Genomic DNA, 55,270 nt, shown 5'->3' with positions numbered 1-55,270 from the left:
AACCGGCAGTCCGCCGCCGTGGACGCGCACTACGGCGCCGCCAGGACCTTCGACTACTTCAAGAACGTGCACGGCCGCAACGGCATCTTCGGCGAGGCCCCCGTCGCCTGTCCCATCCCGCGCCCGCGTGGCCGAGGCCCGCCAGCGGGTGCCGGTGGTGCTCGTCGACGCGAGGCGGCGCCCGTCGTGCCCCGGGATCCGCGCCTCCCGGCCGTGGTCACCCACCCCACGCGCGGACGCCGCCGACCCGGCGGGGGCGGCGGCGTCCGCGACGGTGTGTGTCCTCAGCGGGACAGCGGCACCTGCACCGTCGGGGTACGGCCCGGCCGGGCCGGGTCGCCGCAGAGCAGGGCGAGCTGCGCGACGATCTTCTCCGGGTCGTCGTACGGGTCGAGGCCGCTGACCTCCATCGGGTCGAGGGCGGGCACCGTCACGTGCGAGACCAGCGGGTGCAACGGCCGGGTGTCGACCTCCCCGGCGCCGAACAGGTCCTCGTGCAGCTTCTCGCCGGGCCGCAGGCCCGTGTAGACGATCGGCACGTTGCTCTCGGCCTGCTCGGCCAGCTGCCGGGCCAGGTCGGCGATGCGTACGGGCTCGCCCATGTCCAGCACCAGCGCCTCCCCGTCCCGGCCGATCTCGGCGGCCTGGAGCACCAGGTGCACCGCCTCCTGCAGCGTCATCAGGTAGCGGGTCACCTCGGGGTGGGTGACCGTGAGCGGGCGACCCAGCTCGATCTGCCGCTGGAACGCGGTCACCACCGAGCCGCGGCTGCTGAGCACGTTGCCGAAGCGGACGCTGAGGAAGGTGCCGGGGAAGCGGGAGGCGGCGTGCGCGGTCAGCCGTTCGGTGATCCGCTTCGAGTAGCCGAGGACGCTGATCGGGTCGGCCGCCTTGTCGGTGGAGATGTTGACGAACCGCGCCACGTCCTGGCAGGCGTCGAGCACGGAGAGGGTGCCCCAGACGTTCGTCTTCACCGCCTCGCCGGGGTGCCGCTCCAGCAGCGTGAGGTGCTTCAGCGCGGCGGCGTGGAAGATGATGTCCGGCCGGCGCCCGCGGATGATCCGCCGGACCTCCTCGTCGTCGCGGAGGTCGGCGAGGATCAGCTCGGGACCGTCCAGCATGGCCCGCCCGGTCAGCGACATCTGCAGGCCGTGCAGGGCCGACTCGTCGCGGTCGAGCATCATCAGCTCGCCCGGGTCGGCCTTCATCAGCTGCCGGCACAGCTCGGAGCCGATGGAGCCGCCGGCGCCGGTGACGAGGATCCGCCGACCCGTGAGGCCGTTGGTCGGCACCTGCATGTCCGCCACCACCTGCCGGCGCCCCAACAGGTCGTCGATCTGCACGTCACGGACGTCGGTGACGGTGATCCGGTGGTCGACCAGGTCCCGGACGGGCGGCAGCACCTTGAACGCCGCGCCGGTCTGCAGCGTCGCCTCCCGGATCTGCCGGATCAGCGTGGCGTCGGCGTTCGCGACGGAGAAGATCACCGTCGTGGCGCCGGTGCGCCGGACGGCCTCCGCGACGTCCCGGCGCCCGCCGAGCACGCGTACGCCGCCGACGCGCAGATTCCGCTTGTCGGGGTCGTCGTCGAGGGCGCCCACCGGCCGGTACCTTCCGCGCGGGTCGCTGAGCATGGCCCGGAGCAGTCCCTGTCCCGCGTCGCCGAGCCCGAACAGCAGCACCGGGTTCGAGGATCGGGCGTCCGGTCGCATGGCGAGGTCGCGGCGGTGCCGGTAGGTGAACCGGGTTGTGAGCATGAACAGCAGCGCCAGGGCGCCCCCGACCAGCGGTGTGCTCGCCGGCACCGGCCGCTCGTCGGCGGGCAGCAGCCCGACCAGCAGGATCGCGGCGGTGGTGGCGGCGGTGCCGGCCACCCCCTGCACCTCCTGCAGGCTGCCCAGCGGATGGCGGCCGGAGTAGATCCGGCGCACCGCCGCCACCGCCACGTGCACGGCGGCGGCGAGGACGCCGCAAGCGGCGGCGCGCGCGAGCTGGTCGGACGTCAGGTCGAACTCGTAGCGGAACCAGACCGCGGCGACGAACCCGCTGATCCAGGCGGTGCTGTCGGTGGCGAGAAATCCGATGGTGCGGCGGCGCGCCCTGGCCCGGCGTGACCCCTGCTCGCTGAGTCGGGTGGTCTCTGTCTCCGGCGGCATCTGTGCTCCCCTGTCCGTCTCCGACCGCTTCCGCCCCCCGGGACGGAAGGAGCATTGCGCTCTACTAGTTGATACATGCCTTAAAGCGATGTTTGGGAAGTTTCATATTTGATGCCCGATTTTTGGCCGACCTGCCGAGGCGGCGTCGGGTCAACGGGCCGGTACGCCCTTGACGACGACGCCGTCCGGCACGTCCCGCACCACGCAGGCGCCCGCCCCGACCGTGCTGTCCCGCCCGACCCGCAGCCCCTGCAGGACGGCCGCCGTCGTGCCGACGAGCACGCCCTCCGCCAGGTGGCAGTCGCCGGAGACGGCGGCGAGCGGGTTCACCGACACGAAGTCGTCGAGGACGCAGTCGTGCCCCACGGTGGCGTTCTGGTTCAGGTGCACGTGCCGGCCGACGGTGACGTTCGTGGTGACGCGGGCCCCGGCGAAGGCGACGAAGCCGGGGCCGTGCAGGGTGTCCGGCCCGATCGTCGCCGCGGGATGCACCAGGCTCGCCGCCGGCACCCCGTACGCGTCGACGCGCCCGGCGACGGCGCGCCGGACGCGGGGGTCACCGATCCCGATGACGTGGTGCGCGTCCGGGGGCGCGTCGCGCAGCCAGGCGATCCCGCCGAGGTAGGCGACGTCCAGCCGTCGCACCCGCTTCAGGTTCTCCTCCGACGGGCGGTCGTCGACGAAACCGAGCAGGCGCCAGCGCGGCCGGCCGGCCGCGGCGTCCATCGCTCGGGCGATCGCGAGGACCTCCCGGCCGTGCCCGCCGCAGCCGACGACCACCAGGGGGACCGTCACGCCGTCGACGCTCCCGTCCGTGCCGTCAGGAACTCGTCGACGGCGGCGAGAACGTGCCCGATCTGCGCCTCGCTGAGGACGCTGCCGCTGGGCAGGGCGAGCCCGTCGGCGAACAGCCGCTCGGCCGCGCCCGTGACGAGGCGCTCGGCGTCGGCGTACGCGGGCTGCAGGTGCATCGGCTTCCACACCGGACGGGTCTCGATGTCCCGCGCCGCCAGGTGCGCCGCCAGGTCGGCGGCCGGCCACCCGGACCGCTCGGGATCGACCACGATGGTCGTCAGCCAGCAGTTGGACTCGGCGTCCTCCGCGCCGAGCAGCCGCACGCCGGGGACCGGCGCGAGGAGCTTGGCGTACCGGTCGCGAAGCGCCCGCCGTCGGGCGATCATCCCGTCCAGCCGGACGAGCTGGGCGCGGCCGAGCGCGGCGAGCAGGTTGCTCAGCCGGTAGTTGTAGCCCGTCTCGCGGTGCTCGTAGTGCGGCGTCGGTTCGCGGGCCTGGGTCGAGAGGTGCCGGGCCCGGGCCAGCAGGGCCGGGTCGTCGGAGACGAGCATCCCGCCGCCCGAGGTGGTCATGATCTTGTTGCCGTTGAAGGAGAGGATGCCGGCCTGCCCGAAGGCGCCGGCGGGTCGCCCGCGGTGGGTCGCGCCGAGGGCCTCGGCGGCGTCCTCGACGACCGGAACGCCGGCCGAGGCGCAGACCGGCACCAACGCGGTGTAGTCGACGCAGCTGCCGAAGAGGTCGACCGGAACCACCGCCCCGACGCGCTCGCCCCGGGACGTCAGGCGTCGGATCAGCTCCGCCACGAGGGCGACGTCGACGTTGCCGGTCTGCGGGTCGCAGTCGACGAAGACCGGCCGGGCGCCGGTGTAGCGGACCGCGTTCGCGGTGGCCACGAAGGTCAGCGTCGGGACGACGACGACGTCGTCGGGTCGGACCCCCACCCCGAGCAGCGCCAGGTGGAGGCCGGCGGTGCCGGAGCTGACCGCCACCGCGCCCCGGGTGCCCACCCGCGCGGCGACCTCCCGCTCGAACGCGTCGAGGTCCGGCCCGACCGGCGCCACCCAGCCCGACCGCAGGGCGGCGATCAGGTACGACTCCTCCAGCGGCCCGACGTCCGGCGCGGAGAGGTGGACGGTGCGGCTCATCGGCCACCCCCGGTCGGGACCGCCGCGCCGGCCTCCGGCCGCACCCCGGCGGCCGGCACCAGGGACGGCGTGCCGAGGAACTCCGGTGCGGTGGCGGAACCCGTGGCGGAGATCCCCTCGCGCCGCAGCACGGTGCGTACGGTCGCGGCCAGGATCGACAGGTCGAGGCGCAGGCTGCGGTTGTCGACGTACCAGACGTCGAGGTCGAGTTTCTCCTCCCAGCCCAGGCTGTTGCGTCCGCGCACCTGGGCCAGGCCGGTGACGCCCGGCCTGACCTCGTGCCGTCGGGCCTGGACGGGGGAGTAGCGCGGCAGGTACTCGGTGAGCAGCGGCCGGGGGCCGACGAGGCTCATGTCGCCGCGCAGGACGTTCCAGAGGGTCGGCAGCTCGTCCAGGCTGGTGGAGCGCAGGAAGCGTCCCAGCGGGGTCAGGCGGTCCCCGTCCCGCAGCAGCCCCCGCCCCGGATCGGGCGGCAGCATGGTGCGGAACTTGACCAGCTCGAACACGTCGCCGTGCCGCCCGGCCCGGGCCTGCCGGAACAGCACCGGTCGGCCGAGCCCCACCGCCACCACGGCCGCCACCAGGAGCATCAGCGGCGCGCTCAGCACCAGCAGCACCAGGGCGGCCGCCACGTCGATCGCGCGCTTGAGGCCGTCCGTCCGGGGCCGCCCCGCCGTACCTTCGCGGACGTTCATGGAACCAGGCACGGCGTCGACCTCCAGCGAGAACCAGTCACGATGCGACAAAGCGGTTGTAGCAGGTATGAACGTGTCGGCATGGTTGATTCACGACACGAGGGGTTGATCCCGCCAGGTCAAACCGCAGAACGGCCCGTCAGGACGCGGGCCGACCGCCAAGACGTGACCTTCCGCTCCCCGCCGCCGGCAGTAGAGTGCTCGACGGCCGAGGCGAGGGGGAGGGCCGTGCTGCACCTGAGGGTGATCGCTCCACCAGACCAGTCCGCCGCCGTCGCCGATTTGCTGGCCGCCGATCCGGGGGTGACCCACCTGGCCGTGCTCGCCGGCGCCGCCCGCCAGCCGCAGGGCGACCTCATCCTCTGCGACGTGGTCCGGGAGAGTGCCGACAGCGTGCTGCACGACCTGCGGCGGCTCGGCGTGGAGGCGCGCGGCGCCATCGCCGCCGACGACGTGGAGCTGACCATCTCCTCGGCGGCGGACCGGGCGGCCCGGCGGGCGCCCGGCAGCGGCGCCGACGCGGTGGTCTGGGACGAGATCGCCGCCAAGACCGGCGAGCAGACCGAGCTGTCCGCCACCTACCTCGTGCTGATCACCGTCGCCACCATGCTGGCCGGCATCGGGGTCCTGCTCGACCAGCCGATCCTCATCGTCGGCGCGATGGTCGTCGGGCCGGAGTTCGGTCCCCTGGCCGCCCTCTGCGTGGCGCTGCTGCGCCGCAGGACGTCGATCGTCGCCCGCTCGGTGCAGGCCCTGCTGGTCGGGTTCCTCGCCGCCATGGTGGTCACCGTGCTCAGCACCTGGGCGCTGACCGCCGCCGGCCTGGTCGACCGCGGGATGCTGCTGGCCGACCGCCCGCTCACCGACTTCATCTGGCGACCGGACGCGCTCTCCTGGGTCGTCGGCCTGCTCGCCGGCGCGGCCGGCATGCTGTCGCTGACGTCGAAGAAGTCCGGCAGCCTGGTCGGGGTGCTGATCTCGGTGACCACCGTCCCGGCCGCCGCGAACGTCGCCGTCGCCGCCGCGTACGGCGTCTGGCACGAGGCGGCCGGCTCCGCCCTCCAACTGGTCATCAACCTCTGCGCGATCGTGCTGGCCGGGCTGGTCACGCTGCTGGTGCAGCAGTCGTGGTGGTGGTACCTGGCCCGTCGCAGTCGCGCGGGCGCCGGGCGCTGACGCTGGTCAGGCACCCCCGTCGCCGTCGAGCCGACGGGCCAGCAGGGCGCGCAGCGGGATCGACTCGCCGTCGCGGCCGCCCGCGCCGACGACCAGCGGCGGCGGGCTGGGCTGCGGCTCGGCGCCGAGCAGCCGGGCGCGCAGCCCGCCCGGCACGGTCAGCAGGTGGAACCGCCCGTCGGTGTCGACCGCCCGGGACCGGGCCCGGTCGACGTACCAGCCGCGCAGCCGCGTCCGGTAGCGGCCGCGACCGTCGTATCCCCGGGCGGTGAGCCGTTCCGTGGGCAGCCCGCGCCGGGTCGCCTCGGCGACGAACCAGGCGACGAGCTCCGCCGCCTCGGCCTGCTCGGCCGCCCGACGGCGCTCGTCGGCGGCCGCGTGCGCCCGCACCGCGCGTCGTTGCCGCTCCCGCCACTGTCGGCCGTCGCCCTCGTCCACGACCGCGACGGTACGCCCCGCACCCGCCACCGGAAACGTGCGGCGGTCTCCTCACGGCTCCGACCGTGCACGGTCGACCGCCGCACCCGGTCGGATGCGTCGCCCGCGTCCGACGCGGGCCGGTTGCTGCGGTCGGTCGACGGGCGGTCGCTCTGTCGGGTCGAGGGGCGGCTGCTCCGACCCGCCGAGGGATGGCCCGATCCGTGAGCGGTGGTGGCGGGCGTGCCTGTCGCGTAGGCGGTGGTGGCGGGCGTGCCTGTCGCGTAGGCGGTGGTGCGGGCGTGCCGTCCCCGCAAGCTGTGGTGCTCGGCGTGCCATCCCGCGGGCGGGAAGCTCGAATGATGCTTTCGAGCTGAATCGTTTGCGACATCAGGGTGGCGGCCGGGCTCGTCGCTGCCTGAATCGTCTACGACATCAGCTCGAAAGCGTCCCTGCGTGTGCACCCCTTCCGGCCCGCCGACGAACAACGGCCCTGACAGGCGACCGGGATCGCCTCAGAACGCCAGAACGCCAGACCGCGCCCGAGCCTCCGAACGCCAGAATGTGTGGGCGCCAGAACGCCAGACGGAGCGCCGCCGTGGCCAGGCCCGCCCGGCACCGACCCGAACCGCGTACGGATCGGGTCGGTGCCGGGCGGGTGTCAGGCCAGTCCGGCCCGACGCAGCGCGTCTGCCATGGCGTCGTTCGCCGGCCCCGCTCCGCCGCGGCCCTGTCGCGCCGCCCCGCCGCGCCCGCCGCCCTGCCCGGGCTGGCCGCCCTGACCGCCGCGCCCGCCGGCCTGGGCACCCCGGCCACGTCCGCCGCCATGCCCCGACTGGCCGCCCTGCCCGCGACCGCCACCGGGAGCGCCCTGACCGCCGCGCCCCGCGCCCGCCTCCGCGTCGTCTTCGAGGCGGAGGGTGAGCGAGATCCGCTTGCGCGGTACGTCGACGTCGAGCACCTTGACCTTCACCACGTCGCCGGACTTCACCACCTCGCGCGGGTCCTTCACGAAGGTCCGGGACATGGCCGAGACGTGTACGAGGCCGTCCTGGTGCACCCCGACGTCCACGAACGCGCCGAACGCCGCCACGTTGGTGACCACGCCCTCCAGCACCATGCCCGGCGTGAGGTCGCTGATCTTCTCCACGCCCTCGACGAAGGTGGCGGTACGGAACTCCGGTCGCGGGTCGCGGCCGGGCTTCTCCAGCTCGGCGATGATGTCCGTGACGGTCGGCAGGCCGAAGGTGTCGTCGACGAAGTCGGTGGCCCGCAGGCCCCGCAGGATGGCGCTCCTGCCGATCAGCGACCGCAGGTCCTGCCCGGTGCTGGCCAGGATCCGGCGCACCACCGGGTACGCCTCCGGGTGCACGCTGGAGGAATCCAGCGGGTCGTCGCCGCCGGGGATGCGCAGGAAGCCCGCGCACTGCTCGAACGCCTTCGGCCCGAGCCGGGCCACCTTCTTCAGCTCGGCGCGGGTGCGGAACGGCCCGTTGGCGTCGCGGTGCAGCACGATGTTCTCCGCCAGCCCGGCGCCGATGCCCGACACCCGGGTCAGCAGCGGCGCGGAGGCCGTGTTGACGTCGACCCCGACCGCGTTGACGCAGTCCTCGACCACCGCGTCGAGCGACCGGGAGAGCTTCACCTCCGACAGGTCGTGCTGGTATTGCCCGACGCCGATCGAGCGTGGGTCGATCTTGACCAGCTCGGCGAGGGGGTCCTGCAGGCGGCGCGCGATGGAGACCGCGCCGCGCAGCGAGACGTCCAGCCCGGGCAACTCCTGGGCGGCGTACGCGGAGGCGGAGTAGACCGACGCGCCGGCCTCGGAGACCACCACCTTGGTCAGGTTGAGCTGCGGGTAGCGCTTGATCAGCTCGCCGGCGAGCTTGTCGGTCTCCCGGCTGGCGGTGCCGTTGCCGATGGCGACCAGCTCGACGCCGTGCGCGCCGGCCAGCCGGGCGAGGGTCTCGATCGAGGCGTCCCACTGCCGGCGCGGCTCGTGCGGGTAGATCGTGTCGGTGGCGACCACCTTGCCCGTGGCGTCCACGACGGCGACCTTGACGCCGGTGCGCAGGCCCGGGTCGAGCCCCATCGTGGGCCGGGTGCCGGCCGGCGCGGCGAGCAGCAGATCGCGCAGGTTGGTGGCGAAGACCCGGACCGCCTCCTCCTCGGCCGCCTGCCACAGCCGCATCCGCAGGTCGGCGCCGAGGTGGATGAGGATCCGGGTGCGCCACGCCCAGCGCACCGTGTCGGCCAGCCACCGGTCTGCCGGCCGCCCCTTGTCGGTGATGCCGAACCGCCCCGCGATCGCCGCCTCGTAGCGGCCGGGCCCGGTGGGCGCCGCGTCGGCCTCGCCGGCCTCCTCGGGCTCCATCGTCAGGTCGAGCACGCCCTCCTTCTCGCCCCTGAACATAGCCAGGATGCGGTGCGAGGGCAGCTTCGGGTACGGCTCGGCGAAGTCGAAGTAGTCGGCGAACTTCGCGCCGGCCGCCTCCTGCCCGTCGCGTACGCGGGAGACGAGCCGGCCCCGCGACCACATCTGCTCGCGCAGCGTGCCGATCAGGTCGGCGTCCTCGGCGAACCGCTCGATGAGGATGGCGCGGGCACCCTCCAGCGCGGCGGCGGCATCGGCCACGCCCTTCTCCGCGTCGACGTAGCCGGCGGCGGCCTCGCGGGGATCCTGCGACGGATCGGTCAGCAGCGAGTCGGCGAGCGGCTCCAGCCCCGCCTCGCGGGCGATCTGCGCCCGGGTCCGGCGCTTGGGCTTGTAGGGCAGGTAGATGTCCTCCAGGCGGGACTTCGAGTCGGCCGCCATGATCTGCGCTTCCAGGGCCTCGTCGAGCTTGCCCTGGCCACGGATCGACTCCAGCACCGCCGCGCGTCGCTCGTCCAGCTCGCGCAGGTAGCGCAGCCGCTCCTCCAGGGTGCGCAGCTGGGTGTCGTCGAGCAGGCCGGTGGCCTCCTTGCGGTAGCGGGCGATGAACGGCACGGTGGCGCCGCCGTCGAGCAGCTCCACGGCCGCCCGTACCTGACGCTCGGCGACGCCGAGCTCGTCGGCGATCCGCTGATGAACAGAGAGGGTCACGATCTCGATCCGCCTTCGGTGTGGGTTCCGCTGTGCATTGTGCCGGCCCCCACCGACGCCCGTCGCCGCCCCCGCCCGGCGCGCCGCCGCCCGCCGAACCGGCGTGCCGCCGCTCACCGCCCGGGGCGCCGTCGTCCACCGAACCGAGGCGCCGCCGCCCGCCGAACCGGTGCGCCGCCGCCCACCGAACCGGGGGCCGCCGCCCACCGCCCGGGGCGCCGCCGGCCGCCGGACCGGCGGGCGTGCGTCGTCCGGGTCCGTGCTGCGCTAGCGTGGCGATCATGGAACTTCCCGCGGACCCGCGGGCCCGGCGGCTCTTCGGCGGCAGCGCCCGGGCCCTCGGCGACCTCGCCGCGAGCCCGTTCCGGGCCGACCGGGACCGGATCGTGGCCTCGCCGTTCTTCGCCCGGCTCAACGGCGTGACCCAGGTGGTCAGCCCCGGCGGGTCCGGCCTGCTGGTGCACAATCGCCTCACCCACAGCCTCAAGGTCGCCCAGGTGGCCCGCGCCGTCGCCGAGCGGCTCACCGCCGACGAGGCGCACCGCGACCTGCTGGAGAAGCTGGGCGGCTGCGACCCGGACGTGGTGGAGGCCGCCGCCCTCGCGCACGACCTCGGCCACCCGCCGTTCGGGCACCTGGGGGAGCGGGTGCTCGACCGGCTGGCCCGGCAGCGGCTGGGCCTCGCCGACGGCTTCGAGGGCAACGCCCAGTCGTACCGGATCGTCACCAGCACCGAGATCCGCGGCGCGGCGACCACCGGCCTGGACCTGACGGCGGCGGTCCGGGCCGCGCTGCTGAAGTATCCCTGGACGCGGCTGGACCACCCCGACCCGCACCCCCGGCTGATGGACCCGCCGCCGCGCGGCGCCACCCCGCCGCCGGACGACCCGGGCAGCGGCTCGTCGAAGTTCGGGGCGTATCGGACGGAGGTCGACGACCTGCGGCAGGCCCGGGAGCCGTTCGTGGGCCGCATCCCGGACTGGCAGCAGACCGTCGAGGCGTCGATCATGGACACCGCCGACGACATCGCGTACGCCATCCACGACGTGGAGGACTTCTATCGCGTCGGGGTGCTCCAGCAGGGCGCGGTGGCCGCCGAGCTGATGGCCTGGCAGCGCGAGAGCGGGCACTACCGGGCGATCACCGACGCCGCGCTGGCCGCCGCCGCCCGCCGGCCCGGCTCGGCGATCGAGCGGCTGCGCCGGCAGTTGCACCGCAAGGACTCCTGGATCGCCGACGACGAGGCGTTCGCCGCCGCCGTCGAGCACGTCCGCGAGGAACTGGTGGAGGGGCTGCTGGCCATGCCCTTCGACGGCTCCATCGAGGCGGAGCAGTACGTGGCCCGCTTCTCCGCCCGCTGGACCACCCGCTTCGTCGACGCGATCACGGTGGTCGAGCGGCCGTCGGTGCGCTCCGGCCACGTGCTGCTCGCCCCGGCCCAGTGGCACGAGGTGCAGGTGCTCAAGTTCGTCCACCACCGGTTCGTGCTGGCCCGGCCGGACCTGGCCCTGCACCAGCGCGGGCAGGCCCGGCTCCTGGGCACCCTGGTGGAGGCGCTGCTGGACTGGCTGCTCGACCCCGAGGAGGAGTCCCGGCTACCGCGTCGCCTGCACGACCTGGTGGAGCTGGCCGAGGCGGAGCTGCACCCGCGTACGCCGGACCGGATCGGCAGGGCCCGCGGCCGGGCGATCGTCGACTTCGTCGCCCAGCTCACCGACGGCCAGGCGGTCGCCATGCTCGACTCCCTGTCGGGCCGCTCCGGCGCGCTCTGGACCGACGCCTTCGTCCTGTGACGGCGGGGGCCCTCGGGTCACCGCAGGCCCCGGCCGGGCCCTTCCGCCATTGCGGGCGCCCGCCGGGCCCACACGCCACCGCAGGCGCCGGCCGGGCCATTCCGTACGCCTCAGGCGACCGCCTGCCACCAGCCGTCGACGGCGGGCGGGTCGTCCACCGTCACCCGCTCGCCGGGGCGGGGCACGGCCAACCGCACGTCCCGGGCCTTCGCCTCGGCCCAGATCCGGTCCACCGGCTCGGACCAGTCGTGCAGGGCCAGGTTGAACGTCGCCCAGTGCACGGGTACGAGCAGCCCGCCGCGCAGGTCGAGGTGGGCGGCGACGGCCTCCTCGGGGAACATGTGGATGCTCGGCCAGGCCCGGTCGTACGCGCCGATCTGCATCAGCGTGACGTCGAACGGCCCGTGCCGCTCGCCGATCTCGGCGTAGCCGTCGAAGTAGCCGGAGTCGCCGGTGTAGAAGACCTTCCGGTGCGCGCCCGCCACCACCCACGAGCTCCACAGCGTGCCGTCGCGGCGCAGCCCCCGGCCGGAGAAGTGCTGGGCGGCGGTGGCGGTGATCTCCAGCCCGGCCACCCGGTGGCTCTCCGACCAGTCCAGCTCGACGATCCGCGTCGCCGGCACGCCCCAGCGGTCGAGGTGCGCGCCGACCCCGAGGGGCACCAGGAACGGCGCCGACTGCAGGGCGGTCAGCGCCTGGACGGTCGCCATGTCCAGGTGGTCGTAGTGGTCGTGCGAGATGAGGATCGCGTCGACCGGGGGCAGGTCGGCGAGGCGCACCGGCGGCTCGTGCAGGCGGCGCGGGCCGACCAGCGCCGACGGGGAGCACCGCTCGCTCCACACCGGGTCGAGCAGCACCTTGCGCCCCTCGATCTCGATCAGCGCGGAGGCGTGGCCGTACCAGACGACGTTCAGTTCGCGCGCGGCGTCGGCGGTCGGCGCGGCGCCGGGTCGCAGCAGCGGCACCGGGGCGCTGGGCCGCCGCTTCTGCTTGCCGAAGATCAGCTCGCGGATCAGGTCCCGGTCGGGGGCGCCGGCCATCGAGCGGGTGCCGCCCGGGTTGCGGAAGGCGCCGTCACGGAACTGCGGTGAGCGCGCCGCCCGCTCCGCCCGCGCGCCGGCGAGCCGCCCGCCCAGCGCCGCCGGCACGTCCCGGGCGATCCACGCCAGCCCGGCCAGCGCGGCCAGCCCCGCCGCCCCGCGCAGCCGGCGCCCGAGCGCCCGGTCGAGTCCCGTGCGTTCCGCTGGTGCGCCCATCGCCGTCCCTCCGCCGTGTCCCGTCGTACACGGTAGCCCGGCCCCCGGCGGGGCTGCCGGCGGTCGGGCGGCCCCGGACCGACGCCGGGCCACCCGCGCCGGGGCCTGCGCCGCCGCGCCGCGACGGCGCAGGCCCCGCGTGGCTCAGCCGCCGTCGGTCAGCCGCCGTTGCTCGGCCGCTGCACCGCCGGCCGGTGGGTGACGCCGGTGCCGGTGAGGCGGTCGACCGCGGCGAGGAAGCGCCGGCCCATCCGCGCCCGGGCCTCGACCGCCGGGTGGGTGGCGCCGTAGTCGTCGGCGCCGGCCTGGCCGTCGGCGAAGAGGGCGTACGTCAGCACGGGCGCGCCCGCCGCGTCGAAGATCACACCGGCCTCGTGGCGGGCGTCGGCGAACCAGCCGGCCTTCGTGGCGATCCGGGCCCGCTGCGTCGAGGACATGACGCGCCGGATGCCGTCGGTGAACGCGACGGGGGCGCGCAGCTGCCGCAGCACGAACGCCGTGGCGGCCGGCGAGAGCAGCGTGCCGCCCACCAGCGCGCGCAGCAGGTCGTGCGTCTCGCGCGGGGTGCTGGTGCCGAGGAAGAACCGGTTCGGGTTGGCCACCGGCTGCACCTGCGTGTTGGGGAAGCCCTTGTCCCGCAGGATCTGGTTGAGCTCGGCGGCGGGGCAGACCAGGCCGCACAGCCGTACCGCCGTGTCGTCGGAGACGGTCAGCAGGTTGGCCAGCACGTGGCCGAGCGTCACGAAGCTCGGGTACGCCCCGTCGAGGCTGAACATGCCGTCCCCGCCGGGCACCACGATCGCGGCGGTGACCTCGACCCGCTGGTCGAGCGTCAGCAGCCCCCGGTCGACCTTGTCCAGCACGGCCGTCGCCACCGCGATCTTGTTGACGCTGTACGCCTCGATCTGCCGGTCCGGCTCGTCGGACACCGCCACCACCGGATCGCCGGCCGGGTCGGCGACGCTGACGTACGCCTGCCAGTTGCCGCCGGCCTCCTCGGTCTGCCGGGCGTAGCTGGCGGCGACCCGGCGGGCCGCCTGCTGGGGTGTGGTCGGGGCCGGCTCGGTGACGTCGGCGGCGGCGGACGCCGGGGTGGCGGCGCCGAGCACCGTGCCGGCGGTGGCCACCGTGCCGAGTCCCAACGCGGTCCTGCGGTTCACCCGGATGGTCAATCGTCTCTCCCGTCGTGGTGGGCCGGAATGTCTCCCGGCCGACCACCCTAGGCGAAATGATCCATCTCGGCCGCCCGTGAAATCGGTCACCGCAGTCGTTTTCGTGCCGCCGCGAGGACGGGCCCGGGCAGGCCACCGACGGCCCGGACCACCCGGCCCAGGTCGGGCAGCCAACCGCCGCGCACGGACGCGCTGGCCGGATCCGGCGCGAACACCACCCCGTCGTGCGGCGCGACCGGGCGGTCGGTCAGCCCGGCCAGCCGCATCAACGGCCCGACGAGCGCGTCGTAGACGCCGGGCAGGGCGGTGAAGCCGACGCGCATGACCACGTTGGCCCGGCCCACCGACACCTCCCGGCGGGGCCGCTCCGCGCAGTCCACGACGGCCCGCGCCACCCGCTCGGGCGTGGTGACCGGCCACGGCGGCCGGCCGGTCCGGCCCAGGTAGTTCGCGGCCCGCTGGTAGACCGGGGTGTCAACGCTGCCCGGGTTGACGATGCAGACGTGCACGCCCGGCGTCTCCCGGGCCTCCTGCTGCAACACCCGGGTCAGCCCCTGCAACCCCCACTTGCTGGCCACGTAGGCGCTCAGGTAGGGCGCGGTGATGTGCCCCAGCACCGAGCCGGTCAGGACCAGCGTGCCGCCGCCGGCCGACCGGAAGCGCTCCAGCGCCACCCGGGCTACGGCGGCGGCGGCCAGCAGGTCGGTGCGCACGACGTGCTCGAAGACCCGCTGCGGGGTCTCCTCGAACCGGCCGTAGACCATCACGGCCGCCGTGTGCACCCAGACGTCGATCCCGCCGAACCGCTCGACGGCCGCGTCGGCCAGCGCCGCCGGCGCGCCCTCGGCGGTGACGTCGACGGGCACGTCCAGCACCTGCGCGCCCGCGGCCCGACACTCGTCGCGGACCTCGGCGAGGGTGGCGGGGGACCGGGCGGCGAGGACCAGCCGGTCCCCGCGCGCCGCGAACAGCACGGCCGCCGCCCGGCCGATCCCGCTGGTCGCGCCGGTGACGACCACCGTCCGGCTCACGGCTCGAGCACGACCTTCACGCAGCCGTCCTGCTTCTTCTGGAACATTTCGTACGCCTGCGGAGCCTGCGCCAGCGGCACCCGGTGGGTGCGCAGGTCCGCCACGCCCAGCGGGTCGTCGTCGCCGGAGAGCAGCGGGATGATCTCGTCGGTCCAGCGGCGCACGTGGCACTGCCCCATCCGCAACTGGACGCCCCGGTCGAACATCTCCATCAGGGGCATGGGGTCGACCTCGCCGCCGTACACGCCGGAGATCGAGACGGTGCCGCCGCGCCGGACGGCCTTGAGCGCGGCCTTGAGCACGACGAGCCGGTCGACGCCGACCTTGTCGGTCATGGTCTGGGCGAGCTTGTCGGGCAGCAGCCCGGCGGCGGTCTGGGCGAGCTTGCCGAGGGGCGCGCCGTGCGCCTCCATGCCGACCGCGTCGATCACCGCGTCGGGGCCGCGCCCGTCGACCAGGTCGATGAGGGCGTCCGGCACGTTGTCCAGCTTGCCGACGTCGAGCACCTCGATGCCGTGCCGGCGGGCCATCGCCAGCCGCTCCGGGACCAGGTCCAGCCCGATCACGCGGTCGGCGCCGAGGTGGCGGCCGATGCGGGCGCAGAACTGGCCGACCGGCCCCAGCCCGAAGACGGCGAGCGTGCCGCCGCGCGGGGTGTCGGCGTACTTCACCGCCTGCCACGCCGTCGGCAGGATGTCGGAGAGGTAGAGCCAGCGCTCGTCGGGCCCGGTGTCGGGCACCTTGATCGGGCCGAACTGGGCGTGCGGCACCCGCAGGTACTCGGCCTGTCCGCCCGGGACGGAGCCGTACAGCGAGGTGTAGCCGAACAGCGCGGCGCCCTTGCCCTGCGCGGTGACCTGGGTGGTCTCGCACTGGGCGTAGAGCTTCCGCTCGCACATCCAGCAGGAGCCGCAGGAGATGTTGAACGGCACCACGACGCGGTCGCCCGGCTTGAGCCGGGTCACCCCCGGGCCGACCTCCTCGACGATGCCCATCGGTTCGTGCCCGAGGATGTCGCCGGGCTTGAGGAACGGCCCCAGCACCTCGTAGAGATGCAGGTCGGAGCCGCAGATCGCGGTCGATGTGATCCGGACGATCGCGTCGGTCGGCTCCTCGATGCGCGGGTCGGGCACCTCCTCCACCCGCACGTCCCGCTTGCCCTGCCAGGTCAGTGCCTTCATGTCCCGTCGCCCCTCCTCGTGCCGTCCTTGGACGGGCTACCCGCCTGCGCCGAGTTGAACCGGTTCCCGGCCGCGAGACGGGCGGGAGGGCGCGCACGGGCCGGGGTGGGGGGAGGGCGCGTACGGGCCGGCGGCGGGCCGGAGGGCGCGCACGGCCGGGGCGGGTCGGTCAGGGTGCGTGGGCCGGGGACGGACGGGTCCGGGGCAGGCGGGCCAGGGACGGGACCGGCCGGCCCGCGTCGAGGGCGGACCGGTTGCGCCTGTCGTGCCGTCGTTCGTGGGTCGGCCCCCGGGTGGCTCGCTCGCGCCTGTCGAGCTGATGTCGTAGACGATTCAGCTGATGTCGTAGACGATTCAGCTCGACAGCGGCGGGACCAGAAGGCTGTGACGGCCCGGCCGGGGCGCGACCGGCCAGACCGACGGGGAGGGAGCACGGACCGCCGGGCCGCGACGGCCGGAACGGTCCTGGCCCGGACTGCGTCGTGATGGTGGCCGCGAGCGCCGGGTGGCGACCGGTGCGGGTGGCCCGGCGGTGCCGGCCGCGACCGGAGCGGTGGCGTGGGCCGCTCGCCCGGTGCCATGGCGACCGGCGTGGGCTGGCGTGGCGTGCCGGCCGTGAGCGGCGGGGTGGCACGGCGAGGGCCGCCGCGGTCCGGGAGGAGGCGGCGGCCTCGTGCCGGCGTCGCCGGCGTGCCGTGCGGAGGCTCAGGCGCCCGGGGTGTTGTCGCCCCGCTTGGAGGTGGCCACCAGGTAGTCGCGGTTGAGCCGGCCGATGGTGTTCAGCGGGATGCCCTTCGGGCAGACCACGGTGCACTCGCCGGCGTTGGTGCAGCCGCCGAAGCCGGCCTCGTCGTGCGCGTCGACCATGCCGATCACCCGGGTGTAGCGCTCGGGCTGGCCCTGCGGCAGCAGCGAGAGCTGAGTGATCTTGGCGGCGGTGAAGAGCATGCCGGAGCCGTTGGGGCAGGCGGCCACGCAGGCGCCGCAGCCGATGCACTCCGCCGCCTCGAAGGCGGCGTCCGCGTTGGCCTTGGCGACCGGGGTGGAGTGCGCCTCGGGGGCGCTGCCGGTCGGCGCGGTGATGTAGCCGCCGGCCGCGATGATCTTGTCGAACGCGCCCCGGTTGACCACCAGGTCCTTGACGACCGGGAACGCCCGCGCCCGCCACGGCTCGATGTCGATCGTGTCGCCGTCGGAGAACTGCCGCATGTGCAGCTGGCAGGCGGTGGTGCCGCGCTGCGGCCCGTGCGCGTTGCCGTTGATCATCAGGCCGCACATGCCGCAGATGCCCTCGCGGCAGTCGTGGTCGAACGCCACCGGCTCCTCGCCGGCCAGGATCAGCCGCTCGTTGAGCACGTCGAGCATCTCCAGGAAGGACATGTCCGGGGAGACGTCGTCGACCTTGTAGGTGACCATCCGACCCTTGTCCTCGGGGCCGGACTGGCGCCAGATGCGCAGGGTCAGGTTCACTTGTAGCTCCGCTGCGTGGGGTGGACGTACTCGAACTTCAGGTCTTCCTTGTGCAGCACCGAGGGCTCGCCGGTCGCGGTGAACTCCCAGGCCGCGACGTACGCGAAGCGCTCGTCGTCGCGCTCCGCCTCGCCGTCGGGCGTCTGGTGCTCGGCCCGGAAGTGGCCGCCGCAGGACTCCTCGCGGTGCAGGGCGTCGATGCACATCAGCTCCGCCAGCTCGAAGAAGTCGGCCACCCGGCCGGCCTTCTCCAGCGACTGGTTGAGCCCCTCGCCGTCGCCGGGCACCCGGACCCGCTGCCAGAACTGCTCCCGCAGGGCACGGATCTCGTCGATCGCCTTGCGCAGCCCGGCCTCGCTGCGCTCCATGCCGCAGTGCTCCCACATGATCTGGCCCAGCTCGCGGTGGAACGAGTCCACGGTCCGGTCGCCGTTGACCGCCAGCAGCCGCTGGATCCGGTCCTCGACGTCGGCGCGCGCCTGCACGGCCGCCGGGTGGCTGGCCTCGACCTTCTCGAACGGCCCCGCCGCCAGGTAGTTGGCGATGGTGTTCGGGAGCACGAAGTAGCCGTCGGCCAGGCCCTGCATCAGCGCGGAGGCGCCGAGCCGGTTCGCGCCGTGGTCGGAGAAGTTCGCCTCGCCGATCACGAACAGGCCCGGGATGGTCGACTGGAGGTCGTAGTCGACCCAGAGGCCGCCCATCGTGTAGTGCACGGCCGGGTAGATCCGCATCGGGACCTCGTACGGGTCCTCGCCGGTGATCCGCTCGTACATCTGGAAGAGGTTGCCGTACTTGGCCTCGATGGCCTTGCGCCCGAGGCGGTTGATCGCGTCGGCGAAGTCGAGGTAGACGCCGAGGCCGCCCGGGCCGACGCCCCGGCCCTCGTCGCAGACGTTCTTCGCGGCGCGGGAGGCGATGTCCCGGGGGACCAGGTTGCCGAAGGAGGGGTAGATCCGCTCCAGGTAGTAGTCCCGCTCGTCCTCGGGGATGTCCCTCGGGCTGCGGTCGTCGCCCTTGGCCTTGGGCACCCAGACCCGGCCGTCGTTGCGCAGCGACTCGCTCATCAGGGTCAGCTTCGACTGGTGGTCGCCGGAGACCGGGATGCAGGTCGGGTGGATCTGCGTGTAGCAGGGGTTGGCGAAGTACGCGCCCTTGCGGTGCGCCCGCCAGGTGGCGGTGACGTTGCAGCCCTTGGCGTTGGTGGAGAGGTAGAAGACGTTGCCGTAGCCGCCGGAGGCGAGCACGACCGCGTCCGCGAACTCCGTGGTGATCTCGCCGGTGACGAGGTCCCGGACGACGATGCCCCGGGCCTTGCCGTCGACGACGATCAGCTCCAGCATTTCGTGCCGGGAGTTCATCTCCACGTTGCCGAGGCCGATCTGCCGCTCCAGCGCCTGGTACGCGCCGAGCAGCAGCTGCTGGCCCGTCTGGCCCCGGGCGTAGAAGGTGCGCTGCACCTGCGCGCCGCCGAAGGAGCGGGTGTCGAGCAGGCCGCCGTACTCGCGGGCGAACGGGACGCCCTGGGCGACGCACTGGTCGATGATGTTGACCGACACCTCGGCCAGCCGGTGGACGTTGGACTCGCGCGACCGGAAGTCGCCGCCCTTGACGGTGTCGTAGAACAGCCGGTGCACCGAGTCGCCGTCGTTGCGGTAGTTCTTGGCGGCGTTGATGCCACCCTGCGCGGCGATGGAGTGCGCCCGGCGCGGGCTGTCCTGGTAGCAGTAGGACTTGACCTGGTAGCCCTGCTCGGCGAGCGTGGCGGCGGCCGAGCCGCCGGCCAGGCCGGTGCCGACCACGATCACGGTCATCTTCCGGCGGTTGGCCGGGTTGACCAGCTTGGCCTCGAAGCGGCGGCGGTCCCAGCGGGTCTCGATCGGGCCCTCGGGTGCCTTGGTGTCGGCGATCGGGTCGCCCTCGGTGTAGAGATCCATGTCAGGACACCAATCCGGTGAGTACGGCGAACGGGACCACCAGGAAGCCGGCGCAGAGCGCGACGGCGAAGACCAGCGCGGCGGTGCGTGCCCGGCGCTCGCCCTTGGGGGTCTGCTGCCCCAGGCTGCGGAACGCGCTGAACGCCCCGTGCCGCAGGTGGAAGCCCAGCGCGACGATCGCCAGGGTGTAGAAGAGGGTGACGTACCAGCGCTCCGGCGCGAAGTCGGCGACGACGTTCGCGTACGGCCGGGTCGGGTCGCCGACCGGGTTCAGGTGGCCGGTGGTCAGGTCCAGCAGGTGGTAGATCACGAAGAGCAGGATGAGGACCCCGCCCCAGCGCATCGTGCGGGCCGCGTAGCTGCCCTGGACCTTGGGGCGGTGCGCGTACCGGACCGGTCGGGCGGCGCGGGAGCGCCGGGCGAGGGCGGTGGCGGCGGCGATGTGCGCCACGACGGCGACGGTCAGCGCGCCGCGCTGGATCCAGAGGAACCAGACCCCCGGCAGCAGCGGCTTGCCGATGTCGCGCAGCCAGTGCGCGTAGTGGTCGAACGAGGTCTCCCCCGTGAACACCTTCAGGTTGCCGATCATGTGCAGGATGAGGAACAGCACCAGGATGATGCCCGTCACCGCCATGACGGCCTTGAGGCCGACGTTGGAGCGGATGGGCGACCGTGTTCTCGTGACTACCACCCGAACGACGCTAGGAGCACTTTGATCAGTCGTCCAATGCATCGAAGTCGCAGTCTTGATAGCTATAGGCTATTTAGATGCAGCTACATCAGCTGAAGTACTTCGTCGCAGTCGCAGAAGTCCGACATTTCACGCAAGCTGCCGACCTCGTGGGCATCACGCAGCCGTCGTTGAGTAAGCAAATTCACGCGCTGGAGGACGCCCTCGGCGCCCCGCTCTTCGAGCGGGTAAGAGGCAACATCGCCCTCACCGCGGCGGGGGAGGTGCTGCTCCCGCTGGCCAAGCGGATCCTGGCCGACGCGGACACGGCGACCCGCGAGGTGCAGGAGCTGGTCGGCCTGCGGCGCGGGCGGGTGCGGCTCGGCGCCACGCCCAGCCTGGCCACCTCGCTCGCCCCGCCGGTGCTGCGCCGGTTCCGCGACGCCCACCCCACCGTCGACCTGCGGGTGGAGGAGAGCGGCTCGCAGGACCTCGTCCGGTACCTGCTCCGCGGCGACCTCGACCTGGCGCTGATCATCATGCCGGCGCGGGGCACCGACCCCGGGCTGCGCGCGGACCCGATCCTGCGGGAGAGCCTGGTGGTCGCCTCGGTGGAGGAACTGTCGACGGCCCCCGGCGCCGCGCAGTTGCGCGTCGACGACCTGCGCGACCAGCCGATGGTGATGTTCCGGGAGGGCTACGACCTGCGCGACGCCACCATCCAGGCCTGCCGCGAGGCCGGCTTCGAGCCGAGGATCGCCGTCGACGGCGGCGAGATGGACGCGGTGCTCAGCTTCGTCGAGGCCGGGCTGGGCGTCGCGCTGGTGCCCGGCATCGTGGTGGCCCGCCGCCCGGGCGTCCGGGTCACCCGGCTGGCCCCGCCCGGCGTGCGGCGGACCATCGCCGTCGCCCGCCGCCGCGACGTGGTGCCCACCCACGCCGGCCGGGAGCTGCGCCGGATACTCCTGGAGTACGTCCGCGACGCCACCACCGACGGCGACCTGCCCCCCGGCGTCGAGCCGCTCTGACCCGCCGCCCGCCGGCACCCGCCCTGGGCCGCTGCCCCGCCCGCGACACCGCCGGGGCCGCCGGCCCGCCGGCACCCGCCGTGGGCCGCTGACCCGCCGGCGACACCGCCGGGGCCGCCGGTCCAGGTGCGCAAGGCGGAAGGCGGAGCCCGGCCGCCGGCCCGCCTACGCTGCCGGCATGGCAAGCGGCAGCGCCGTGGTGATCGGCGCCGGCATGGGCGGCCTGCTGACCGCCCGCGCCCTCAGCGAGGCGTACGACCGGGTCACCGTCGTCGACCGCGACGTGCTGCCCGAGCGGGCGGACAGCCGCCGGGGCGTGCCGCAGGGGCGGCAGTTGCACGTCCTGCTGGCCCGGGGCCGGCAGGCGTTCGAGGAACTGCTGCCCGGCCTCGGCGCCGAGCTGACCGCGGGCGGCGTGCCCTCGGTCGACCTGCACGAACAGGTCCACTGGTACAACGACGGCCACCGGATGCGCCGCGCGCCGTCGCCGCTGCTGGGCTTCGGCGTCAGCCGCCCGCTGCTGGAACGCGTGGTCCGGCAGCGGGTCGCCGCCCTGCCCGGGGTGCGGATCCTGCCGGGCTGCGAGGCGACGGGGCTCGTCACCACCGCCGACCGCGCTCGGGTCACGGGCGTCCGGCTGCGGCCCCGCGACGGGCAGTCGCGCACCCTCGACGCCGACCTGGTGGTGGACTCCGGCGGCCGGGGGACGCGCAGCCCCGTGTGGCTGGCCGAGCTCGGCTACCGGCCGGCGCCCGAGGAACGGGTCCCGGTCGGGGTCACCTACGTCACCCGCACCTACCGGCGCGAGCCGCACCACCTGGAGGGGCTGCTCGGCGCGCTCACCAACGCCGTGCCCGGCCGCCCACGGGGCGGCATCGTCGCCGTGCAGGAGCGGGACCGGTTCGCGGTGGCGCTCAGCGGCATGTTCGGCGAGGAGCCGCCGGTCGACGACGAGGGGATGGCCGCCTTCGCCGACCACCTCGCCGCCCCGCAGATCGCCGACCTGCTGCGCACGGCGCAGCCGGCGGGCCCGCCGGTGGCGATGCGGTTCCCGGCCAGCGTACGGCGACGCTACGAGCGGCTGCGCCGCTTCCCGGCCGGCTACCTCGTGGTGGCCGACGCGCTGTGCAGCTTCAACCCGGTCTACGGGCAGGGCATGACGGTGGCCGCCCTGGAGGCGCTGCTGCTGCGCCGGCTGCTGCGGCGGCGGCCGGACCGCCTCGCCCGCGCCTTCTTCGGTGGCGCGGCCCGCCTGATCGACGCGCCGTGGTCCATCGCGGTCGGCACCGACCTGCGCTTCCCCGAGGTGCCCGGCCGGCGCTCGGCGCGGGTGCGCCTGGTCAACGCGTACGTGGCCCGGCTGCACGTCGCGGCGACCCGGGACGCGGCGCTGGGGGCGGCGTTCCTGCGGGTGCTGAACCTCGTCGACCCGCCGGCGCGGCTGCTCACCCCACCGGTGCTGCTGCGGGTGCTGCGCGGCGCGCCCGCGCCGGCGGGCTGACCGGCGGGCTCACCGGCCCTCGGCGTCGTCCATCGCGCGGTAGATCCGCTGCTCGGAGACCGGGTACGGGGTGCCCAGCGCCTGGGCGAAGACGTTCACCCGCAGCTCCTCGATCATCCAGCGGATCTGCCGGACCGCGGCCGACTGCCGGCGGCTCGGCGGCAGCGCGGCCAGCATGTCCTGGTATTCCTTCTGCACCACCGCCACCCGGTCCTGCTGCTGCTTGTCGCGCTGCGGGTTGCCGGGCAGCCGGTCCAGCCGCCGCTCGATCGCGGTGAGGTAGCGCAGCAGGTCCGGCAGGCGCGCGTACCCGGTCTCGGTGACGAAGCCGGCGTGCACCAGGCCGGTGAGCTGCGCCCGGATGTCGGCCAGCGCCGCCACCACGGCCAGGTTCTGGGTCTTGCCGAGGCGCTGCTCGACCGCGTACGCGGCGGCGAGCACCCGGCGTACCCGGTCCATGACCTCGACCACGGTGTCCACCAGGTCGGCGCGGACCCTCTCCCGCAGCGCGGCGAAGCCCTCGGCGTCCCAGGCCGGGCCGCCGGCTTCGCCGATCAGCTTGTCGATCGCCGCCCCGGCCGCGTCGGAGATCAACTGCTGCACGCCGCCGTGCGGGTTGCGGCTCAGGGCCAGCTTCGCCTCGTTGCTGAGCCGCCCCTGGAGGAACTTCGCCGGCGACGGCACGGTCAGCCGCAGCAGCCGACGGGTGCCCGCCCAGTGCGCGGCCTCCTGCTCGGCGGGGGAGTCGAAGACCTTCACCCCGACCGTCGTGCCCTCGTCCACCAGCGCCGGGTACGCGGTCACCGCGTAGCCGGCCCGGACCTGCTCGATGGTGCGCGGCAGCGTGCCGATGCCCCAGTCGGTCAGCCCCGTGCGGGCCACGTCCGGCGCGGCGGCGGCCACCACCTGGCGTACCTCCGCCTTGAGCTGGCGTTGCAGGGCCGGCAGGTCCTTGCCCTCGGCGACCGGCTTGTTCTCCTCGTCGAGCACCCGGAAGCTGACCCGCAGGTGCGCGGGCAGCCGGTCGAGGTCCCACGCGTCGCGGGGCACGGTGACGCCGGTCATCCGGCGCAGCTGCCGGGTCAGCGCGTCCAGCAGCGGCTCCTCGCCCGCCGGCATCGCGGCCAGCGCCGCGCGCGCGTAGTCCGGCACCGGGACGAAGTTGCGGCGCAGCGCCTTGGGCAGCGAGCGGATCAGCGCGACGACGAGCTCCTCGCGCAGCCCCGGCACCTGCCAGTCGAAGCTCTCGGCCGGCACCTGGTTGAGCAGCGGCAGCGGGATGTCGACGGTCACGCCGTCGGTGGGCGTGCCCGGCTCGAAGCGGTAGGTCAGCGGCAGGGTCACCCCGTCGGCCGACCACTCGTCGGGGTAGTCGGCCTCGTCGAGGCCGCCGCGGCCGGCGTTGACCAGCAGCTCCCGGGTGAAGGTGAGCAGGTCCGGCTGCTCCCGGCGGGTCTTCTTCCACCAGGCGTCGAAGTGCCGCCCGGAGACCACGTCGGCCGGGATGCGGGCGTCGTAGAAGTCGAAGACGGTCTGGTCGTCGACGAGAATGTCGCGGCGCCGGGCCCGGTTCTCCAGCTCCTCGATCTCCGTCAGCAGCCGCTGGTTGTCCCGCCAGAAGTGGTGGTGGGTCTGCCAGTCGCCCTCGACCAGGGCGTGCCGGATGAACAGCTCCCGGGACAGCGCCGGGTCGATCCGACCGAAGTTGACCTTGCGCGAGGTGACCAGCGGAATGCCGTAGAGGGTCACCTTCTCGTAGGCCATCACGGCCGCCTGCTTCTTCTCCCAGTGCGGCTCGCTGTAGCTGCGCTTCACCAGGTGCTGGGCGAGGGGCTCGACCCACTCCGGCTCGACCCGGCCGTTGACCCGGCCCCAGAGCCGGGAGGTCTCGACCAGCTCGGCCGCCATCACCCAGCGCGGCGGCTTCCTGAACAGCGCCGAGCCGGGGAAGAGCGCGAACTTCGCGCCCCGGGCGCCCAGGTACTCGTGCTTCTGCGCGTCCTTGAGCCCGACGTGGGAGAGCAGGCCGGCCAGCAGCGACTGGTGCACCTTCGGGGTGTCGATCTCCTCCGGCAGGTCCGCGCCGCCCCGGCGCCGTCCGCCGCCGTCGGCGTCCCGGGCCGCTCGCCCCTCCTCGGGCGTACGCAGGACCTGGCGCAGCTGGCTGACGATGTCCTGCCACTCGCGCACCCGCAGGTAGTTGAGGTACTCCGCCTTGCACATCCGCCGGAACGCGCTGGACGACAGCTCGCGCTGCTGCTCGCGCAGGTGCCGCCACAGGTTCAGCAGCGACACGAAGTCCGACTCGCGGTCGGTGAACCGGGCGTGCGCCTGGTCGGCCTGGGCCTGCCTGTCGGCGGGCCGCTCGCGCGGGTCCTGGATCGACAGCGCGGCGGCGATCACCATCACCTCGGTGGCGCAGCCGTTGCGCTCGCCCTCGACGACCATCCGGGCGAGCCGCGGGTCGACGGGGAGCTGGGCCAGCCGCCGGCCCAGCGGGGTGAGCCGCTTCGCCGGGTCCGGCTCCGTCGGGTCCAGCGCGCCCAGCTCGTGCAGCAGGTTGACGCCGTCGGCGATGTTGCGCCGGTCCGGCGGGTCGATGAACGGGAACGCGGCGATGTCGCCGAGCCCGATCGAGGTCATCTGGAGGATGACCGAGGCGAGGTTGGTGCGCAGGATCTCCGGGTCGGTGAACTCCGGGCGGGACAGGAAGTCCTGCTCGTCGTAGAGGCGGACGCAGATGCCGTCCGAGGTGCGCCCGCAGCGCCCCTTGCGCTGGTTGGCCGACGCCTGGGAGACCGGCTCGATCGGCAGCCGCTGCACCTTGAGCCGGCTGCTGTAGCGGGAGATGCGGGCGGTGCCCGGGTCCACCACGTACTTGATGCCGGGCACGGTGAGCGAGGTCTCCGCCACGTTGGTCGCCAGCACCACCCGGCGCCCGGAGTGCGGGGCGAAGACCCGGTGCTGCTCGGCGGTGGAGAGGCGGGCGTACAGCGGCAGGATCTCCGTGCCGCGCAGCGCCGGCTTCTTCTCCACCAGCCTGCCCAGCGCGTCGGCGGTGTCCCGGATCTCCCGCTCGCCGCTGAGGAAGACCAGGACGTCGCCCGGCCCCTCGGCGGCCAGCTCCTCGACGGCGTCGCCGATGGCCTGGATCTGGTCGCGGACGTTCTCCTCGTCGTCCCCGTCGTCCTCGCCCTCGGCCACCTCGACCAGCGGCCGGTAGCGCACCTCGACCGGGTACGTGCGCCCGGAGACCTCGACCACCGGCGCCGGGACGCCGTCGGGGTGCTCGTCGGTGGGCGGCCCGGCGAAGTGCCGGGCGAAGCGCTCGGTCTCGATGGTCGCCGAGGTGATGACCACCTTCAGGTCGGGCCGGCGGGGCAGGAGCTGCCGCAGGTAGCCGAGGATGAAGTCGATGTTCAGGCTGCGCTCGTGCGCCTCGTCGATGATCAGCGTGTCGTACTGGCGCAGCATCCGGTCGGTCTGCAACTCGGCGAGCAGGATGCCGTCGGTCATCAGCTTCACCAGGCTGCGGTCGCTCACCTGGTCGCTGAAGCGCACCTTGTAGCCGACCACGTCGCCCAGCTCCGTGCCGAGCTCCTCGGCGATCCGGTCCGCCACCGTACGCGCGGCCAGCCGGCGCGGCTGGGTGTGGCCGATCAGGCCGTTGATCCCGCGCCCCAGCTCCAGGCAGATCTTCGGCAGCTGGGTGGTCTTGCCGGAGCCGGTCTCGCCGGCCACGATCACCACCTGGTGGTCGCGGATCGCGGCGGCGATGTCGTCCTTTCGCTCGCTCACCGGCAACTGGGCCGGATACGTGACGGCCGGCACGGCGGCCCGCCGGCTCTCCAGCCGCGCCTCGGCGCGCGCCACGTCGGCGGCGATCTCGGCCAGCGCGTCGTCGCGCCGCTGCGGGTCCTTGAGCCGGCGTACGCCGTCGAGGCGCCGCTGGAGGCGGCGCTGGTCCCGGTACATCAGGGGGCGGAGGCGGCGGTGCAGCTCGCGGACGGGATCGGTCGCGGCGGGTGCGGCTGGATTCTGCATGTCGTCGCCAAGGATAGGCAGCCGGCGGCCGGAGCGCCCCCGGGTTACCGGCCCGCCCGCCCGCGCCCGCCCACCGGTGCGGGCGGGCGGGTCTAGAGTTGACCGCCGACCGACGCCGAACCACGGGGATGCGCGATGACGATGCGGGACACCGACCGGGCCCTGGTGCAGGCCGCCACGGCGGTCGCCAAGCTGCGCTGCCGCAGCGAGAACCACACCGTCGCCGCCGCCGCGCGTACCACCGACGGTCGGGTCTTCACCGGCGTGAACGTCTACCACTTCACCGGCGGCCCCTGCGCCGAGGTGGTCGCGGTCGGCGCGGCGGCCACCCAGGGCGTCACCGAGCTGGAGACCATCGTCGCGGTGGGCGACCGGGGGCGCGGGGTGATCCCGCCCTGTGGGCGCTGCCGGCAGGTGCTGCGCGACTACTTCCCCACGATTCGCGTCATCGTCGGGCCGATGGACGCGCTGCGGGTGGTGCACGTCGCCGAGCTGCTGCCGGAGACGTACGTCTGGGCCGACCACCAGGTCGACGACGGCCCGTCGCTGCCGGGGCCCCGCGCCGGCGCGGACGGCTGACGGGTCAGTCGCCGGCGGCGGCCTCCAGCATCGAGCGGGGGACCGGCACGCTCTCGAACCGCACGTTGCCCTCCGGCACCATCCAGCTCAGCACCCGCACGGCCAGCCGCCCGGCCCGCACCGCCGGGTCGTTGTGGTAGAGCTCGCGGGCCTCCTGCGGGGAGACGGAGAGCACGACGAACCCGCGCAGCCGGTCGTCGTCGGCGTCGACGAACGGGCCGGCGGCCAGGACCAGCCCCTGCTCCACCAGGCCCGCCTGGTGCGCGAGGTGCGCGTCCTGCAACCGGTCGGCCGCGTCCAGCGGCAGCTCCGGCGCGTCCGGCGGGCGCACCAGGAGCACCACGGTGTGCTGGTCGAATCGCATGCCCACACCCTAGGGCGGCGCGGGCCCCCGCCACCGGGAACCGGTACTGTCCGCCCTGGTCAGGGCCCGGCGGATCGACGATCGCGAGTTAGGCTCGGCGGGGGCGGTCAGCTAAGGTAAGGCGAACCTAAGCCCGAACGCGCAGGAGCCTCGTGACCACCCTCGCCACCCGACCGGCACCGACCGGCGGTCGGATCGGCGGCCGTGCCGGCCGCCGGGTGGCGGTCACCGTCGCCGCCGCGCTGGCGCTGCTGCTGGCCCTGCTGGCGAGCTTCGCGCTCGGCAGCCGGGCGCTCCCCGTCGACGAGGTGTGGCGCGCGCTCGTCGCCCCGGACGGCGGCGAGGCCGCCACCATCGTCCGGGAGCTGCGGATGCCGCGCACCGCCCTCGGCCTCGCCGTCGGGCTGGCGCTCGCCGTCGCCGGGGTGCTCTTCCAGGCGCTCACCCGCAACCCCCTCGCCGAGCCGCGGATCCTCGGGATCAGCGCCGGCGCCTCGTTCGGCGTGGTGCTGGCCATCTCCGTCTTCGGCGTGGGCACCCTCGCCGGGTACGTCTGGTTCGGCATCGGCGGCGCGCTCCTCGCCGGCCTGCTGGTCTTCGCCGTCGCCACCCGCGCCCGCGAGGGCGCCAGCCCGGTCACCCTCGCGCTCGTCGGCGCGGCCCTCGACGCCAGCCTCGCCTCCGTGGTGTACGCGCTGCTCAGCATCGACGCCCGCACCTTCGAGGACTACCGGTTCTGGGTGGTCGGCGGGCTGACCGGCCGGGACGTGTCGGTCGCCGTCCAGGTCACCCCGTTCGTGCTCGCCGGGCTGGCGCTGGCCGTCCTGGTCGCGCGCGGCCTGGACGCCCTCGCCCTCGGCGACGACGTGGCCCGGGGCCTCGGGCACCGGGTGGGGCTGGTCCGGCTCGGCGGCGGCGTCGCCGCCGTGCTGCTCACCGGGGCGGCCGTCGCCGCCGCCGGACCGATCGCCTTCGTCGGGCTCGCCGTGCCGCACCTGGCCCGCGCCCTGGTCGGCGCCGACCACCGCTGGACCCTGGCGGTCTCCGCGCTGCTCGGGCCCGCCCTGCTGCTCGGCGCCGACGTCGTCGGCCGGCTGGTCTCCCCGCCCGGGGAGGTGCCGGCCGGCATCGTCACCGCCCTGGTCGGCGCCCCGCTGCTGGCCTTCCTGGTCCGCCGCGCGAAGGTGGTGACGGCGTGACCGCCCCCGCCCTGGCCGCCTGGCCGATCAACCCGCTGCCGCGGGACGCGAAGGCGGTGGCCGCGTGAGCGCCCCCGCCCGCCCCACCGTCCCGCAACGCGCCGCCGGGCGGCCGGCCGGGCGTCGCGTCGTCGCCGGGCTGCCCGGGCGCTGGCTGGTGCGCGTCGGCCCGGTCAGCGTGCAGGTGCGCCGGCGCTCGGTGCTGGTCGCCGCCACGCTGGTCGTGCTGCTGCTGGTCGCCGGGGTGCTCAGCCTCTCCCTCGGCACCCCGTACGTCGCCCCGGCCGACGTGCTGCGCGCCCTCTCCGGCGTCGGCACCCCGTACGACCTGGTGGTCTTCGACCTGCGGCTGCCCCGGCTGGTGCTGGCCGCGGTGGCCGGCGCGGCCTTCGGGGTGGCCGGCACGCTGATCCAGAGCGTGGCCCGCAACCCCCTCGCCAGCCCGGACGTCGTCGGCATCACCCAGGGCGCCAGCCTCGCCGCGACGGTGGCCCTGACCGGCGGGGCCGCGGCGGTGCTCGTGGCGCCGGCGGCGCTGGTCGGCGGCCTCGTCGCCGCCGTGCTGCTGTTCGCCCTCGGCGCCCGGCACGGCCTGGCCGCCCAGCGGTTCGTGCTCGCCGGCGTGGCGGTCGCCTTCGCGCTGCGGGCCCTGACCGAGGTGGTCATGCTCACCGCCGACCCGATCGACGGGCTGCGCGCGCAGATCTGGCTGATCGGCACGCTCGCCGGCAAGGGCTGGACCGAGGCGCTCTGGATCGCCGCCACCCTGGTCGCGCTCCTGCCCGTGCTCGCCTGGGCCGGCTGGGCGCTGAACAGCACCGCCCTGGACGACGACACCGCCCGGGGGATCGGGCTGCGGCCGGTGGCCCGCCGGGTCGGCCTCGCCGGCACCGGGGTGCTGGCCGCCGCGATGGTCACCGCCCAGGTGGGCGCGGTCGACTTCGTCGCCCTGGTCGCCCCGCAACTGGCCCGCCGGCTCGTCCGCGCCGAGCGCCCCCCGCTGGTCTGCGCCGCGCTGCTCGGGGCGCTGCTGCTGGTGCTGGCCGACCTGGCCGGGCGGCGGCTCTTCGCCCCCACCCAACTGCCCGCCGGCGTGCTGACCGCCGCCATCGGCGGCCCGTACCTGATCTTCCTGCTGGTCCGTGGCCGCCGGCGGTCCTCGTGATGTCCCACCCTGGCAAGGAGGCGTGATGCTCTCCACCCGCGACCTGGTCGCCGGCTACGACGAGCGGACGGTGTTGGACGGGCTCGACCTCGACCTGCCCGCCGACGCGTTCACGGTGATCGTCGGGCCCAACGCCTGCGGCAAGTCCACCCTGCTGCGCACCATGGCCCGGCTGCTCACGCCCCGGCGGGGCGCGGTGCTGCTCGACGGCGCCGCGATCCGGGACCTGCCGACCCGCGACGTCGCCCGCCGGCTCGGCGTGCTCCCGCAGAGCCCGCTGGTGCCGGAGGGGGTCACCGTCGCCGACCTGGTCGGCCGGGGCCGGCAGCCGTACCAGCGGTGGTGGCGGCAGTGGTCCGAGGAGGACAGCGTCGCGGTCGACCGGGCCATGGCGCTCGCCGACGTGGCCGGGCTGGCCGGCCGGGCCGTGGACACCCTCTCCGGCGGCCAGCGGCAGCGCGTGTGGATCGCGATGACCCTCGCCCAGGACACCGAGGCGCTGCTGCTCGACGAGCCGACCACCTTCCTCGACCTCGCCCACCAGGTGGAGGTGCTGGACCTGCTGCACCGGCTGCGCGCCGAGCGGGGCCGCACCGTGGTCGCCGTCCTGCACGACCTCAACCAGGCCGCCCGGTACGCCGACCACCTGGTCGCGATGCGGGCCGGGGCCGTGGTGGCCGCCGGCCCACCCCGGGAGATCCTCACGGCCGACCTGGTCCGGGACGTCTTCGGGCTCGACTGCGTGGTCGTGCCCTGCCCGGTGACCGGGGCGCCCCTCGTGGTGCCCGCGCTCACCAGCCCCACGCTGGCCCGGCCGCCCGAGGCGGCCGACCCGGCTGGCTCCACTGACGCGGCCGGCTCCGTCGGTCCCGCCCCCGTGGGACTGCCGACCCCGGCAGCCCGCCCCCCGGCCGAGGACGCGCTCACCCCGCGCGCCGGCTCGTACCCCTCGAAAGGAATCTGATGCGTCGTCTCGCCGCCGCCCTCACCGCGGCGCTGGCCCTCGGCGTCGGCCTCACCGCCTGCGGTGAGAGCGACCCGGTCGCCGGCAACACCACCGGGGAGACCCGGGAGATCGTCCACGCCATGGGCACCACCAAGGTGCCGGCCGAGCCGAAGCGCGTCGTCGTGCTCGACACCGACAAGATCGACACCGCGCTCTCGCTCGGCGTCACGCCGGTCGGCGCCGCCACCGCCGGCGAGGCGAAGAGCTGGCCGACCTACTTCGGCGAGGAGAAGCTCGCCGGCATCAAGGAGGTCGGGGTGCTCACCGAGCCCGACCTGGAGGCCATCAACGCCCTCAAGCCGGACCTGATCCTGGGCAGCAAGTTCCGCCAGGAGAAGTTCTACGACGAGCTGTCCGCCATCGCGGCGACCGTGTTCACCGAGAAGGTCGGCGTCACCTGGAAGGAGAACTTCCTCCTCGACGGCAAGGCGCTCGGCAAGGAGCAGCAGGCCAAGGACCTGCTGACCGCGTACGAGACCCGGGCCAAGGACTTCGGCGCCAAGCTGGGCGACGCCGCCGACCGCAAGGTGTCCATCGTCCGCTTCATGCCGACCGAGATCCGGGTGTACGGGCCGGACTCGTTCTCCGGCATCGTCATCGGCGACACCGGCCTGGGCCGCCCCGAGCGGCAGCAGCTCACCGGCAAGGAGGACCGGCGGATGGACCGGGTCAGCCCGGAGCGGATCGGCGAGGTCGACGGCGACGTCATCTTCGTGACCGCGTACGGCGAGAAGGCCGCCGCCGAGCAGGCAAAGGTCACCGGCGGGACGCTGTGGAAGGCCCTGCCGGCGGTCAAGGCGGGCAAGGCGCACGTGGTCTCCGACGAGATCTGGATGACCGGCATCGGTGTCGGCGCCGCCAACAAGATCCTCGACGACCTGGCGAAGCACCTCACCGCCTGACCGGCCCCGCCCCGCGCTCGTTCAAGATCCGCGCAACTTCACTGAAGATGCTGCCTCTCGCAGCGTCGAGGCAACACTTGCCCTGAAGTTGCGCGGATCTTGGCGTTCCGGGTGGGTGAGTGGGGGTGTTGTGGGCGTGGCGCTCAGCGGGCGGGGGTTCTGCGGATGCGGAGGGCGTGGCGGAGCTCGACGAGGAAGCCGTCGAAGTCCTCGCGGAGCCGTTTCGCGGTCACGTGCAGCACGATCCAGTCCTCGCCGAGCAGGCGGTTGAGGCGCTGGCGGTCGCGGTGGAACTGCTCGGGATCGCCGTGCCAGATCCCGTCATACTCGACTGCGACCCGAAGCTCCGGCCATGCGAGGTCGAGGCGCGCGACGAATCGGCCGCCCCGCTCGACCACGAACTGGGTGACCGGCCTGGGCAGACCGGCCAGCACCAGCCGTACCCGGAGCCGCGACTCCTGGAACGACTCCGCCCCCAGGTCGACCAGCTCCGCCACGCGGCGCATGCGCTGCCAGCCCCGCAGCCCGAGGCGGTCGCGCGCGCTGCCCCGTAGCTCGTCGACCCGCACCGACCGCTGCCGGGCCAGCGCGTCCACCCAGGCGACCGCCTCCTCCGTCGGCAGCCACTGCGCCAGATCCCAGCAGGTGCGCAGCGGCGTGGTGACCGGAATTCCGGCGCGGAGCCGCACGTCGTCCGCGGTGGCCTCGGCGGTGTGCACGGACAGCCCGGCGACCGGCCCGAAGCGCTGCCTCGCCGGCACCAGTACATCCAGTGGCTCGGCGGCACCGACCGAGCCGACACCGTAGAGCGCCGCGGCGCTGCGGCCGGCGATCGCCGCGCCCGACGGCAACACCCACCTCGCCGCCGCCAGGCAGCGCGCGCCGTGTGAGACGGCCAACCCGGCGTCGGCGTAGACGTCGCGGAACAGCCTCCGCCACGCCTTGCTGCGCAGCTCCGCCCGGGTCAGCAGCCCTCGGGCGACGACGTCGGAGCCTTGGAAGACGCGTCCTCGCAGTTCGTGCGGGCGCCGCGGCGGAACGGACATGCGGGCCAGACTGACGGCGCTCGCCCCTTTTCGCAGCCCCGGTGGACAACCTCGCCGCGACACCGCACACCATGATCCGCGCAACTTCACTGAAGACGCGGCCTCCCAAACGGTGGAGGCAGCAGTTGCCAGGAAGTTGCGCGGATCTTGGCGTGCAGGCCCCGCGGCGGGCGGGGGAAGAGGGTGGGTCAGGCGGCGGTGGACCAGATGGCCCGGAAGGCGGCGGCCTCGCCGGCCAGCCAGCGTTCGATCTGCTCGGGCCGGGCGTCGGCGGGCATCCGGTGGGCCTCGCCCCGGCGTACGTCGACCAGGACCGGCTCGGCGTGCGGGAGCACCGCGTCCATGTGCCGGGCCATCAGGTGCAGGGTGGCGAGCACCGCCTCCGGGCTGGGCGGGGCCTCGTCGAAGTGCAGCCGGACGGCCTCGGCGCGGCCGTCGGCGTGACGTACGCCGAAGTGGGGGTTGATCTTCACGGGCAGGTCGCCGAGCATGGCGAGCGCGTCGCGGGTCTGGGCGAGGTCGACGGCCCTCGGCTCGCCGAGGGAGTGCAGCCAGGCCTTCGCGCCCGGGACGAGTGCCTCGTAGAGCGGGCGCCAGCGGGGCTTGACCACGTCGGCGACCTGGTCGAGGTGCGTGCCGCCGGTGTGGAAGGCGACGTCGGCCTTGAGCGCCTTGACGAACTGACCGTGCGGGTTGAAGCCGGAGCGGCTGGCGCGCTGCTTGCGCAGGCCCCCGACGAAGGTGGCCTTGGTCGGGCCGGTGCGGTCGACGTAGCGGGTGAAGCCGAGCAGGGTGGCGTAGGGGGTGGGTGGGGTGGAGGCGGGCGTGGTCACGGGCGTCCTCCCAGGTCAGCACCTTGTTTAGTACACACATTCTAATCGATGGGTCTGACACTTCCCAGTCCACGGCCGGGCGAAGGTGGCACAGTCCGCGCCGACGGGCATGGACGTTGGGTGAGCCGTCAGCGCGACCCCGTTGTGGTCGGGCAGCGGTGGGGTCGGCACGCCGGACGCCGAAATTCGAGCACAATCCGCATGCCCGATGGCCGGCCGAGCGGGCGGTGCGCTTCGGACCCGGAAGGAATGCGGGAGTCTATGGTGCGATGGGCAGGGTCACCGTGACCGTCAGCCCGCCACCCGGGCGCGGCTCCGCGTGGACGTCGCCGCCGTGCGCCCGAGCGATGGCCTGCACGATGGACAGGCCCAGGCCAGCGCCGGGCGCGCTGGGGGCGACGCGGTCGGCGTGGTGCCGGTGGAACGGTTCAAACAGTGCGGGGACGTCGTACTTCGGAATGACCGGGCCGGTGTTGCTCACCGACACGAAGGCGGCGTCTGCTGAGGTGCCGCAGCGCACCGAGACCCACCCGTCCGCGGGGATGTTGTACCGGATCGCGTTGTCGACGAGGTTCTGCACCAGCCGTTCGACCAGCGGCGGGCTCCCGGTCGTGGGTGCCTCCCGCGTCTCGCGGCGTACCGCCACAGCCTCCGCCGCGGTGGTGGAGACCACGTGTTCCACGATGTCCGCGAGGTCCATGTAGGAACGCTTGGTGACCTCCCGCTCGGAGCGGGCGAGCACCAGCAGCCCGTCGAGCAGACGTTCGTGGCGGGTGTTCACCTCCAGCAGGGTCTGGCCGAGCTGGCGCAGCTCGGGCGTCGGCTCGCCGCGGTAGAGGGCGACCTCCAGCAGCGACCGACTGACGGTCAACGGCGTACGCAGCTCGTGTGAGGCGTTGGCGACGAACCGCCGCTGGCCGTCGAAGGCGTGGTCGAGCCGTTCCAGCATCGTGTCGAATGCGTCGGCGAGCTGTTTCACCTCGTCCCGCGGGCCGGTCAGGGCGATCCGCTCGTGCAGGCCCCGGTCGGCGGCGGGCGCCTCGGCGATGCGTACCGCGGTCTCGGTGATCCGGTGCAGGGGGCGCAGCAGGCGTCCGGCAAGCAGCCAGCCGAACGCGGTCGCCACGAGGCCAACCACAACCAGCGCGATGGCGCCCCGGGTGAGCAGCGCGTGCAGGGCGTCGTTCCAGGTGGCCTCGGTCACCTGGTTGACCAGCGCGCCCGGCTCCCCGGGAGCGAACGGCGCAGACGTGTGGGTCGGCGTGCTCCGGTCCGCCTCCCCGGGAGCGAACGACTCAGACGTGTGATTCAGGGTCGGCGTGCTCCGGTCGGCGACGAGGACATAGGTGACGCCGAGCAGAACGAGTCCCGCGACGAGGAACAGCCCGCCGTAGACGAGTGTCAGCCGGGCACGGATGGTGATGCGGTTCATGGGATCCGGTACCCCACTCCCGGATCGGTGAGGACGACCGTGGGTTCGCCGAGTTTACGGCGCAACTTCAGGATGATCATGCGGATGGAGTGGGTGAACGGATCGGCGTTCTCGTCCCACGCCTTCTCCAGGAGCTGTTCGGCGGAGACCGGCGCGCCGTCGGCCCGCAGCAACTCGGCGAGGACGGCGAACTCCTTGCGGGACAGCGGGACGTAGTGGCCGTCCCGGTACACCTCGCGGCGGTGCGGATCGAGCCGGATGCCGGCACGCTGCAGGATCGGCGGTGCGGCCGGCCGGGCGCGGCGGCCCAGCGCCGTCACTCGCGCGGACAGTTCCGCGAAGGCGAACGGCTTCGGCAGGTAGTCGTCGGCGCCCAGGGACAGGCCGGAGACCCGGTCGGCGACGTCTGCGGCGGCGGTGAGCATCAGGACCCGGGCGTTGCCGTCCCCGGCGACCAGCGCCCGGCAGACGTCGTCGCCGTGCACCACCGGCAGGTCCCGGTCGAGAACCACCACGTCGTAGTCGTTGACGCCGATGCGTTCGAGGGCGGCGGCGCCATCGTGGACGACGTCCACCGCGTGGGCGTCCCCGCGTAGCCACTGCGCCACAGCGTCGGCGACCAGGGGCTCGTCCTCGACCAGCAAGATCCGCACCCGTCCATGGTGACACAGGGTGATGTCACCCCCGTGTCAACGAATTCGGTGACGGCCGGGAAAACCCCGCATCGCTCTACTGGCTCTGCGGCCGGGATCGGCCCGGCGCACCACCGCCGGGATCGGCCCGGCTCACAACGGCCGGGATCGGCCCGGCGCAGAGGGAGAAATCGTGCGGACAAGGACTGTCATCGTCGTCGGTGTGCTCCTGGGCACCACGGCGCTAGCCGCGTGCAGCGGGCCGGTCGGCGACCCGGTGGCGACCGCGAACAGCACCGCCAAGCCGACCACCAGCGCCTCGGCGAAGGTCGACGACAAGGAGCAGGCCCTGAGGTTCGGCCAGTGCATGCGCGACAGCGGCGTGCCGAACTTCGCCGATCCGAAGTTCAACGACGGCGGCGGCATGAGCATCGACGTGCCCGAGGGTGCCGACCCGGCCAAGGTCGACGTGGCTATGCAGAAGTGCAAGCAGTACATGCCCAACGGTGGCGAACCGCAGAAGCTCGCCCCCGAGCGGATCGAGCAGTTGCGCAAGTTCTCGCAGTGCATGCGCGACCGTGGGGTCAGGAACTTCCCGGACCCCACGGAGAACGGCATCCAGGCCAACGGCAACGACCCCGGCATGAACCCGAACGATCCGACGTTCGAGGCCGCGCAGAAGGAATGCGGCAGCAAGTACGCCCCGGCGCCCTCCGGCGAGTCCCCGGGAACCAGCGGGAGCAACGGATGATCGCCCGGCGTCTCTCGCTCAAGGCGGTTGCGGTGGCGGCGGTGCTCGCCGCCGCCGCCGTGGCCACGGTCGCCGCCCGCGGGATCGGCTCCGGCACCCAGCCCCGGCAGGCCACGAGCCTGCCGCGGCCACGTCGAAGATCACCCACCAGACGCTTGTGGACACCCAGACGCAGGCCGGCGAGCTCGGCTACGGCGATCCGGTCGAGGTCGGGGGAAAACTGCCGGGCACGCTCACCGCCCTATCCGCGCCAGGCTCGACCGTACGCCGAGGGCAGGTGATCTATCGCGTGGACAACACGCCAGTCGTCCTGCTGTACGGGCAGCTTCCGGCGTACCGGGCATTGGCGGCCGGGGTGAAGGGCGCGGATGTGAAGCAGTTCGAGCGGAACCTGTACGCCTTGGGCTACCGCGGGTTCACCGTTGACGAGTCTTTTTCGGCGTCCACGGCGACGGCGGTACGCAAGTGGCAGAAGGCACTCGGCCTGCCGAAGACGGGGACGGTCGAGCTCGGCCGCGTGTACGTCGCACCGGGTGCGGTCCGGATCGACGCGCAGAAGGTGGCGGTCGGCGACGCCACCGGGCCCGGTGTGCCGCTGTTGGCCACCACCGGGTCGCGAAAGCTGATCATGGTCGAACTGAACGTCGGCGATCAGCGCCTGGCCAAGGTGAGCAGGCCGGTGACGGTGAAACTACCGGATGGCAGGACCGTGCCCGGGAAGATCACCGGGACGCGTACGGTGATCAAGCCCGCGGAGGGCACCTCGGCCGCGAAGACCGTCATCAAGGTTACCGTCGCCGCCGACGACGAGAAGTCCCTCGCCGGCCTGGACCAGGCCACCATCGACGTCGTCTTCACCGCCTCGCAACGGGAGAACGTCCTGACGGTGCCGGTCGCCGCGCTGCTCGCCCTGTCCGAAGGCGGCTACGGCGTGCAGATCGTCGACGGCGGCACCAGCCGTGTCGTCGCGGTCAGGACCGGGCTGTTCGCGAGCGGCCGGGTGGAGATCACCGGGGACGGCCTGGCCGAGGGAATGACCGTGGGGATGCCACCATGACCGCGATCACGGCAGTTCTACCGGCCGTCGAGACGGCAGTGGACAACGTGGTCGAGCTCGACGACGTGACGAAGGCGTACCCAGGTGGTGTCGAGGCGGTCAGGGGCGTGAGCCTGGCGGTCGGCCGCGGCGAGCTGGTGGCGATCGTCGGCCCCTCGGGGTCCGGGAAGTCTACGATGCTGCACCTGATCGGAACCCTGGACCGGCCGTCCAGCGGAACGGTACGCATCGACGGCCTGGATGTGGCGGCCTTGTCGGACCGGCAGCTGTCGGCGCTGCGCGCGAACCGGATCGGGTTCGTCTTCCAGCAGTTCCACCTCGCGCCGGGGCAGTCCGCAGTGGACAATGTCGCCGACGGGCTGCTGTATTGCGGCGTGCCGGCCCGGCAGCGGCGCAGACGAGCCGAGCACGCGCTGATCAGCGTCGGCCTCGGCAACCGGCTGGGGCACCGACCACACGAGCTGTCCGGCGGCGAACGGCAGCGGGTCGCCATCGCCCGGGCGATCGTCGCCGAACCGGCACTGCTGCTGGCCGACGAGCCGACCGGCAACCTCGACTCCGCCTCCGGAGCCGGCATCATGCACCTGCTGCACGAGCTGCACGAGAGTGGGACCACGATCCTGGTGATCACACACGACCACCAGATCGCGGCGAGCCTGCCACGGCAGATCACCATGCGGGACGGGCAGGTGGTCGCATGACGCAGGTTCTGACCCCGGCCCGGCTGCGCTCCGGTGACGTGCTTCGCGTCGGTTCCGCCGGCCTGCGTACGCGGCCCCTGCGCGTCTTCCTCTCGGCGCTCGGGATCGCCATCGGCATCGCCGCGATGATCGCCGTCGTCGGGCTCTCGTCGTCGAGCCGAGCGCAGCTCGACCGGCAGCTCGCGGCGCTGGGCACCAACCTGCTCACGGTCGCCCCCGGCGAGACCATGCTCGGCGGCCGGGCGGTGCTGCCCGACGAGACAGTTGCGATGATCTCCCGGATCGGCCCGGTGACCCGGGTCGCCGCCGTCGGCCGGGTGCCCGACACGGCCGTGTACCGCAGCGATCGCATCCCGGCCGTGCAGACCGGGGGCATGTCGGTGCTCGCGGCCCACCTCGACCTGCCCGCGACGGTGGCGGCGCAGCTCGCCGGCGGGGTGTGGCTCAACGACGCGACGAGCCCCTATCCGGTCGTCGTTCTCGGTGCGTCCGCCGCGCGGCGGCTCGGCATCGGCGCCGCGGGCGAGGGCGTCCAGATCTCCGTGGGCGGGCGATGGTTCACCGTCATCGGCATCCTGCAGCCGGTGGCGCTCGCGCCCGAGCTGGATTCGGCCGCCCTCGTCGGCTGGCCCGCCGCCCGGTCGCAGCTCGCCTTCGACGGGCATCCCACCGCTGTGTACACGCGTACGCGGGACGACGCTGTGGAAGCGGTGCGGGCGGTGCTCGCCGCCACAGCGAACCCTGAGTCCCCGAACGAGGTCAAGGTCTCCCGGCCGTCCGACGCGCTCGCCGCCCGCCAGGCAACCAATCGGGCATTCACCGGGCTGCTCCTCGGGCTGGGCGCAGTGGCGCTACTCGTCGGCGGCGTCGGCGTCGCCAACACAATGGTGATCTCGGTCCTCGAACGCCGTGCTGAGATCGGCCTGCGCCGCTCGCTCGGCGCCACGCGCGGCCACATTCTGCTCCAGTTCCTCGCCGAGTCGCTGCTGCTCGCCACGCTCGGCGGTCTAGGCGGTGTCCTTCTCGGCATCGCGGTCACCAGCCTGTACGCGACGACGCAGCAGTGGCCAGCGGTGGTCCCGGCGTGGGCGACGCTCGGTGGCGTGGCCGCCACTGTGCTGATCGGGGCGATCGCCGGTCTCTACCCGGCGATCCGCGCCGCCCGGCTCTCGCCCACCCAGGCCCTCGCCGCCCCGTGACTCGCGATGGACGAGTGCGGGGTGCTCCCGGAGGCCATCCGGCGGAGGCACGCCAGCGGCTCGTGCGCGAGCACCTCGCCGAGTTCGCCGTCGAGGCCGACCCGCAGGCCTTCCACTGCTGGTGGCGGCTGCCCGATTCGTGGCGGGCCGACACCTTCGTCACGGCCGCCGCCCGTCGTGGCATCGCGGTCACCCCCGTCGCGGCCTTCACCGTCGTCGTGGCCCACGCACCCAACGCCGTCCGTCTCGCCCTGTCCGCACCACCGCCCGGCACCTCGCCGCGGCGCTGGCGACTCTCGCCGCGCTGGCCCGGAGCGTCCCGAGGACACCGAGGTCGAGTAGGGGCGTGTGGTGGTGCCTACAGCTGGCCGACCGAGGTGATCCGGACGACCGCCGCACCCGCCTCGTCGGAGGCGGCGAGGTCGACCTCGGCGCTGATGCCCCAGTCGTGGTCGTCGTCGGGGTCGTCCAGGATCTGCCGTACCGTCCACCGGTCCCGGCCCTGCTCGATCATGAGCAGCGCCGGGCCGCGCGCGTCCGGCCCGGTCCCGATCGCGTCGTAGGAGTCGAAGTACGGCTCCAGCGCGTCGGCCCAGGCGTCCGCGTCCCAGCCGTCCGCCGCGTCCAGCTCGCCGAGCAGGTCCCAGCGGCGCAGCGCGGCCAGCTCGACCCGGCGGAACAGGGCGTTGCGCACCAGCACCCGGAAGGCGCGCGCGTTGCGGGTGACCGCCGGCGGCCGGTCGGCCAGGGACGAGGCGACCTCCGCCACGTCGGACGGGTTGCGCAGCCGCTCCCACTCGTCGATGAGGCTGGAGTCGACCTGGCGGACCAGCTCGCCGAGCCACTCGATCAGGTCGACCAGCTCGTCGGTCTTGGCGTCCTCGGGGACGGTCTGCCGCAGCGTCTTGTACGCGTCGGCGAGATAGCGCAGCACCAGGCCCTCGGAGCGGGACAGGCCGTAGAACTGCACGTACTCGGTGAAGGTCATCGCCCGCTCGTACATGTCCCGGACGACGGACTTGGGGGAGAGCTGGTGGTCGGCGACCCACGGGTGCCCCTGCCGGTACATCTCGTACGCCGACTCCAGCAGCTCGGCGAGGGGCTTGGGCCAGGTCACCTCGTCGAGCAGTTCGAGGCGTGCCTCGTACTCGATGCCCTCGGCCTTCATCGCGGCGACCGCCTCGCCGCGGGCCTTGAACTGCTGCGCGGAGAGCACCTGACGCGGGTCGTCGAGGATCGACTCGATCACGGAGAGCACGTCGAGGGCGTAGGAGGGGGACTCGACGTCGAGCAGCTCGATCGCGGCGAGGGCCAGCGGCGACAGCGGTTGGTTGAGGGCGAAGTCGAGCTGGAGGTCGACGGTGAGGCGGACCCGCCGGCCCGTCTCGTCCGGCTCGGCGAGCTGCTCGACGACCCCGCCGGCGCGCAGCGCCCGGTAGATGGCGATGGCCCGTCGGATGTGCCGGCGCTGGGCGGCCCGGTCCTCGTGGTTGTCGGTGAGCAGGTGCCGCATCGCGGCGAACGCGTCGCCGGGGCGGCCGATGACGTTGAGCAGCATCGAGTGGCTGACCTGGAAGCTGGACGTGAGCGGCTCCGGCTCCGCCTCGACCAGGCGCTCGAAGGTGGGCTGGCCCCAGCCGACCGAGCCCTCCGGCGGCTTCTTGCGCACCACCTTGCGCCGCTTCTTCGGGTCGTCGCCCGCCTTGGCGAGGGCCTTCTCGTTCTCGATGACGTGCTCGGGGGCCTGCACGACCACCCGGCCGATGGTGTCGAAGCCGGCCCGGCCGGCCCGCCCGGCGATCTGGTGGAACTCGCGGGCCTTGAGCAGCCGGGTGCGGGTGCCGTCGTACTTGCTCAGGCCGGTGAAGAGCACGGTGCGGATGGGCACGTTGATCCCGACGCCGAGGGTGTCGGTGCCGCAGATGACCTTGAGCAGCCCGGCCTGGGCGAGGGTCTCCACCAGCCGGCGGTACTTGGGCAGCATGCCGGCGTGGTGCACGCCGATGCCGTGCCGCACCAGCCGGGACAGCGTCTTGCCGAAGCCGGAGGTGAACCGGAAGTTCCCGATCGCCTGGGCGATCATGTCCTTCTCGGCCCGGGTGCAGACGTTGACGCTCATCAGGGCCTGGGCGCGCTCCAGGGCGGCGGCCTGGGTGAAGTGCACGACGTACACCGGGGCCTGCCGGGTCTCCAGCAGCTCCTCCAGGGTCTCGTGCAGCGGCGTCATCGCGTACGAGAAGATCAGCGGGACCGGCCGCTCGGCCGAGCGGACGACGGCGGTCGGCCGGCCGGTGCGCCGGGTCAGGTCGTCGACGAAGCGGGTGGTGTCGCCAAGCGTCGCGGACATCAGGACGAACTGCGCCTGCGGCAGCTCGATCAGCGGCACCTGCCAGGCCCAGCCCCGGTCCGGCTCGGCGTAGAAGTGGAACTCGTCCATGATCACCTGGCCGACGTCGGCGCGGGCGCCCTCGCGCAGCGCGAGGTTGGCCAGGATCTCGGCGGTGCAGCAGATGATCGGGGCGTCGGCGTTGACGCTGGCGTCGCCGGTCAGCATGCCGACGTTGTCGGCGCCGAACACCTCGCAGAGGGCGAAGAACTTCTCCGACACCAGCGCCTTGATCGGCGCGGTGTAGAAGGTCGTCCGGTCGTCGGCCAGGGCCGCGAAGTGCGCCGCGATCGCGACCAGGCTCTTGCCGGAGCCGGTCGGCGTATTCATGATCACGTTGGCGCCGGAGACGATCTCGATGACCGCCTCCTCCTGGTGGGGGTAGAGGTCGAGGCCGCGCTCCTTCGCCCAGCCGGCGAACGCGTCGAAGAGGGTGTCGGGGTCGGCGCTTGTCGGCAGCGCGGCGGTGAGCGTCATAGCGGGTCCCATGGTGCCTGGATCATGCCCCTGCGCGCCAACCGGCCCCGCAAGCCAGGCGTCCGGAAGGGCCCCTCGGGCATCGGAATCCGCGAGCCCCTCCGCTCACGACCGGCGGTAGATCAGGTCGAAGATGGGGCGGCCGGCGGTCAGGGCCCGGCGTTCGAACTTCGTGACCGGGCGGTGCGGCGGGCGGGGCGCGAAGCCGTCGTGCGCGTTGGCCAGCCCCAGGTCGGCGTCCAGGATCTGGCGCATCGCCTCGGCGTACTCGGCCCAGTCGGTCGCGCAGTGCAGGGTGCCGCCGGGCGCCAGCCGGGAGCGCAGCAGCGCGACGTGGGCGGGCTGGATGATGCGCCGCTTGTGGTGGCGGGACTTGGGCCACGGGTCGGGGAAGAAGACGTGCACCGCGTCCAGCGCCGCCTCCGGCAGGCCCGCCACCAGGTCCAGGGCGTCGCCGTCGGCCACCCGCACGTTGCGCAGGCCGCGCCGGTCCACCAGGTCCAGCAGGTTGGCGATTCCGGGCGTGTGCACCTCGACCGCCAGATAGTCTCGATCCGGGTCGGCGGCGGCCATCGCGGCGGTGGTGTCGCCCATCCCGGAGCCGATCTCCAGCACCACCGGGGCCCGCCGGCCGAACAGGCCGACGAGGTCCACCGGCGTGCCGGGCTCGTCCGGCACGCGCAGGCCGTGGACCGGCCAGAGCCGGTCCAGCGCCTCCGTCTGGCGGCTGCTCATCCGGCCGCGGCGCGGATGGAAGGTGCGGATGGCCCGGGTGGCGGGCGGCGCGGGCGCGGGCGCGGCGGCGGCGAAGTCGGTGGAGGTCACAACGACCCGAGCGTACGCGACGGTCGCCCCGGATCGGATGTGATGTTCGCCCGGGGATGAGAGGATCCATCCGTACGGCAGGCCGGGTGTCTGGTGTTGCCCGGCACTGCCCCAACGCGCCGGGAGGGGGCGTCGTGTCGGTGCACCGCCTCGGTCTCGCGCTGGCTATCGCGTCCGCGCTCGTCGGCCCGCTGCTTCCGCCCGCACCCGTCGAGGCCGCCCCGCCCGACACCGCCCCGCGCGCCGCCGCCCGCCCGGCCGTGTCCGCCCTGCCCGGCGCCGCCCCGCGCGCCGCCATCCGCCCGGCCGAGTCCGCCCTGTCCGGCACCGCCGGTCGCCTGCCGGCCGAGGCCGCCCTTCCGGCTGCCGCCCCAGGGGTCGACACCGCCCCGCGTGCCGTGGCCCTCGGCGGTCGGGTCGGCGTTCCGGTCGCCGCCGTGTGGCGGGCGGAGCCCGCGCCGGTGGGCGCGCCCCAACCCACGCCGCCGGAGCCCGCCGTCTTCGTGGAGGTCAGCCCGAGCACCGTGGAGCCGGGCTTCCTGGTCGGCATCCGGGCCAGTTGCCGGGACAACTCGATCCCCGCGACGGTGGTCTCGGACGCGTTCGGCCGGGTGCAGGTGCAGCCGCAGCGCGGGCTGCTGACCGCCACGCCGATGGTGCGGGAACGCACCCGGCCCGGGAACTACCGGATCAAGCTGGAGTGCCGCGACGGCGAGACCGCCTCGACCATGCTCCAGGTGGTCAAGGCGGTGAAGCCCAGTCGCGGCCCGGCGACGGGCTTCGGCGGCGGCGCCGGGGGGTTCACGGGAGGTCTGCTGCTGCCCGGCGGCATCGCGTTGACCGTCACCGGCATCGTCCTGGCGGTGCTCGCCGCGCGCCGGCCCCGCTCCGCCCGCGGCGTCGCCCGACGGTAGCCCGTCATGGCCGCCACGCCCGCCCCGAAGCCGGCCGCCGTCGCGGCCCGGCGCCGGCCGCCGCCCGGCCGCCGCCCCTGGTCGGTGCCGCTGGCCGTGGTGCTGGTGCTGCTCGGGGTCTTCGTCACCGGTGCCGGGCTCGGGCGTACGGCCGGGCCGTTCGACTGGGCCGCCGGCGCGGGGGAGCCGCGCCAGGCCGCCGGTGGGAACGGCGCGCTGTCGGCCAGCCGGCCGGTGCGGCTGTCGATCCCCTCGATCGAGGTGGCCGCGCCGGTGGCGCCCGTGGGCCAGGCCCGGGACGGGTCCATCGCCGTCCCGCCCCTGGACCGGGCCGACGAGACCGGCTGGTACGACCGGGGCCCGACCCCCGGGGAGCCGGGCCCGGCGGTGATCGTGGGGCACGTGGACACCAAGCGCGGCCCGTCGGTCTTCTACGACCTGCGCAAGCTCCGCCCCGGTGACACGGTCGAGGTGACCCGGGCGGACCGCTCGGTCGTGGTCTTCCGCGTCGACTCGGTGGAGCACTTCCCCAAGGACCGGCTGCCCGCGGAGCGGGTCTACGGCGACGAGGGCCCGCCGGGCCTGCGCCTGATCACCTGCGGCGGCGACTGGCTCGGCGGCCGGACCGGCTACGCCGACAACGTCATCGCCTTCGCCACCATGCTCTCCTCCCGCCCCGCCTGACGCCCGGCTGCGGTCGGGGATGGCCGCCTGACGCCCGGCTGCGGTCGGGGACGGCCGCCTGGAGCCCGGCTGCGGTCGGGGATGGCCGCCTGACGCCCGGCAGCGGTCGGGGACGGCCGCCTGACGCCCGGCAGCGGTCAGGGATGGCCGCCTGACGCCCGGCAGCGGTCGGGGACGACCGCCTGGAGCCCGGCTGCGGTCAGGGACGGCCGCCGGAAGCCAGGCTGCCGTCAGGGGCGCGGTGCGACCTGCTGGACGACCGCTCCCGTCAGGGGCGCGGTGCGACCTGCTGGACGACCTCGAACTCCAGCAGGGTGGCGCCGGAGGCGACCGGGGGACGCTTCTCGCCCGACCCGGCGTGGGCGGCGCGGGAGGGGCCGGCGGCCCAGGCCTGGTAGGCCTCCTCGCTCTCCCACCGGGTGTAGACGAAGTAGCGGTTCTCGCCGGCGACCGGGCGGAGCAGCTCGAAGCCGAGGAATCCGGGGGAGTTCTCCACCGCGCCGGCCCGGGCGGCGAATCGCTTCTCCAGCTCCTCGCCCGCGCCGGGAGGGACGTCGATCGCGTTGATCTTCACGACTGCCATGGCTCCACCCTAGTCACGCCGCCGGGGGTCAGAACGACTCGACCGCCGGAACCAGCTCGGCGTCGACCACGATCGGGGCGTGGTCGGACGGGCCCTTGCCCTTGCGGGCCTCCCGGTCCACGTACGCCGAGCGGACCGCCCTGGCGAACGGCGCCGACGCGTACACCAGGTCGATCCGCATGCCCTTGTTCTGGTGGAACATCCCGGCCCGGTAGTCCCAGTAGGTGAACGGGTGCGGGCCCTTCATCGGCGTGGGCACCACGTCGGAGAGGCCGAGGTCGCGCAGCTCCGCCAGGGCCGCCCGCTCGGCCGGCGTGACGTGGGTGGAGTGCGTGAACACCTTCGGGTCCCAGACGTCGGCGTCGGTGGGCGCCACGTTGAAGTCCCCGCAGACCGCCACCGGCAGCCCGCCCGCCAGCTCCGTCTCGAGGGCGTCCCGCAGCGCCGCGAACCAGGCCAGCTTGTAGGTGTAGTGCGGGTCGTCGGGTGCGCGGCCGTTCGGCACGTACACCGACCAGACCCGCACCCCGGCGCAGGTGGCGGAGATGGCCCGGGCCTCCGGCTCGGGGAACCCCGGCTCGTCGGGGAACCCCACCACCACGTCGGCCAGGCCGACCCGGGACAGGATGGCCACGCCGTTCCACCGGCCGTCACTGTGGCTGGCCACCGTGTAGCCCAGCTCGCCCACCTCGGCCACCGGGAACGCCCCGTCCGGGCACTTCGTCTCCTGCAGGCAGACGACGTCCGGCCCGGTGCCCGCCAGCCACTCCAGCAGCCGGGGCAGGCGGGCCTTCACCGAGTTCACGTTCCAGGTCGCCAGGCGCATGGCTCAAGCCTGCCCCATCCGCGCCCGCGCCGCCGCGTCAGGCGCCCGGGGTGTCGCCCGGGCGGGTCTGCTCGGCCAGGAACCGCTCCAGCTCGGCCCCCAGCTCGTCGGCGGTGGGCAGCGGCCCGGCCTCGGGCGCGAGCAGGCTCCGCTCGCCCCGGCCGCGCGCGAACGCGTCGTACTGCTCCTCCAGGGCCTGCACGAGCTGGGCGGCCTCGTCGGTCTGCGCGACCTGGCGGTCGATCTCCAGCCGGACCACGTCGGCGGCGGAGCGCAGCCCGTCGCGGGGCAGCAGCAGCCCGGTGCTGCGGGACACGGAGGCGAGCAGCACCTCGGCGGCGGCCGGGTACTCGGTCTGCGCCACGTAGTGCGGCACGTGGGCGGCGAAGCCGAGGGCGTCGCGGCCCAACTCGCCGAGGCGGAACTCCAGCAAATGCCCGACGCTGCCCGGCACCTGGACCCGCTGCAACCACGGCTCGTAGCCGGCGATCAGCTCGCGCCGGGTCGCGTGGGCGGTCACCCCGGCGGGCCGGGTGTGCGGCACGGCCATCGGGATCGCGTTGAGCCCCACGGTGAGCCGGACGTCCAGCCGCGTGGCGAGCGCGCCGACGGCGGCCACGAAGCGCTCCCACTGCAGGTCCGGCTCGGGGCCGGTGAGCAGCAGGAAGGGCGTCTCGTCGTCGTCGCGCAGCAGGTGCAGCTCAAGCGCCGGGGCGTCGTACGACTCCCAGCGGTCCTCGACGAAGGTCATCACCGGCCGGCGGGACCGGTAGTCGAAGAGCTGGTCGACGTCGAACCGGGCGATCGGGCGGGACTCCAGCGAGGTGAGCAGCTGTTCCCTGGCCAGTCGGGTGGCGCTGCCGGCGTCGACGAACCCGGTGAGGGCCTGGATCAGGACGGGCTGACCGAGGTCGGGCAGCTCGTCGGTGAGTTCGTAGAGCTCGTGTGGGTCGAGCACCGGTGCGGACCTCCCTGGTCGTGCGTACGGGTCGCCGCGCGGGGACGGCACCCGTTCGGGGAACGTACGCGCCATCCTCGTGCATTCCTGCCGGCGGCCTCGCGGGGGTCGCCGGGCCGATCGGCAATCGGGGCGTTTCCCCGCAACTCCACCGTCGGCCGTCGAGCGGTGGCCGTCAGGGTGACCAGCGTATCGGCCGGAAGGGCGAGTTTGTGGATCATGGGCGCCGGGGCGGCGCTACGTCCACCTTCCGTGCGCCGAGGGGCGCCCCGGATCGGGCTGCGAGGTCTGACCGGTCCGCGAGGTACGTCCCGCCGGGTCCGCGGATCGGGTGGACCGTCCGGCCGGCGGGGACGGTTTCGTGAAAAATGCCACGACATCACCCCGGGTGATCGGAGTTTGCGTCTGCCTAGCCTCGGCTGATGCGTGACGACCGCACCCTCGACCACCAGATCACCCCCGGTGACCCGATCGACCGTTCGGACGATACCCCCTCAGACGACCGGCCGGCCGGTCTCCGCTCGGCCGGGGCGTACGCCCGGCTGCTGCTGGCCGGGCCCGTCCGGGCCCGGGTCGCCCTCGCCACCGGCGTGCTGTGCTGCCTCAGCCTCACCGCCGTCGCCCAGGGTGGCCGGGACGACTCCGGCGACGCGGCCCCCGTCGCCGCCCCCTCCGCGCTCGCCGAGCGCGCCGAGCCGGGCCCGGCCTCCCGCGACCGGGAACGCCTCCCGGTGTCCGCCCCCGCCAGCCCGACCCCCGCCGCCGACCCGGACACCACCACCCCCGCCCCGAAGAAGACCAAGCGCAAGCCCGTCGACCCCGCCCCCGTGGCCGGTCTCGACAACGCCCAGATGGAGAACGCCGAGGTCATCGTGCGGACGGGCCGCAAGATGGGGATGCCCCGGCGGGCGCTCGTGATCGCCGTCGCCACCGCGATGCAGGAGAGCAACCTCTACAACGTCGCCAGCGGCGTGCTCCCCGAGTCGCAGAACTACCCGCACCAGGGCATCGGCTGGGACCACGACTCGGTCGGGCTGTTCCAGCAGCGCTCCAGCAGCGGCTGGGGCGAGGTGGGCCAGCTGATGGACCCGGCGTTCGCCACCCGGCAGTTCCTCTCCGCCCTGGCCGAGGTGCCCGGCTGGCAGCAGATGCGGCTGACCGACGCCGCCCAGGCGGTGCAGATCTCCGCCTACCCGGAGCACTACGCCAAGCACGAGTGGCGGGCCGCGGAGGTCGTCGAGGCGATCGTGGAGGCGGGGCAGTAGTCTTCCTTCGACCACAGTGGACGGTTGCTCTTCGGGCGTACGGGGTACAGAGGTTGTCGCCCCGAGGTACACATGGAAGAGGCACCACCGACTGGAGGACGACATGTCTCTGATGCAGCGGCTCAGCACCTTCCTGCGCTCGCCCAAGGGCCAGCAGCTGGTCGACCGCGGCCGGCGCGAGCTGGCCAAGCCCGGCACCCAGCAGAAGCTGAAGGGCCTCGCCGCCAAGCTCCAGAACCGCCGCTGATCCCCCTCGACGATCTCCGACCCCCGGGAGACCCCGTGACCGATCCCGCGCCCACCGACGGCCAGCCGCTCCCGCCCGCCGCGGGAGCGTCCCAGCCGCCGGCGGTGGTGCCCGCGCCCCCGCAGGACGTGCCGGAGGCGCCGCCGCTCAAGCTCTGGGACCGGATGCGGGAGGACCCGCAGTACGCCCCGGAGCATCTCGCCCTGGAGGCCGTGCGCCGGCTGGGGCCGGAGGCGGCGCAGTGGGCCGCGCGGGCCCGGGCCGAGCAGCCCGGGGCCTCCGTCGAGGTGCTGGCCGAACAGGCCGTACGCAAGTTCGTCAACCACGCCCGGCTCTCCGGCGCCGTCTCGGGCGCCGCCGGGCTGCCCGGCGCCGTGATCGACGTGGGGGTGCTGGCCTGGACCCAGGCCCGGATGGTGCTGCACGTCGCCGCCGCGTACGGCGTCGACCCGACGCACGCCGACCGGGCCACCGACCTGCTCGTGCTGCAGAAGGTGCACAAGGTCGCCGAGAGCGCCCGGCTCGCGCTGGGGGTGGCCGCCGGCCGGGAGCGCGCGGGCGCCCTGTTCGGCAGCGGCGGGCAGAACCCGCTCGGCAAGGTGATGCTGCGCCTGGGCGTACGGCTGGCCCAGATGGCCGGCGTGCGCGCGGCGAAGCGCGTCTTCGCCAAGGTGGTGCCCGGCGCGGCGATCATCCTCGGCACCTGGGCCAACTCGTCGGCCACCAAGGACCTGGCCGGGCGCTCCCGCGCGCTCTACCGCCAGCACGGCAACCCCGGCGTCCCGGAGCCCCGCCGGCCCTGACCTGTTCGGGGACCGCCGGCCGCTGGTCGGGGGCGCAACGGCCCCGAGCTGTTCGGGGGGCGCCGGCCCGAGCTGTCCGGGGGGACCCGCCGGCCGCTGTCCGGGGACGCGCCGGCCCTCGGGCCGGGCGACACCCCCCGGGGGTGGCCGGGTTGTCGGTGGGTCAGGAGCGCAGGCCCGAGGCGCGCCAGGCCACCTCGGCCAGCCGGTCCTGGCCGGCGGCGTTGGGGTGGAACCAGTCCAGCGGGTTGACCAGGTCCAGCCCGAAGCGCACCCGGTGCACGGCCCCGCCGTCGTAGCGGCAGCGCGAGCCGTACGCCCGGCACGCGGCGGCGAGCTGGGCGTTGTAGTCGTCGATCCGCTCCCGGACGGCCGCGCGGCGCGCCCGGTCCAGCGGATCCGTCGACTCCGGGTCGGCCAGCAGCGCCGGGCAGACGCCCCGCTTCCAGGCCCGCACCGCCCGCCTGTCGGTGTGCCCGACCTCCCAGAGGCGGTACAGGTCCGGGACGCTCACCACCAGCACCCGCGCCTTCGGCCGGCCCTGCCGCAGCACCCGCAGGCCGCGGTCCACGTCGGCCCGGAACCGCGTCACGGGGGTCATCGCCTCGATGCCGCCCCGGCACACGTCGTTGGCGCCGATCAGCACGGTCACGTGGTCGACGCGGTCGCGTACCGCCTGCTGGGCCTGCCCCTCCAGCGACGCGGCGCGCGCGCCAGGACGGGCGTGGTTGTGGGCCCGGCTGCGGATGGCGGGGGTGCGGTCGAGCAGCCGGCGGTAGACGCTGTTCACGCGCAGCCCGTCGCCGGTGGACCAGGAGTTGCGCTGGCACGAGGTGAGCGCCAGGCAGGAGCCGAAGCCGGTGGTGATCGAGTCGCCGAGCGCCGCGATGCCGCCGCCCGCGCCGGGCGACGGCGTCTCGCGCGGCGGGCGGGAGCCCGGCTCCCCGCCGCCCTCGCAGGCGAGCGCGACCAGTGCCAGCAGGCAGGCGACGGCGGTGACCCAGCGTCGAGGCATCTCTTCCCCAGTCCCGCAGCGGAGAGCAACAGCGCGGTAACTCTACGCGTGGGGTGGGGTGGCGCCGCCCGCTGCTGTCGGCAATACGGCAGACGCCTGGCCCGAGGTGCCTTCCGCGTGCTAACGCCCCCGGGCCCGGCAGCGGGCCGGCAGCGCACCGGCAGCGGGCCGGCAGCGGGTCGGTCAGCGGGTCGGTCAGCGGGCCGGGCGCCACGGCGGGCGCTGGCCGTGCAGCCACCAGTGCAGCCCCCGGGTGATCCGGGGCAGCACCAGGTAGGTCATCAGGGGAGTCAGCGTGAGGGTCATCAGCAGCACCCGGGCCGCCAGCGGCACCTCGGGAAGGAAACGACTGGTCAGCAGCGTCGCGGTGAGGCTGAGCGGGAAGAAGGCCAGCCAGATCGTCACGGCCTGCTTCCAGCGCGGCGGCGAGGGCGGCGGGACGGTCGGCTCGGCGCTGACCGGCACTGTCTCGACGAGCTGCTCGCGCGGCGGGTCGAACCAGCCCTCGATGCCGGTGCGCCGCTCCACTCGGGTGTGCTCGACGATGCCCTGCGCCGACGAGAGCCACCAGTGCCGCTGCGGCGACTCCTCCCACCGGCGCAGCGTCTCGTGGTCGGCGAAGCGGTAGATGATGTGCCACTCCCCGGAGCCGGGCGCGGTGCGTACCCAGCCGGACCCGAGGAACCCCGGGAACGCCTCGGCCAGCGCGGTGCCCGCCCGCATCCAGGCCACCATCTCGCTGGTCCGGGCGGGGTCGGTGCGGCGCGCGACGGCGACGGTCACCGGCAGCGCGTGGGTCGTGGTCATGCCGACCATCCTCCCCGGCGGGAGCCGGATCGGTCGGTTCGCGGCGCACCGGTGTAACGCAACGCACCGGGGGCGACGGCCGCCACCGCCGGCGGTGGCGGGTTAAGCGGGCCGATCGGGGGTAGGTCGGTGCAATGACGAGATCGCAGCCCCGGCGCGCCCGTGGCACGGTCGGCCACGCCTACAGCGCGCTCAACATGCGCCTCCTGCTCGCCGGGTTCGGCCTGGTGACCATGACCGTCTTCGCGGTGCTGGCGTTCCGTGCCGACCTGGTGTGGCTGGGGGTCCTCTGCGTGGTCTTCGCGGTGGTCGCCGTGGTCGACCTGGTGATCATCCAGCGCCGCCGCGCCGCCCGCCGCCGGGAGGAGCCGGGCGCGCGCCACTCACTCTTCGAGTGACAGGAGTACGAGATGCCCATCGCGACCACCAACCCCGCCACCGGACAGGTGCTCAAGAGCTACGACCCGATGTCGGAGGAGCAGATCGACGCCGCCATCGGCCGCGCCGACCTGGCGTACCGGCAACTGCGCGGCACCACGGTCGCGCAGCGAGGGCGGTGGCTGACCGCGGCGGCGGACCTGCTGGAGGCCGAGCGCGACGAGACCGCCCGGCTGATGACCACCGAGATGGGCAAGACGTACGCCTCGGCCCAGGCGGAGGTCACCAAGTGCGCCGCCGCCTGCCGCTTCTACGCGGCGAAGGCACCCGAGTTCCTCGCCGACGAGCCCGCCGACGCGGGAGCGGTCAAGGCCACCCGGGCCTTCGTCCGCTACCAGCCGATCGGGCCGGTGCTGGCGGTGATGCCGTGGAACTTCCCGCTGTGGCAGGTGCTGCGCTTCGCCGCGCCGGCCCTGATGGCCGGCAACACCGGCCTGCTCAAGCACGCCTCCAACGTGCCGCAGACCGCGCTGCTGCTGGAGGACCTGTTCCGTCGTGCCGGCTTCCCGGAGGGGGCCTTCACGACGCTGCTCGTCGGCTCCGCCGAGGTCGACCGGGTGCTCAGCGACCCCCGGGTACGCGCCGCCACGCTGACCGGCAGCGAGGGCGCGGGCCGCTCGATCGCCCAGATCGCCGGGCGGGAACTGAAGAAGACGGTGCTGGAACTCGGCGGCAGCGACCCGTTCGTGGTGATGCCGTCGGCCGATCTCGACCGGGCCGCCGAGGTCGCCACCACCGCCCGCTGCCAGAACAACGGCCAGTCCTGCATCGCCGCCAAGCGGTTCATCGTGCACGCCGACGTCTTCGACGCCTTCGCCGAGAAGTTCGCCGCGAACATGTCGGCCCTGCGGGTCGGCGACCCGATGGACCCCGACACCGACGTCGGCCCGCTGGCCAGCGAGGGCGGCCGCGACGAGATCCACGCCCAGGTGCGGGACGCGGTCGACAGGGGCGCCACCGTGCTCTGCGGCGGCGAGCCGCCCGCCGGCCCCGGCTGGTACTACCCGCCGACCGTGGTCACCGACCTGCGACCGGAGATGCGGATGTGGTCCGAGGAGGTCTTCGGGCCCGTCGCCGGCCTCTACCGGGTGTCGTCGTACGAAGAGGCGATCGAGGTGGCCAACGGCACCGCCTTCGGGCTGGGCTCGAACGCCTGGACGCGGGACCCCGCCGAGCAGGAGCGCTTCGCCACCGACCTGGACGCCGGCAACGTCTTCGTCAACGGGATGACGACGTCCTACCCCGAGCTGCCCTTCGGCGGGGTGAAGAACTCCGGCCACGGCCGGGAGCTCTCCGCGCTGGGCATGCGGGAGTTCTGCAACACCAAGACCGTCTGGGTGGGCGAGGGGGCCGCCTCGGCCGGCGCGGGCGCGCACGCGGAGTAGTCCGCCTCCGTCCGTCGGCGTAGCCGGGCGCCGTCATGGGTAGGGAGAGACGCCATGACGGTGTTCGGCTTCCACGCGTCCCACGAGCAGATCCATCCCCGCGCCCTGCTGGACGCGGTGGTCCACGCCGAGCGGGCGGGCTTCGACGCCGCCATGTCCTCGGACCACTTCTCGCCCTGGAGCGAGCGGCAGGGCCAGTCCGGCTTCGCCTGGTCGTGGCTCGGCGCCGCGCTCCAGGCCACCAACCTGTCCTTCGGGGTGGTCAACGCGCCCGGCCAGCGCTATCACCCGGCGATCATCGCGCAGGCCATCGGCACCCTCGCGGCGATGTACCCGGGCCGGTTCTGGGCCGCCCTGGGCACCGGCGAGGCGAGCAACGAACACATCACCGGCGACGGCTGGCCGCGCAAGGACGTGCGTACCGCCCGGCTGCGCGAGTGCGTGGACGTGATCCGCGCGCTGCTGGCCGGCGAGGAGGTCAGCCACGACGGTCTGGTCCGGGTCGACCGGGCGAAGCTGTGGACCCGGCCGGAGCAGCCGCCGGCGCTGATCGGCGCGGCGGTGAGCGTCGCCACCGCCCGCTGGTGCGCCGAGTGGGCCGACGGTCTGATCACCGTGAACGCCCCGACCGCGCACCTGCGGCAGATGATCGACGCGTACCGGGACGCCGGCGGGCGCGGGCCGCTGCACCTGCAGGTGCACGTGAGCTGGGCGCCGGAGCAGGCCGAGGCCGAGCGGATCGCGTACGACCAGTGGCGCAGCAACGTCTTCACGCCGCCGGTCTGCTGGGACCTGGAGACCCCGGAACACTTCGACGTGGTCTCGCGGGACGTGCCGATGGAGAGGGTCCACGACGTCGTGAACGTCTCCGCCGACCTCGGGCGGCACGTCGGCTGGCTGGAGGAGTACCTGGAGCTCGGCTTCGACCAGATCGCCCTGCACCACGTCGGGCAGGAACAGCGGGCCTTCATCGACACGTTCGGCGCGGAGGTGCTGCCGAAGCTGCGCAGCGCCGGCTGAGCGGTGCCAGGGTCGGGCGGCCCGGGTCAGGGCAGGCGGCGCACGAGCACCTGCCCGGGCCACGGGTCGCGGCCGGCGCGCTCGACCGTGAACGGGCCGGTGGGGGTGAAGCCCTGCCGCTCGTACCAGCGGACCAGCGCGCCGTCGCCGCCCGCGTAGCAGTCGACCCGGAGCAGGCCGAGACCGCGCTCCCGGGCCAGCTCGGCGGCGTGGGCGAGCAGCCGGCCGCCGATCCCCGCACCCTTGTGCGCCCGGTCGGTGACCAGCAGGTTGACGTACAGCTCGGGTTCGGTGGCCGGCGGCACGTACTCCGTCGCCGCGCCCACCACCAGCGCGCCGACGGGCCGGTCGCCCAGCATCGCCAACCACAGCCCGCCGCCCGTCGCCCAGGCGTCGGCCTGCCCGATGCGTCGCGGATCGGTCGAGGCGGGCTCGGTGCCCCACTGACCGGTGCGGCCCCGCGCCACGAGCCAGGCGGTGGCGTCGTCGAGCAGCCGCAGGACGGCGGGCGCGTCGGCCGGGCCACCGGGACGCAGGACGAGGTCGCGCTGCTCGGTCATGACGGACATGCTGCTACAGCGAAGGGGCTCGATGCGCTTCGGCGCGGGCGGGCCGGCTGGCGTCGACCCTCGACGCCAGGGGCCAGGCCGGGGTGGCGGTTTCCCGCGCTCGTGCTGTCGGGCTGACGTCGTAGCCGGTTCACCGCTCTGGGCGACAGTCGCGCCGGGCGGTCAGGGCGTCCCGTCCGAGCCGCCGGAGCTGGCGTCGTGCATCGTGCCGGGATCCCCGCCGTACCCCTCGCCGCGGAGGCTGCCCCGCCCCCGGCGCCGTCCGTCCCGGCGGGACTGCCGGATGGCCGTGCGCGCCGCCGCCAACGCCGCGTCCCGCCCGGCGGGCGGCGACGCCCGGCGCCTGCGTAGCAGCACGACCAGGACGAGGGCGGCGACCGTCACCGCGATCCCGGTCAGGGTCCATCCCATGGCATCCATGGCCGTGATGGTAGGCGGGCTCCGCCAGGCTCCGGGCCGGCTGATCGCGGTCAGGGCGCTGCCGGCGGCCTGTCCTCGGTGGGCGCGACGAGTCGTTCCCGGCGCGACCCGCCGAGCAGGTGTCGGGCGGTGCGACCGGGGCGGCCGACCGCCGAGCGGGTCCGGGGGGGGGGGCGCCCGGCCCCCCCCCCCCGGGGCCGAGTGCGGGGCGGGCGCGGCCGGTTAGGGGAGCC

At 74.1% G+C, this 55,270-nt stretch carries 49 protein-coding genes and 1 pseudogene; 22 read left to right on the top strand and 28 right to left on the bottom strand.

All coding sequences use genetic code 11. The features are described 5' to 3' along the window. Window positions 1–93 (top strand): annotated as a pseudogene (locus ACWENR_RS07130) (hypothetical protein); the annotation flags it as partial. Between the two features lie 191 nt (window positions 94–284). On the opposite strand, the gene ACWENR_RS07125 reads toward ACWENR_RS07130, so the two are convergent. From ACWENR_RS07125 to ACWENR_RS07110, 4 genes are all read right to left on the bottom strand, one after another. Continuing rightward, complete coding sequence (locus ACWENR_RS07125; RefSeq protein WP_452276153.1) at window positions 285–2,156, bottom strand: polysaccharide biosynthesis protein; 1,872 nt, start codon at window positions 2,154–2,156, stop codon at window positions 285–287. A 150-nt stretch (window positions 2,157–2,306) separates the two neighbouring features. Continuing rightward, window positions 2,307–2,951, bottom strand: a complete 645-nt coding sequence (locus tag ACWENR_RS07120; protein ID WP_452276152.1) for an acetyltransferase — start codon at window positions 2,949–2,951, stop codon at window positions 2,307–2,309. Further along, window positions 2,948–4,096: an aminotransferase class I/II-fold pyridoxal phosphate-dependent enzyme gene (locus tag ACWENR_RS07115; protein WP_452276151.1), complete on the bottom strand. Its 1,149-nt coding sequence runs from the start codon at window positions 4,094–4,096 to the stop codon at window positions 2,948–2,950. Before ACWENR_RS07115 ends, ACWENR_RS07120 begins: the two co-directional genes overlap by 4 nt. Then, window positions 4,093–4,803, bottom strand: coding sequence for a sugar transferase (locus ACWENR_RS07110; protein WP_452276150.1), 711 nt, complete (start codon window positions 4,801–4,803; stop codon window positions 4,093–4,095). Before ACWENR_RS07110 ends, ACWENR_RS07115 begins: the two co-directional genes overlap by 4 nt. 216 nt (window positions 4,804–5,019) lie before the next feature. On the opposite strand from ACWENR_RS07110, the gene ACWENR_RS07105 reads away from it, so the two are divergent. Next, window positions 5,020–5,967 carry a DUF389 domain-containing protein gene (locus ACWENR_RS07105; RefSeq protein ID WP_452276149.1) on the top strand — a complete coding sequence of 316 codons (948 nt, stop codon included), beginning with the start codon at window positions 5,020–5,022 and terminating at the stop codon, window positions 5,965–5,967. Window positions 5,968–5,973: 6 nt separating this feature from the next. Here the strand turns inward: ACWENR_RS07105 and ACWENR_RS07100 are convergent, their stop codons facing one another. Together ACWENR_RS07100 and ACWENR_RS07095 are read right to left on the bottom strand one after the other, a co-directional pair. Continuing rightward, on the bottom strand, window positions 5,974–6,405 hold the full coding sequence (locus tag ACWENR_RS07100; RefSeq protein ID WP_452276148.1) for a hypothetical protein: 432 nt from the start codon (window positions 6,403–6,405) through the stop codon (window positions 5,974–5,976). Window positions 6,406–7,045: 640 nt separating this feature from the next. Beyond that, window positions 7,046–9,469: a Tex family protein gene (locus tag ACWENR_RS07095; RefSeq protein WP_452276147.1), complete on the bottom strand. Its 2,424-nt coding sequence runs from the start codon at window positions 9,467–9,469 to the stop codon at window positions 7,046–7,048. 281 nt (window positions 9,470–9,750) lie between these two features. Between ACWENR_RS07095 and ACWENR_RS07090 the strand changes: the two genes are divergently transcribed. Next, window positions 9,751–11,262: a deoxyguanosinetriphosphate triphosphohydrolase family protein gene (locus ACWENR_RS07090; protein WP_452276146.1), complete on the top strand. Its 1,512-nt coding sequence runs from the start codon at window positions 9,751–9,753 to the stop codon at window positions 11,260–11,262. Between the two features lie 110 nt (window positions 11,263–11,372). Here the strand turns inward: ACWENR_RS07090 and ACWENR_RS07085 are convergent, their stop codons facing one another. The 7 genes from ACWENR_RS07085 to ACWENR_RS07055 all read right to left on the bottom strand — a co-directional run bounded on the left by ACWENR_RS07085 (window position 11,373) and on the right by ACWENR_RS07055 (window position 20,039). Further along, on the bottom strand, window positions 11,373–12,518 hold the full coding sequence (locus tag ACWENR_RS07085) for an MBL fold metallo-hydrolase (RefSeq protein ID WP_452276145.1): 1,146 nt from the start codon (window positions 12,516–12,518) through the stop codon (window positions 11,373–11,375). 158 nt (window positions 12,519–12,676) lie between these two features. After that, window positions 12,677–13,678, bottom strand: coding sequence for a serine hydrolase (locus ACWENR_RS07080; RefSeq protein ID WP_452276144.1), 1,002 nt, complete (start codon window positions 13,676–13,678; stop codon window positions 12,677–12,679). 98 nt (window positions 13,679–13,776) lie between these two features. Beyond that, window positions 13,777–14,721 (bottom strand): SDR family NAD(P)-dependent oxidoreductase, encoded by a 945-nt coding sequence (locus ACWENR_RS07075; RefSeq protein WP_452276143.1) that lies wholly within the window; start codon window positions 14,719–14,721, stop codon window positions 13,777–13,779. Continuing rightward, window positions 14,718–15,902, bottom strand: coding sequence for a zinc-dependent alcohol dehydrogenase (locus tag ACWENR_RS07070; RefSeq protein ID WP_452276142.1), 1,185 nt, complete (start codon window positions 15,900–15,902; stop codon window positions 14,718–14,720). Before ACWENR_RS07070 ends, ACWENR_RS07075 begins: the two co-directional genes overlap by 4 nt. 705 nt (window positions 15,903–16,607) lie before the next feature. Then, window positions 16,608–17,372, bottom strand: a complete 765-nt coding sequence (locus ACWENR_RS07065; RefSeq protein ID WP_452276141.1) for a succinate dehydrogenase/fumarate reductase iron-sulfur subunit — start codon at window positions 17,370–17,372, stop codon at window positions 16,608–16,610. Beyond that, window positions 17,369–19,306 (bottom strand): fumarate reductase/succinate dehydrogenase flavoprotein subunit, encoded by a 1,938-nt coding sequence (locus ACWENR_RS07060; protein WP_452276140.1) that lies wholly within the window; start codon window positions 19,304–19,306, stop codon window positions 17,369–17,371. Before ACWENR_RS07060 ends, ACWENR_RS07065 begins: the two co-directional genes overlap by 4 nt. A 1-nt stretch (window position 19,307) precedes the next feature. After that, complete coding sequence (locus ACWENR_RS07055) at window positions 19,308–20,039, bottom strand: succinate dehydrogenase cytochrome b subunit (protein ID WP_452276139.1); 732 nt, start codon at window positions 20,037–20,039, stop codon at window positions 19,308–19,310. 35 nt (window positions 20,040–20,074) lie between these two features. Here ACWENR_RS07055 and ACWENR_RS07050 point away from each other — a divergent pair, with 35 nt between their 5' ends. Both ACWENR_RS07050 and ACWENR_RS07045 read left to right on the top strand, forming a co-directional pair. Beyond that, complete coding sequence (locus tag ACWENR_RS07050) at window positions 20,075–21,004, top strand: LysR family transcriptional regulator (protein ID WP_452276138.1); 930 nt, start codon at window positions 20,075–20,077, stop codon at window positions 21,002–21,004. 178 nt (window positions 21,005–21,182) lie between these two features. Beyond that, window positions 21,183–22,505: an FAD-dependent oxidoreductase gene (locus tag ACWENR_RS07045; RefSeq protein WP_452276137.1), complete on the top strand. Its 1,323-nt coding sequence runs from the start codon at window positions 21,183–21,185 to the stop codon at window positions 22,503–22,505. A gap of 9 nt (window positions 22,506–22,514) precedes the next feature. On the opposite strand, the gene hrpA is transcribed toward ACWENR_RS07045, so the two are convergent. Continuing rightward, complete coding sequence (gene hrpA / locus ACWENR_RS07040; RefSeq protein ID WP_452276136.1) at window positions 22,515–26,549, bottom strand: ATP-dependent RNA helicase HrpA; 4,035 nt, start codon at window positions 26,547–26,549, stop codon at window positions 22,515–22,517. A gap of 135 nt (window positions 26,550–26,684) precedes the next feature. Here hrpA and ACWENR_RS07035 point away from each other — a divergent pair, with 135 nt between their 5' ends. Next, the gene (locus ACWENR_RS07035; protein ID WP_452276135.1) at window positions 26,685–27,128 is read left to right on the top strand and encodes a cytidine deaminase family protein; all 444 of its coding nucleotides are present in this window, start codon (window positions 26,685–26,687) and stop codon (window positions 27,126–27,128) included. A gap of 4 nt (window positions 27,129–27,132) precedes the next feature. Here ACWENR_RS07035 and ACWENR_RS07030 read toward each other — a convergent pair whose 3' ends face one another. Then, a complete protein-coding gene (locus tag ACWENR_RS07030; protein WP_452276134.1) occupies window positions 27,133–27,492 on the bottom strand; it encodes a YciI family protein in 360 nt (119 codons plus the stop codon). 152 nt (window positions 27,493–27,644) lie between these two features. Here ACWENR_RS07030 and ACWENR_RS07025 point away from each other — a divergent pair, with 152 nt between their 5' ends. From ACWENR_RS07025 to ACWENR_RS07010, 4 genes are all read left to right on the top strand, one after another. Then, complete coding sequence (locus tag ACWENR_RS07025) at window positions 27,645–28,691, top strand: FecCD family ABC transporter permease (protein WP_452276133.1); 1,047 nt, start codon at window positions 27,645–27,647, stop codon at window positions 28,689–28,691. Between the two features lie 64 nt (window positions 28,692–28,755). After that, window positions 28,756–29,856, top strand: a complete 1,101-nt coding sequence (locus tag ACWENR_RS07020; protein ID WP_452276132.1) for a FecCD family ABC transporter permease — start codon at window positions 28,756–28,758, stop codon at window positions 29,854–29,856. Between the two features lie 25 nt (window positions 29,857–29,881). Next, window positions 29,882–30,820, top strand: coding sequence for an ABC transporter ATP-binding protein (locus tag ACWENR_RS07015; protein ID WP_452276131.1), 939 nt, complete (start codon window positions 29,882–29,884; stop codon window positions 30,818–30,820). Continuing rightward, a complete protein-coding gene (locus ACWENR_RS07010) occupies window positions 30,820–31,764 on the top strand; it encodes an ABC transporter substrate-binding protein (RefSeq protein WP_452276130.1) in 945 nt (314 codons plus the stop codon). The genes ACWENR_RS07015 and ACWENR_RS07010 overlap by 1 nt, the downstream gene beginning before the upstream one ends. A 143-nt stretch (window positions 31,765–31,907) precedes the next feature. Here the strand turns inward: ACWENR_RS07010 and ACWENR_RS07005 are convergent, their stop codons facing one another. The 4 genes from ACWENR_RS07005 to ACWENR_RS06990 form a co-directional block, all read right to left on the bottom strand. Continuing rightward, entirely contained in the window at window positions 31,908–32,810 is a 903-nt protein-coding gene (locus ACWENR_RS07005; RefSeq protein WP_452276129.1) for an endonuclease domain-containing protein, read from the bottom strand. Window positions 32,811–32,998: 188 nt separating this feature from the next. Beyond that, on the bottom strand, window positions 32,999–33,643 hold the full coding sequence (locus ACWENR_RS07000; RefSeq protein WP_452276128.1) for a hypothetical protein: 645 nt from the start codon (window positions 33,641–33,643) through the stop codon (window positions 32,999–33,001). 259 nt (window positions 33,644–33,902) lie between these two features. Beyond that, window positions 33,903–35,075 carry a sensor histidine kinase gene (locus ACWENR_RS06995; RefSeq protein WP_452276127.1) on the bottom strand — a complete coding sequence of 391 codons (1,173 nt, stop codon included), beginning with the start codon at window positions 35,073–35,075 and terminating at the stop codon, window positions 33,903–33,905. After that, entirely contained in the window at window positions 35,072–35,728 is a 657-nt protein-coding gene (locus tag ACWENR_RS06990) for a response regulator transcription factor (protein ID WP_452276126.1), read from the bottom strand. Before ACWENR_RS06990 ends, ACWENR_RS06995 begins: the two co-directional genes overlap by 4 nt. A gap of 172 nt (window positions 35,729–35,900) precedes the next feature. Between ACWENR_RS06990 and ACWENR_RS06985 the strand changes: the two genes are divergently transcribed. The 4 genes from ACWENR_RS06985 (at window position 35,901) to ACWENR_RS06970 (ending at window position 39,415) form a co-directional block, all read left to right on the top strand. Beyond that, window positions 35,901–36,458 (top strand): hypothetical protein, encoded by a 558-nt coding sequence (locus ACWENR_RS06985; protein ID WP_452276125.1) that lies wholly within the window; start codon window positions 35,901–35,903, stop codon window positions 36,456–36,458. A gap of 157 nt (window positions 36,459–36,615) precedes the next feature. Further along, entirely contained in the window at window positions 36,616–37,515 is a 900-nt protein-coding gene (locus ACWENR_RS06980) for a peptidoglycan-binding protein (protein ID WP_452276124.1), read from the top strand. A gap of 47 nt (window positions 37,516–37,562) precedes the next feature. After that, the gene (locus ACWENR_RS06975) at window positions 37,563–38,216 is read left to right on the top strand and encodes an ABC transporter ATP-binding protein (RefSeq protein WP_452276155.1); all 654 of its coding nucleotides are present in this window, start codon (window positions 37,563–37,565) and stop codon (window positions 38,214–38,216) included. Continuing rightward, window positions 38,213–39,415 (top strand): ABC transporter permease, encoded by a 1,203-nt coding sequence (locus ACWENR_RS06970; protein ID WP_452276123.1) that lies wholly within the window; start codon window positions 38,213–38,215, stop codon window positions 39,413–39,415. Before ACWENR_RS06975 ends, ACWENR_RS06970 begins: the two co-directional genes overlap by 4 nt. A 358-nt stretch (window positions 39,416–39,773) precedes the next feature. On the opposite strand, the gene ACWENR_RS06965 is transcribed toward ACWENR_RS06970, so the two are convergent. Continuing rightward, window positions 39,774–42,278 carry a DEAD/DEAH box helicase gene (locus ACWENR_RS06965; protein WP_452276122.1) on the bottom strand — a complete coding sequence of 835 codons (2,505 nt, stop codon included), beginning with the start codon at window positions 42,276–42,278 and terminating at the stop codon, window positions 39,774–39,776. Between the two features lie 105 nt (window positions 42,279–42,383). Then, window positions 42,384–43,103 (bottom strand): tRNA (guanosine(46)-N7)-methyltransferase TrmB, encoded by a 720-nt coding sequence (trmB, locus tag ACWENR_RS06960; RefSeq protein ID WP_452276121.1) that lies wholly within the window; start codon window positions 43,101–43,103, stop codon window positions 42,384–42,386. Window positions 43,104–43,243: 140 nt separating this feature from the next. Here trmB and ACWENR_RS06955 point away from each other — a divergent pair, with 140 nt between their 5' ends. Together ACWENR_RS06955 and ACWENR_RS06950 are read left to right on the top strand one after the other, a co-directional pair. Next, window positions 43,244–44,017 (top strand): hypothetical protein, encoded by a 774-nt coding sequence (locus tag ACWENR_RS06955; RefSeq protein WP_452276154.1) that lies wholly within the window; start codon window positions 43,244–43,246, stop codon window positions 44,015–44,017. 6 nt (window positions 44,018–44,023) lie between these two features. Next, entirely contained in the window at window positions 44,024–44,701 is a 678-nt protein-coding gene (locus tag ACWENR_RS06950; RefSeq protein WP_452276120.1) for a class F sortase, read from the top strand. A 268-nt stretch (window positions 44,702–44,969) separates the two neighbouring features. Here ACWENR_RS06950 and ACWENR_RS06945 read toward each other — a convergent pair whose 3' ends face one another. Genes ACWENR_RS06945 through ACWENR_RS06935 form a run of 3 tightly spaced genes read right to left on the bottom strand, consistent with a single transcriptional unit; the run spans window position 44,970 to window position 47,068 of the window. Continuing rightward, entirely contained in the window at window positions 44,970–45,284 is a 315-nt protein-coding gene (locus ACWENR_RS06945; RefSeq protein WP_452276119.1) for an antibiotic biosynthesis monooxygenase family protein, read from the bottom strand. A 28-nt stretch (window positions 45,285–45,312) separates the two neighbouring features. After that, the gene (locus ACWENR_RS06940) at window positions 45,313–46,110 is read right to left on the bottom strand and encodes an exodeoxyribonuclease III (protein WP_452276118.1); all 798 of its coding nucleotides are present in this window, start codon (window positions 46,108–46,110) and stop codon (window positions 45,313–45,315) included. A 37-nt stretch (window positions 46,111–46,147) separates the two neighbouring features. Continuing rightward, complete coding sequence (locus ACWENR_RS06935; protein ID WP_452276117.1) at window positions 46,148–47,068, bottom strand: proteasome assembly chaperone family protein; 921 nt, start codon at window positions 47,066–47,068, stop codon at window positions 46,148–46,150. Window positions 47,069–47,490: 422 nt separating this feature from the next. On the opposite strand from ACWENR_RS06935, the gene ACWENR_RS06930 reads away from it, so the two are divergent. The 3 genes from ACWENR_RS06930 (at window position 47,491) to ACWENR_RS06920 (ending at window position 49,383) form a co-directional block, all read left to right on the top strand. Next, window positions 47,491–48,333 carry a peptidase M23 gene (locus ACWENR_RS06930; protein WP_452276116.1) on the top strand — a complete coding sequence of 281 codons (843 nt, stop codon included), beginning with the start codon at window positions 47,491–47,493 and terminating at the stop codon, window positions 48,331–48,333. A 103-nt stretch (window positions 48,334–48,436) separates the two neighbouring features. Continuing rightward, window positions 48,437–48,580 carry a hypothetical protein gene (locus ACWENR_RS06925; protein ID WP_452276115.1) on the top strand — a complete coding sequence of 48 codons (144 nt, stop codon included), beginning with the start codon at window positions 48,437–48,439 and terminating at the stop codon, window positions 48,578–48,580. Between the two features lie 35 nt (window positions 48,581–48,615). Next, window positions 48,616–49,383, top strand: coding sequence for an EcsC family protein (locus tag ACWENR_RS06920; RefSeq protein WP_452276114.1), 768 nt, complete (start codon window positions 48,616–48,618; stop codon window positions 49,381–49,383). Window positions 49,384–49,546: 163 nt separating this feature from the next. Here ACWENR_RS06920 and ACWENR_RS06915 read toward each other — a convergent pair whose 3' ends face one another. Continuing rightward, window positions 49,547–50,398 (bottom strand): GDSL-type esterase/lipase family protein, encoded by an 852-nt coding sequence (locus ACWENR_RS06915; protein ID WP_452276113.1) that lies wholly within the window; start codon window positions 50,396–50,398, stop codon window positions 49,547–49,549. Between the two features lie 195 nt (window positions 50,399–50,593). Next, the gene (locus ACWENR_RS06910; RefSeq protein ID WP_452276112.1) at window positions 50,594–51,205 is read right to left on the bottom strand and encodes an antibiotic biosynthesis monooxygenase; all 612 of its coding nucleotides are present in this window, start codon (window positions 51,203–51,205) and stop codon (window positions 50,594–50,596) included. A gap of 134 nt (window positions 51,206–51,339) precedes the next feature. Between ACWENR_RS06910 and ACWENR_RS06905 the strand changes: the two genes are divergently transcribed. From ACWENR_RS06905 to ACWENR_RS06895, 3 genes are read left to right on the top strand one after another with little or no spacing between them, the layout of a single operon-like run. Next, entirely contained in the window at window positions 51,340–51,603 is a 264-nt protein-coding gene (locus ACWENR_RS06905) for a DUF6343 family protein (RefSeq protein WP_091095881.1), read from the top strand. 12 nt (window positions 51,604–51,615) lie between these two features. Next, window positions 51,616–53,028 (top strand): NADP-dependent succinic semialdehyde dehydrogenase, encoded by a 1,413-nt coding sequence (locus tag ACWENR_RS06900; RefSeq protein WP_452276111.1) that lies wholly within the window; start codon window positions 51,616–51,618, stop codon window positions 53,026–53,028. A gap of 54 nt (window positions 53,029–53,082) precedes the next feature. After that, window positions 53,083–54,048, top strand: coding sequence for a TIGR03885 family FMN-dependent LLM class oxidoreductase (locus ACWENR_RS06895; protein ID WP_452276110.1), 966 nt, complete (start codon window positions 53,083–53,085; stop codon window positions 54,046–54,048). A 26-nt stretch (window positions 54,049–54,074) separates the two neighbouring features. Here ACWENR_RS06895 and ACWENR_RS06890 read toward each other — a convergent pair whose 3' ends face one another. Both ACWENR_RS06890 and ACWENR_RS06885 read right to left on the bottom strand, forming a co-directional pair. Continuing rightward, on the bottom strand, window positions 54,075–54,608 hold the full coding sequence (locus tag ACWENR_RS06890; protein WP_452276109.1) for an N-acetyltransferase family protein: 534 nt from the start codon (window positions 54,606–54,608) through the stop codon (window positions 54,075–54,077). Between the two features lie 171 nt (window positions 54,609–54,779). Further along, complete coding sequence (locus ACWENR_RS06885) at window positions 54,780–55,037, bottom strand: MYXO-CTERM sorting domain-containing protein (protein WP_452276108.1); 258 nt, start codon at window positions 55,035–55,037, stop codon at window positions 54,780–54,782. Window positions 55,038–55,270 lie beyond the last annotated feature (233 nt).

Source organism: Micromonospora sp. NPDC004336 (assembly GCF_053602615.1).
The sequence above is the reverse complement of the archived record's forward strand: the minus strand, read 5'-3'. Positions and strand labels throughout refer to the sequence as shown.

Excerpts from the sequence above, each read along its gene's own strand:
- ACWENR_RS07125 (WP_452276153.1), bottom strand. The coding sequence starts at position 2,156 with ATGCCGCCGGAGACAGAGACCACCCGACTCAGCGAGCAGGGGTCACGC.
- ACWENR_RS07115 (WP_452276151.1), bottom strand. The coding sequence starts at position 4,096 with ATGAGCCGCACCGTCCACCTCTCCGCGCCGGACGTCGGGCCGCTGGAG.
- ACWENR_RS07090 (WP_452276146.1), top strand. The coding sequence starts at position 9,751 with ATGGAACTTCCCGCGGACCCGCGGGCCCGGCGGCTCTTCGGCGGCAGC.
- ACWENR_RS07085 (WP_452276145.1), bottom strand. The coding sequence starts at position 12,518 with ATGGGCGCACCAGCGGAACGCACGGGACTCGACCGGGCGCTCGGGCGC.
- ACWENR_RS07070 (WP_452276142.1), bottom strand. The coding sequence starts at position 15,902 with ATGAAGGCACTGACCTGGCAGGGCAAGCGGGACGTGCGGGTGGAGGAG.
- ACWENR_RS07060 (WP_452276140.1), bottom strand. The coding sequence starts at position 19,306 with ATGGATCTCTACACCGAGGGCGACCCGATCGCCGACACCAAGGCACCC.
- ACWENR_RS07055 (WP_452276139.1), bottom strand. The coding sequence starts at position 20,039 with ATGCATTGGACGACTGATCAAAGTGCTCCTAGCGTCGTTCGGGTGGTA.
- ACWENR_RS07050 (WP_452276138.1), top strand. The coding sequence starts at position 20,075 with ATGCAGCTACATCAGCTGAAGTACTTCGTCGCAGTCGCAGAAGTCCGA.
- ACWENR_RS07045 (WP_452276137.1), top strand. The coding sequence starts at position 21,183 with ATGGCAAGCGGCAGCGCCGTGGTGATCGGCGCCGGCATGGGCGGCCTG.
- hrpA (WP_452276136.1), bottom strand. The coding sequence starts at position 26,549 with ATGCAGAATCCAGCCGCACCCGCCGCGACCGATCCCGTCCGCGAGCTG.
- ACWENR_RS07035 (WP_452276135.1), top strand. The coding sequence starts at position 26,685 with ATGACGATGCGGGACACCGACCGGGCCCTGGTGCAGGCCGCCACGGCG.
- ACWENR_RS07030 (WP_452276134.1), bottom strand. The coding sequence starts at position 27,492 with ATGCGATTCGACCAGCACACCGTGGTGCTCCTGGTGCGCCCGCCGGAC.
- ACWENR_RS07015 (WP_452276131.1), top strand. The coding sequence starts at position 29,882 with ATGCTCTCCACCCGCGACCTGGTCGCCGGCTACGACGAGCGGACGGTG.
- ACWENR_RS07010 (WP_452276130.1), top strand. The coding sequence starts at position 30,820 with ATGCGTCGTCTCGCCGCCGCCCTCACCGCGGCGCTGGCCCTCGGCGTC.
- ACWENR_RS07005 (WP_452276129.1), bottom strand. The coding sequence starts at position 32,810 with ATGTCCGTTCCGCCGCGGCGCCCGCACGAACTGCGAGGACGCGTCTTC.
- ACWENR_RS06995 (WP_452276127.1), bottom strand. The coding sequence starts at position 35,075 with ATGAACCGCATCACCATCCGTGCCCGGCTGACACTCGTCTACGGCGGG.
- ACWENR_RS06970 (WP_452276123.1), top strand. The coding sequence starts at position 38,213 with ATGACGCAGGTTCTGACCCCGGCCCGGCTGCGCTCCGGTGACGTGCTT.
- ACWENR_RS06965 (WP_452276122.1), bottom strand. The coding sequence starts at position 42,278 with ATGACGCTCACCGCCGCGCTGCCGACAAGCGCCGACCCCGACACCCTC.
- ACWENR_RS06950 (WP_452276120.1), top strand. The coding sequence starts at position 44,024 with ATGGCCGCCACGCCCGCCCCGAAGCCGGCCGCCGTCGCGGCCCGGCGC.
- ACWENR_RS06945 (WP_452276119.1), bottom strand. The coding sequence starts at position 45,284 with ATGGCAGTCGTGAAGATCAACGCGATCGACGTCCCTCCCGGCGCGGGC.
- ACWENR_RS06940 (WP_452276118.1), bottom strand. The coding sequence starts at position 46,110 with ATGCGCCTGGCGACCTGGAACGTGAACTCGGTGAAGGCCCGCCTGCCC.
- ACWENR_RS06930 (WP_452276116.1), top strand. The coding sequence starts at position 47,491 with ATGCGTGACGACCGCACCCTCGACCACCAGATCACCCCCGGTGACCCG.
- ACWENR_RS06925 (WP_452276115.1), top strand. The coding sequence starts at position 48,437 with ATGTCTCTGATGCAGCGGCTCAGCACCTTCCTGCGCTCGCCCAAGGGC.
- ACWENR_RS06915 (WP_452276113.1), bottom strand. The coding sequence starts at position 50,398 with ATGCCTCGACGCTGGGTCACCGCCGTCGCCTGCCTGCTGGCACTGGTC.
- ACWENR_RS06910 (WP_452276112.1), bottom strand. The coding sequence starts at position 51,205 with ATGACCACGACCCACGCGCTGCCGGTGACCGTCGCCGTCGCGCGCCGC.
- ACWENR_RS06905 (WP_091095881.1), top strand. The coding sequence starts at position 51,340 with ATGACGAGATCGCAGCCCCGGCGCGCCCGTGGCACGGTCGGCCACGCC.
- ACWENR_RS06900 (WP_452276111.1), top strand. The coding sequence starts at position 51,616 with ATGCCCATCGCGACCACCAACCCCGCCACCGGACAGGTGCTCAAGAGC.
- ACWENR_RS06895 (WP_452276110.1), top strand. The coding sequence starts at position 53,083 with ATGACGGTGTTCGGCTTCCACGCGTCCCACGAGCAGATCCATCCCCGC.
- ACWENR_RS06890 (WP_452276109.1), bottom strand. The coding sequence starts at position 54,608 with ATGACCGAGCAGCGCGACCTCGTCCTGCGTCCCGGTGGCCCGGCCGAC.
- ACWENR_RS06885 (WP_452276108.1), bottom strand. The coding sequence starts at position 55,037 with ATGGATGCCATGGGATGGACCCTGACCGGGATCGCGGTGACGGTCGCC.